Here is a 42,877-nt window from a genome sequence, read left to right on the forward strand (position 1 = left end):
GCCGGCACAGGTGCAGCCGCGCCCGACGCACCTGCGGGTGCGGCGGGCGCGGCGCCCGAGGTACGGCCGCGCGACTTCCCGACGAACCGTGGCGGGCTCTGCCAGAAGGGATGGACGTCGGCGGCGGTCCTGGGGGCGACCGACCGCATCGTCACGCCGCTCGTCCGCCGCTCCCTGCTGGCCGGGTCGGTCCAGGGGATCGACCCGGCAGCTTCCCGCGGCGAGCCAGGGGACTCGGGCGATCCGCTGGTGCCCGTCCCCTGGGCGGCCGCCCTCGACCTGGTGGCGGACCGCCTGGCGCAGCTCCGGGCCGAGCACGGGCCGCAGTCGGTGGCCGTGTTCGGCGGGGGCGGGCTGACCAACGAGAAGGCGTACGCGCTCGGCAAGTTCGCGCGGACCGTGCTGCACACCCCCCACATCGACTACAACGGCCGCTTCTGCATGGCGTCGGCGGCCGCCGGCATGAACCGGTCGTTCGGCGTCGACCGGGGGCTGCCGTTCCCGCTGGCCGACCTCGGTGGGGCCCAGGCCGTGCTGCTCCTCGGGTCGAACCTCGCCGAGACCATGCCTCCGGCCGTGCAGCACCTCGCCGGCGCGCGCGCCGCGGGCGGGCTCGTCGTCGTCGACCCGCGGCGGTCCGCGACGGCCCGGCTCGCGGACGACCCGGCGTCGGAGCAGCCTGCCCAGGGTGTGCACCTGGCACCCGTGCCCGGCACGGACCTCGCGGTACTGCTCGGGCTGCTGCACGTGGTGCTGGCCGAGGGGCTCGCCGACCGGGCCTACCTCGCCGAGCGCACCACCGGGTTCGACGACGTCGCCCGGTCCGTGGCCGGCTGGTGGCCGGAACGGGTCGAGTCCGTCTCGGGCGTGCCCGCGACCGAGCTGCGCCGCGTGGCCCGGCTGCTGGCCGCGGCCGCACCGGTGCACGGCGGCTCCGGGGCGTACGTGCTGACCGGCCGCGGTGTCGAGCAGTCCACGCAGGGCACGGCCACCGTCACCGCGGCGATCAACCTCGCCCTCGCGCTGGGGCTGCCCGGCCGGGTCGGCTCCGGGTACGGCGCGATCACCGGGCAGGGCAACGGGCAGGGCGGCCGGGAGCACGGGCAGAAGGCGGACCAGCTCCCCGGCTACCGCAAGATCGACGACCCGGCAGCCCGTGCGCACGTCGCCGCCGTCTGGGGCGTGGACCCGGAGACGCTGCCCGGCCCCGGGGTCCCGGCGGTACGGCTCCTGCGTTCCCTGGGTACGCCGGGCGGACCGCGGGCACTGCTGGTGCACGGGTCCAACGTCGTGGTGAGCGCGCCGAACGCGGGCGGCGTCATCGAGCGGCTCAAGAGCCTCGACCTGCTCGTGGTGTGCGACTTCGTGCCGAGCGAGACGGCGCTCCTGGCCGACGTCGTGCTCCCCGTGACCCAGTGGGCCGAGGAGGAGGGCACCATGACGTCGCTGGAGGGCCGGGTCATCCGCCGGCGGGCCGTCGTGCGGCCGCCCGGCGAGGCCCGGTCCGAGCTGTGGATCCTCGCGGAGCTGGCGCGGCGCCTCGGCGGCCCCGCGACGCCGGCCTTCCCGACCGACCCCGCCGTGGTGTTCGACGAGCTCGCCCGGGCCTCCGCGGGCGGTCCGGCGGACTACTCGGGCCTGTCCCACGCCCGCCTCGACGCGGACGAGGCGTCGGGCGGGCCGGGCCTGTTCTGGCCGGTCCCGGCCGGTCCGGCCGGTCCGGCCGAGGTACCGGGCCGGGCCGGACCCGGCGGTGTCGCGGTCCCGGCCTGTCCGGCCGGCGCCTCTGGCACGCACGAGCACCCGGGTACGCCCCGCCTGTTCCTCGACCGGTTCGCGACGCCCGACGGCCGGGCGCGCATGGTCGCCGTCGACCATGTGGGCCCGAGCGACGAGGTGCGGCCCGGCGCCCCGTTCTACCTGGTCACCGGGCGGGTGCTGCAGCACTACCAGTCAGGTGCGCAGACGCACCGCGTCGCGGAGCTGGAGCGCCTGGTCGCGGAGCCGTACGTCGAGCTGCACCCGGTGCTCGGCTTCCGGCTCGGCCTGCCCGACGGCGCCCGCGTGCGCCTCACCAGCGCGCGCGGCCGGGTCGAGGCGACCGCCCGCTGGACCGACGCCGTGCGCCCCGACACGGTCTTCATGCCGTTCCACTGGAGCGGCATCGGGTCGGTCAACCAGGTGACGACGGACGCCACCGACCCGATCTCCGGGATGCCCGAGTTCAAGGTCTGCGCGGTCGACGTCGCGGCCGTGCCGTCGAGCGACCCGGCCGAGGCGGAGCCGGTCCCCGAGCGGACCGCGTCCGAGCAAGCCCACCCGCGCCCCAGCGAGAAGGAGCTGTCGACATGAACCTGCGTGTCCCCGTGAAGGTGGTCGTGGTCGGCTTCGGGATGGTCGGGTCACGGCTCGTGGACGAGCTGCTGCGCCGCGAGCCCGAGGCGTTCGACGTGACGGTGCTCGGCAGCGAGCCGTACGAGCCCTACAACCGCGTGCTGCTCAGCGACGTCGTGGCCGGACGCACCGACGTCGCCGCCATCACGATGCCCCTGCCCGACGGCGCCCGCGTCACCGTGCGCCGGGGCGTGTCCGCCGTGTCGGTGGACCGGGCGTCGCGGGTGGTCACCGCCGACGACGGGACCTCGCACCCGTACGACCACCTGGTGCTCGCGACCGGTGCCGCGGCCCGCATCCCGCCCATCCCGGGCCTGCGCGGCGCCGACGGCGGCCTGCCCGCGGGCGTGCACGCCCTGCGGACCCTCGACGACGCGCGCGAGATCGTGGCGGCCACGGTCAACGCACCCCGCGCCGTCGTGGTGGGCGGGGGCGTGCTGGGGCTGGAGGCTGCCGTCGGGCTGGCGGGGCGAGGGCTGAACGTGACCCTCGTGCACCACACGGGCTCCCTGATGGAGCGGCAGCTCGACCCCGAGGCGGCGGACGTGGTCCGCGCGGGGCTGGAGGCGCAGGGCGTGACCGTGCTGCCCGACCGGCTGTCCAGCGAGGTGCTCGTGGCGGGCGGCCGCGCCGTCGGCGTCCGGGTGCGGAGACGGACCGGCGCCGGGCCGGACGATCCGGGGGCGGAACTGCACGAGGAGGTGGTCGCCGCGCGGCTCGTGGTGTTCTCGATCGGCACCGTGCCGGAGACCGGGCTCGCCGCTGCGGCCGGGCTGTCGACCGACCGGGGCGTCGTGGTGGGTCACGACCTGGCCAGCCCCGACGACCCACGGGTGCACGCGATCGGCGACTGCGCGCAGCCGCCGGGCGGGTCGCGCGGGCTCGTCGCCGAGGGGTGGGACCAGGCCCGGCGGCTGGCGGAGAAGCTGGTGTCGCTGGTGGAACCCGTCGTCGAGCCGGCCGCGGTCGTGCTCGGCCGGTCGGCCGGGCCGCACCTGCGTGTCCCGCGCGACGACGCGCAGCCCAGCATGGCGGTGCGGCTCGGTGCCCTGCTGACCAGCGGCGCCACCACGCGTGCGCAGTCGGAGCGCGGGATCGACACGCGTGGCACCGACGTGGTCAAGGTCAAGGGTGGCCCGCTCAGCGTCACCACCATGGGGGTCTGCGGGCCGGTGCGGCCCGACGGCGGCGCACAGCGTGCGGTGCGCCTGGCCGACCCGCGCGCTGGGCGGTACGTCGAGGTGGTGGTGGCGGACGGCGTGCTCGTGGGCGCCACGTGCGTGGGCGACCCGCGGGTGGCCGCCGACCTCACGGCTGCCTACACGCGGCGCACGCCGGTGCCGCACGACCCGGCGTTCCTGCTGCTGACGCCCGTGATGGCCGCGGCGGCCCCGGCGTCGTCCCCCGAACACATGCCCGACGACGCCGTGGTGTGCCGGTGCAACGGCGTGACCAAGGGGGACATCGGGTCCGCGTGCGCGGCGGGCGCGCACACCGTGGAGGACGTCACCCGCGAGACCCGCGCGACGACGGGCTGCGGCTCGTGCAAGGACGCCGTGTGCGGGCTGGTCGCCTGGCTCCGGGCACCGGAACGGTCCGTCCCGGAACCGGCGTAGCCGTGCGAGGTGCGCTTCTACCCAGTCATCTCGCCCGGGATCGAGCTCCGTCCGGGCGAGATGACTGGGTAGAAGCGCACTTCATGCCTGGCGCGTCCACTCCAGCGTGTGGCGGAAGAAGAGACGGCGGCGCAGGCGAGCGCCGGGCAGGATCTCGCGGGCGGCCCGGGAGATCTCCGCGAACGTCGCCTCGGCGTCGCGGACGGGCATCGGCGGATCACCGTCGGTGCCGCCGGCCGGTGCGCCGCCAGCCGGTGCACAGCCGGTCGGTGCACAGCCGGTCGGTGAAGAGCCGGTCGGTGCACAGCCGGTCGGTGCGCCGCCGGTCGGTGCGCCGCCGGCCGGTGCACAGTCGGCCGGTGCACAGCCGGCCGGTGCGTCGCCGGCCCGGTCGGCCGGGCCGCCGTCGTCCGCAGGTCCCCGGACCGGCCGCGGATGCCGGATCAGCCCGACCAGGGGGTTCAGCAGCGACGACGGAACGTCCCAGGCCAGGTCGGCCAGGGTGTCGGCGCGGGCGAGGCCGACGACGAGCAGCCGGCCGCCGGGCGCGAGCAGCCCGGCGGCGTGCCGGAGCGCGGGCTCCAGCGGCAGGTGGTGCAGCACCGCGACCATGGTGATCACGTCGAACTCGCCGTCGACCTTCTCGAACCGGGCGTGCCGCACGGTCACCGACGGGTCGCCGGCGAACCGGTCCGCGGCGACGGCGGCCATCGCGGCGTCGGCGTCGACCCCCAGCACCTCGCCGAACCGGCCGCGCAGCCGGCTCAGCAGGAGCCCCTTGCCGCAGCCGACGTCGAGCGCGCGCCGTCGCCGGGCCGGAAGCCGCCGCAGGATCCAGCCGTGGAAGTGGTCGTTGTGGCTCCAGGGGTGCCGCTGGTTGACCCGGTGCAGCCAGCGTCCGCCCGCCCGCACCAGGGGGTTCGACACGGTCCGGATGTCCACGCGGCCCACGCTAGCGGCTTGCCCGACGGGTGAGCGCGGACCTGGTGGCGCTTCGAGCCCGCATACCGCAACCAGACCCGCGCTCGCCGCGCTACGACCGCCCCGCTCACCGGGCCGCCACCAGCCCTGTGAGGAAGATGTTCGGCCCGGGTAACCACCGGCGCACCAGCGTGAAAAACCCGCGACCTACGGTCAAGACATGGTCAACTCCGGCACCCCTCAGCACCTCGTCGTGATCGGCGGCGGCATGGTCGCTCAGCGGCTCGTCGAGGCGCTGCGCGCCCGGGACGACGCCGGTCGCTACCGTGTCACCGTCTTCGCGGAGGAACCCCGCGCGCCCTACGACCGGGTGGGTCTGACCCGCTGGTTCGACGAGGGCCCCGACGGCATCGCCCTGGGTGACCCGGCCCTGTGGGCCGACCCGCTGGTCACCCTGCACACCGACCGGAAGATCGAGTCGATCGACCGCGAGGCACGCACCGTCACGGACCGCCTCGGTCACGTGCACCCGTACGACGAGCTGGTGCTCGCCACCGGCTCCAGCGCGGCCATGCCGCCCATCCCCGGCAACGACCTGCCCGGCGTCTTCGTCTACCGGACCATCGACGACGTCGCGGCACTGCGCGGCTGGGTCGAGGAGAAGCGCCGCAGCTACCCGGCGGGCAAGCCGGTGCGCGGCGCGGTCATCGGCGGCGGACTGCTCGGCCTGGAGGCGGCCGGCGCCCTGACCGCGCTGGACGCCCAGGCCACCGTGATCGAGTTCGGCACCCACCTCATGGGCGTCCAGGTGGATCTCGGCGGCGGCCAGGCGCTCAAGCGTCTGATCAACGGCAAGGGCATCGGCGTCCGCGCCGAGACCGCGACCAGCCAGATGCGGCCGCACCGCCGCACCGGCCACGTGGGCCGGCTCGACTTCGCGGACGGCGGCCGGCTCGACGTCGACGTCGTCGTCGTGGCGACCGGGGTGCGGCCCCGCGACGAGCTCGCCCGGGCCGCCGGGCTGGAGATCGGCGAGCGCGGCGGCGCCGTCGTGGACCTGTCGTGCCGCACCGCGGACCCGCACGTGTGGGCCGTGGGTGAGGTGGCCTGCATCGAGGGCCGGTGCATCGGCCTCGTGGCGCCCGGCAACACGATGGCCGAGGTGGTCGTGGACCGGCTGCTCGGCGGCCAGGCGGAGTTCCCGGGTGCGGACACCGCGACCAAGCTCAAGCTGTCCGGGGTGGACGTCGCCTCCTTCGGCGACGCGCACGCCCGCACCGAGGACGCCGTCGAGGTGGTCTGGGCCGACCCGGTGGCCGGCGTCTACAAGAAGCTCGTCCTGTCCGACGACGCGCGCACCCTGCTGGGCGGCGTGTTCGTGGGTGATGCCGCGCCGTACGCCAGCCTGCGCCCCATGCTCGGCGCGGAGCTGCCCGGTGACGACCCGAGCGCGTTCCTCCTGCCGGAGGGCGGCGGGGGCGCCCCGGGCCTGGAGCTGCCCGACGACGCCAACGTGTGCTCCTGCAACAGCGTGTCGGCGGGCACCATCCGCGGCGCCGTCACCGAGCACCAGTGCACCGACGTGCCGGGCGTGAAGGCCTGCACCCGCGCCGGCACCACCTGCGGCGCCTGCCTGCCGCTGGTGAAGAAGCTCGTGGACACCGAGCTGGAGCGGGCCGGCATCGAGGTCAGCACGGCCCTGTGCGAGCACTTCGAGATGTCCCGCGCCCAGCTCTTCGACGCCGTCCGGGTCGCGGACCTGCACTCGTACAGCGACATCGTGGAGCGGTTCGGGAGCGGTCCGGACGGCGCCGCCAAGGGCCGCGGCTGCGACATCTGCAAGCCCGTGGTCGCCTCGATCCTGGCGTCGCTCGGCAACGGGCACATCCTGGCCGGCGAGCAGTCCACGCTCCAGGACACCAACGACCACATGCTGGCCAACCTGCAGAAGGACGGCACCTACTCCGTGGTGCCCCGGATGCCCGGCGGCGAGGTCACGCCCGAGGGGCTCATCGTGGTCGGCGAGGTCGCCCGCGACTTCGGCCTGTACACGAAGATCACGGGCGGCCAGCGCATCGACATGTTCGGCGCCCGCGTGGAACAGCTCCCCGACATCTGGCGCCGCCTGGTCGACGCCGGGTTCGAGTCCGGGCACGCGTACGGCAAGTCGCTCCGCACGGTGAAGTCGTGCGTCGGGTCCACCTGGTGCCGGTACGGCGTGCAGGACTCGGTCGGCATGGCCGTCGAGCTGGAGCTGCGCTACCGCGGCCTGCGCTCGCCGCACAAGCTCAAGATGGGCGTGTCCGGCTGCGCCCGCGAGTGCGCGGAGGCCCGTGGCAAGGACGTGGGCGTCATCGCCACCGACAAGGGCTGGAACGTGTACGTGGGCGGCAACGGCGGCCAGACGCCGCGGCACGCCAGGCTGCTCGCCGAGGACCTCACGTCCGAGGAGCTCCTGCGGACCATCGACCGGTTCCTCATGTACTACGTGCGCACCGCCGACCGGCTGCAGCGCACCGCGCCGTGGATCGAGGAGGTCGACGGCGGCCTGGACGGCGTGCGCGAGGTGATCATGGAGGACTCGCTCGGCATCTGCGCCGACCTGGACGCCGCGATGGCCCGCCACGTCGAGAACTACGAGGACGAGTGGAAGGCCGTGCTGGAGGACCCGGAGAAGCTGCGCCGGTTCTCCTCGTTCGTCAACGCCCCGAAGGACGCCGACCCGTCGCTCGCCTACGTCACCGAGCGCGGCCAGCGCCGTCCGGCGACGTCGGCCGAGCGTGCCGCCGGCGTCGTCATCGCGGGCCCGAAGCTGGAGGTGCGCGCATGACCGTCAACGACGTGTCGGACGCCCGGGTGACCGGGGTGGCCGGGCGGTCCGACCGCCCGGGCGTGGTGCGGTGGGAGCGGGTCTGCCTGCTCGGCGACCTGTTCCCCGAGCGCGGTGCGGCCGCGCTGTTCGGGGACGTCCAGGTGGCCCTGTTCCGCCTGCCCGAGGACCCGGCGTACGGGGTCCACGCCGGGCGCGTCTACGCGGTGCAGAACCTGGACCCGTTCTCGGCCGCGAACGTCATGTCGCGGGGCATCGTCGGTACGCGCGGGGGCGAGCCCACGGTGGCGGCCCCGGTCTACAAGCAGGTCTTCTCCCTGGTCACGGGCACGTGCCTGGTCCTGGCGGACAAGGCCCCGAAGGACGACCTCCCGCCGGACCTGCTCACCTACCCGGTCGAGGTCCGCGAGGACGTGATCCACGTAGGTCTGCCATGACACCCGACTCCGTCGAGTGCGGGATCCTCGCCCTCTCAGAGGCCTCTGCAGGGGCGGAAAGCCAGCACTCAACGATCGGGCGGGTGACGCTCGTCGGGGGTGGGCCCGGGGCGGCCGACCTGCTGACCGTGCGGGCGTGGCGGGCACTGCAGGCGGCCGACGTCGTCGTGGCGGACCGGCTCGGTCCCGTCGAGATCCTCGCCGAGCTGCCGCCGCACGTGCGTGTGGTCGACGTCGGCAAGGAGCCGGGCCGGCACCCCGTGCCGCAGGAGCGCATCAACGAGCTGCTCGTGGAGCATGCGCTCGCGGGTGCGCACGTGGTGCGGCTCAAGGGCGGCGACCCGTTCGTGCTCGGCCGGGGCGGCGAGGAGGTGCTCGCGTGCGTGGCGGCGGGCGTGCCGGTCGAGGTGGTCCCGGGCATCACGTCCGCCGTCGCCGTGCCGGGGCTGGCCGGCATCCCGCTGACCCACCGGGGCGTCACCACGGGCTTCCACGTGGTCTCGGGCCATTGCGCCGCGGCCGCGGACCCGGACCCGTCGGAGCCGCTCGACGCCGCCGCCCTCTCCTGCGTGACCGGCGGCACGGCTACGCTTGTCGTACTGATGGGGGTGCGGTCCCTCGGCGCGATCGTGGCGCAGTCCCTGGCCGCAGGCGCCGATCCCGGAACTCCCGTGGCGATCGTGGAGAACGGCTCCACTCCGGAGCAGCGCGTCACCCGGGCCCGTCTCGACGAGGCGGCCGCCGTGGCGGCGGCCCGGGGTGTGCGGTCCCCCGCGGTCGTGGTCATCGGCCACGTGGCCGCGGCTGGGCTTCTGGAGGGTACGAGTGAGCGACGTCTGGCAGGTGCCGGTGTCTGATCTCGCAGCGCCCGCGCACGCCCGGGCGACGCGTCCGGCGCTGGGCCAGGTCATGGCCGGTGCCACCGTCCTCGTCACCGCCGAACGACGCGCCGGCGAGCTCGCGGCCGCTCTCGAGCGCCGCGGCGCCACCATCCGCCACGCCCCTGCGCTCAGCATGATCCCGCACGTCGACGACGAGACGCTGATCGCGGCCACGCGGGCCATCGTGGCCGCGCCGCCCGACGTCGTCGTGGTCACCACCGGGATCGGGTTCCGTGCCTGGATCGAGGCCGCCGACGCGCACGGCCTGGCCGAACCGCTCCTTGCGCTGCTGGCGGACACCCGCATCGTCGCGCGCGGGCCCAAGGCCCGCGGCGCCATCCAGGCCGCCGGGCTCCAGGCGGACTGGGTGGCCGAGTCCGAGACGTCCGCCGAGGTCGCGGAGGTGCTGCTCAGCGAGGGCGTGCAGGGCCTGCGCATCGCCATCCAGCACCACGGCGCCGGTGCGGACGGGCTGGACGAGGTGTTCGAGAAGGCCGGTGCGCAGGTCGCGAGCCTGGTCGTCTACCGGTGGGGCCCCGCACCCGACCCCGCGGTCGTGCGCGACTCGGCGCACGCCGTGGCCGACGGCGAGATCGACGCCGTGGTCTTCACCTCCGCCCCCGGGGCCGAGGCCTGGATCAGCGCCGTCGAGGACGAGGGCATCCTGGACCGGGTGCGGGCCCGGTTCACCGACGGCGGCACGATCGCCGCCGCCGTCGGGCCGGTGACGGCGAAGCCGCTGGAGCACCGCGGGATCGTGCCGCTGCAGCCCGAGCGCGGCCGGCTCGGCGCGCTCGTGCGGGCCGTGGTGGGGCACTACGAGCACATCGAGTCCGTCGCGCTGAGCACCGTCGCCGGCTCGCTGGTGATCCGTGCCCGCGTCGCCGTGCTCGACGGTCAGGTGCTGCCCCTGTCGCCGACCGGCGTGGCCGTGCTCCGGCTGCTCGCGGCCGCGCAGGGCGACGTCGTCTCGCGCGAGGAGGTACTGGCCGCCCTGCCGGGAGACTCCCAGGACACGCACGCCGCCGAGGTCGCGATCGCGCGGCTGCGGGAGGCGGCGGGCCGCCGCGACCTCATCCGCACGGTGGTGAAGCGGGGCTACCGCATCGAGCTGGCCTGAGCGGCCGCCCTGGCAGCGCGGATTCGGCAGCGTGGATTCGGCAGTTTGCCTCGAGATCGGCACAGGCCTGTGCCGATCTCGAGGCAAACTGCCGAACACCGGCGCTGACTGCCGTCTAGCGGAGCACGCCCACCAGCACTGACTCGACCACCTCGCGGACGGCGGCATCGTCCGGCCGGGCGCCTAGCTCACCGGCGAACATCAGGTGCCCCGTGCCCACTACGGTCATCGCGAGGTAACGAGGTTCGGCGGCGGGCGCCACGCGGCCGGACGACTGCTCGGCGGTCAGATAGGTCGCCAGCGCCGCGGTGATCTCCACGAGCAGCGGCAGCCCCTCGGGCGTGGTCTCGCGCAGCCGGCGGCGCAGCTCGTCGCGCGCGGTGACGAGTGCCACCACGGCGAGCGCGACGGGGTCGAGCGTCACGGTCAGGTACGCGGACACGTTGCCGACCACCGTGCCGGAGCCTGCGGTGGCGACGAGGTGCTCGCCGGCGCCGTCGGCCTGCTGGATACGGGCGCGCACGAGCGCGGCGAGAAAGTCGTCGAAGTCCGCGAAGTGGCGGTGCAGCACACCCTTGGCGACGCCGGCCTCGTCGGTCACGGCGCGGCTGGTCAGGGCCGCTGCGCCGCTCGTGGCGAGCAGGCGCTCGGCGGCCGCGACGAGCTGGGCGCGCGGGTCGTGCAGCGCGACTCCGGTGGGCACGGGCGTCTCCTCCTGGTCCGGCCGTGGGCGGTCGGGTCCGTCAGCAATGTTGCCTGAGTGGGCGTTCGCCCACTAGCGTGGGCGCATGCCCACTTCTCCGCAGCCGGACGGCCTCCGTACGTCTCACCTGCACCGAGGAGCCGCCGAGGGGTTCGGTGGCGACGCCGAACGCTACGACCGCGCTCGACTGGCGACGCCTCGGCCGGTCGCGGACGCGGTGCTCGCCTACCGGGCCGGCCACGGCGCGCGGCTGGGCGCGGCGGCCGGCACGGATCCGGCCGCGGTTGGGTCCGCCACCGGGCCGACGCCTTCCGCCGGGACCGTGGCCGCCCCGCCGCGCGTGCTCGATGTCGGGATCGGCACCGGTCTCTCGGCCCTCCCGTTCCGTGCCGCCGGCGCCCGCGTGCTCGGCGTGGAGGCGGACGCACGCATGGCGGCCGTTGCCAGGGCGCGCGGGCTGGACGTCGAGGTCGCCCGGTTCGAGGGGTGGGACCCGGGGGACCGTTCGTTCGACGTGGTGGCGTCCGGTATGACCTGGCACTGGGTGGACCCGGTCGCCGGGGCTGCGCAGGCGGCACGGGTGCTGCGCGACGACGGCGTCCTGGCGGTGTTCTGGCACGCCGCAGACCTGCCGTCGGCGCTCCGCTCGGCCCTGCACGCCGTCTACTCGCGGGACCTGGCCGGCACGCCGGGCGCGGGGATGTATGCCCCGGGCCGCTCGGCGGCCGACGGCTACGAGGCGATGCTCGACCGTGCGCAGGACGGCCTGGACGAGGCGGGCGGCTTCGCCGTGCCGGAGCGCTGGCGGTACACGTGGCAGCGGCAGTACACCGTCGCGGACTGGCTCGACCAGGTCCCGACGTCGGGCGGGTTCGCCCGCCTGCCCGAGCCGCTGCGGCACGCCGTGCTGGACGGCACCCGGTCCGCCCTGGAGAACGAGCTGGCCGGGGAGGACGGGTTCACCGTGGACCACACCACCGTCCTGCTGGCGGCCCGGCGCAGAGCCTGATCCCGCGCACGTACTGTCTCAACGCTTCCTGCCCTCCGTCCGTTACAGGCGGCAGAAGAGGGGAGACCGCCATGGTCCAGTGGGAGGGCGAGCTCACCGAGCTCGTGACGCAGCGCGGCGGCGCGCTCGTGGGGTACGCGTACTCGCTGACGCGGGACAGGTCGCAGGCCGAGGACCTCGTGCAGGACGCGCTGGTCAAGGTGTACTCCCGGCTGCGCCGTCCGCCGCGCCCGGATGAGGCGCCGCTGGATCTGGGACGGTCGGAGACCACCAGCGCCGAGGCGTACGTGCGGAGCGCGATCCTGACCATCTACCTGGACGGGTACCGCAGGCGGAACCACTTCCTGGCCGGGTACGTCCTGTACACCGGCGACGAGACCCTGTCGTTCGGCCCCAAGCTCCGGGCGCTGCCGATCAGCGCACTCTGGCAGACCGGGAGGCCGTAGCACTCCTGGTCGGCAGGCATCATCGTTTTCGCCTCCTCGCTCGTCGGGAAGCATGAGGACGGAGAGGGGGCGTCACTGATGGCGCTGTGGGAGAGCGAGCTCGAGGAGCTCATGGTGCGGCGTGGCCGCGCGCTGGTCGGTTACGCGTACTCGCTGACGCGGGACCGCGAGCAGGCCGAGGACCTCGTGCAGGACGCGCTGGTGCGAGTCTTCTCGCGCCTGCGGCGGCCCCGGGACACGGCGGCCGACGGCAGCACCCGCATCGACCTGAGCGATCAGTCCGCGAACAGCACCGAGGGCTACGTGCGCCGGGCGATCCTGACCACCTATCTGGACGGATACCGCCGACGTGGGCGATGGGCGGGCATCGAGCACCTGATCGCTGACGACCGCGTGACACCTGGAGCCGATCGAGCGGCCACAGCCCGGGTCGACGTAGGCGTTGCGATGCGCCATCTCTCACCGCGCCAGCGCGAGGTCGTGGCGCTGCGCTTCTTCGAGGACATGACGGTGCCGAACATCGCGGAGACACTGGGAACAAGCCCTGGCACGATCAAGCGGCACCTTTCGAACGCGATGGTGGTGCTGCGTGCGTCGCTCGCCGAGATGACGGCAGCCGAGATGGACACCGACCTGGTCCGGCGCGTCGATACGGTGTCCGGTGTCGTCCGCAGGCGCCGTACGGTGAAGCTCGCCGCGGTCGGTGGCGCGGTCGTGGCGGCTGTGCTGTTGGCGATCGCGATGGCGTGGGGGCCTGTACGCCTCATGTCGGAACCGGTGCCGCCTGCGACGCCCAGCCCCTCCGGGGTGGAGGCGTCGGTCGGCGGCCGGGTGCCGGTTGGCTGGCCAGTCGACCAGGTGCCGTTCTATTGCGGTATGGAGGTCACGGCGCTGACGTCATCGTCAGACACGGTGCGCCTCGACGTGACGGGTCCGGTCGAGGTCGCGCCCGACAGCAAGCACCTGACGGCGCCGGTCCGGGTCACCCGGACCGACAGGGAGGGGCAGGAGCTGACCGGCGTGGTGCCGCAGCTGGTGTTTGCGCAGGACGGCCGGGTGGTCGACCTCGGTCCTGGCTGGAACGAGAGCGAGTACACGATCCCCGACGTGGACGAGCCCACGACTGACGTGGCCGAGGCAGGCGCGGCGACCGCGTGCGGCACCTGGACCGTCGATGGCGCGTCGTACGACGAGGAGTACCTGGACCAGCGGCCGCGCGGCACATACGACGTGTACGCCGTCCTGTGGTGGATGACTGATGAGCCAGGTATCGCGGGGTACGCGGTCAGCGATCCCGTCGCCGCCGACGTGCCCGCGCTCGAGATGCCGAGCGAGGAGCCCTCGACGGTCGAGATCCGCGATGGGTACCAGCCGCCGTGGCTCCACGGTACGAGCCTGGCCTGCGGAAGCCCGGCCTCGGACATCCCCGGTGCGACATACCCCGGCTGGGCCCCGGAGCTCGCCACGATCTCGACCGGGAGGGACCATGCGTCAGTCGCGTTCACGAAGCGCGTGGGTCCCGCACTGGAGGCGACCCGGGCGCCGGTCACGCTCGTCTGGTTGAGTGCCGGCCGGGTCGTGGCTCTTGCACCTGACGTCGCGTCCGGGTCCGTGGAGCCGTTTCACGTGGATGAGAGGGGCGCAACGACCGTCGAGGTCCCGATCGGGCAACCCGACACAACATGCCTGCGGAATCCCGATGCGGGGATGCCTCGCGGGCGCTACGAGGTGTACGCACTGATGGAGATCGACCCCGGTTCGGCCGAAGATCGGCGGTTCATCGCGATGGATATCGCGCGGCACCGGCTCTCCGGCGCCGACGGCTGAGCATCGGGTGGTCGTCGGCGAAGTCGTCGACCAACGAAATCCCCGACCTGCGCGTCACGGGGTGTGTGGAGACGATGACAGCACACACGCACGCGGGGGGTGGGTATGGCGGCATGGGAAGGCGAGCTCGATGAGCTCATGCGAAACCGGGGCGGCGCCCTGGTCCGCTACGCCTACATGCTCTCCGGCGACCGCGCGCTCGCCGAGGACCTGGTCCAGGACGCCCTGGTGAAGGTGTACTCGCGGTTGCGCCGCCCCGGCCGCGGCGGCGCGGTGGGCGTGGCGGCCGGCAGCCGGGCGCACGACCTGGACTCCCCGTTCACCAACGTGGAGGGGTACGTGCGGCGCGCGATCCTCACCATCTACCTGGACGGCTACCGCAAGCGGCAGCGCTGGGCCGGGATCAAGCACCTGCTGGCCGACGACCCCAGCACCCGCGGTGCGGACCAGGCGGCCACGGCGAAGGCCGACGTGATGAGCGCGCTCGCCCGGCTCGGGGCCCGCGAGCGCGCCTGCGTGGTGCTGCGCTACTTCGAGGACATGACGGTGCCGCAGATCGCCGAGGCGCTGGGCACCGCCCAGGGCACGGTCAAGCGGTACCTGTCCGACGCGACGAGGAACCTGCAGGAGATCCTGCGCCCGGATGACTTCCGACCTGCCGAAGGGAGGGCCGCCCGATGAGCCACGACGACCTGAACAATGACTTCCTGAGCGGCGCGCTCCGGGGGGCGGCCGACGCGATGCCCGGTGGGGAGGCGGACGACCTGCATGTCTCGTTCGGAGTGGTGCGTGACCGCGTACGACGCCGCCGGGCCGTCAAGGTCGGCAGCCTCGCCGGTGCCAGCCTGGTGGTGGCAGGGGTGCTCGCGTTCGGCGTGACGCAGTCGCCCGTGTGGAACACGTCGGAGCCGGTGCTGCCGGGGGACCCGACCCGGGTCGCGACGTCGGACGGTTCGGCGAACCCGACCCAGGCGCCGGACCCCGCGCCGAGCGGGCCGGCCGCGACGAGCGTGATCGAGGACGGGTACCAGCCCTCGTGGATCGAGGACATCGGGGCCGGACTGGAATGTGGCATGCCGGTGACCGATCTGGAGACCACGGCTGCGGGATGGTCGGTGGCGTCCGCGGGGGACATCTACTCCCGGACGTCGGCCATGGGCGGCGAGGAGGTGCCGACCTGGCACATGGCGGCGACCACGGTGCCGGGCGAGGGATCGCTCGACGTGCCGCCGGTGCTGGTGTGGAGCCAGGACGGGCGGGTGGTGGACCTCGGGACGAACGTCTTCGGGGCCCCGGTCCAGACCGAGCCGCTGCTGGGCGCGGGCGACGGCGCAGTCCAGGCTGAGAGCGGCGCGTACACGACGTGCGCGCCCTCGGACGGCCCCGCGGGAGACCTCTTCGAGACCTCGCTGCCCGAGGGTGACTACGAGGTGCAGGTCCTCGCCTTTCCCGAGGTCACCCCGGGCCAGTGGGCGACGGCGGTGAGCGAGCCGGTAGACGTCCGTCTCGACGCCGACGGTGCGCACACCGCGACCGGGACCCGCGGCGGCTCGGCGACGATCGAGCCGCCGGAGCCCGTCGAGGGCGAGCTGTCGCGGTTCGTGCTCGACCGCAGCACGGACTGGGTCACGGCGGACATGACCTGGACCGGGTACGTGACCGTCGGTGTACCGCGGATCACCGCCGAGTGCGAGAGCACGAACCCGGCGGACGTGGTCCGGTACGAGGTCACGCAGGCGTCGGCCGCCGAGCCGTTCGCGTCCGGCGAGGTGCCCTGCGACGGCACCACCTTCGAGTCGGAGGACGTCGTCGGCGGAGGTGAGGAGTCCTTCGACATCCGCCTCACCAGCGTGCCGGACGGCGTCGCGCGGTTCTGGGCGACCCTCGCCCCGGGAACCGGCGGCGAGGCGGCGGGCGACTGCTCCGCCAGCGGCATGACCCTGCGGTACGACCTGGCGAGCGCGCCGAGCCAGGCCGTCGGGGCCACTGCGCAGACCATCGTGGACGCCGCGCTGGCGTGCGACTCCGACCAGCTCGTCGAGCTGGCGAACCAGCACGGCACGGAGCTCATGTTCGGCACCGAGACGGCGGAGCAGACCTTCGCCCTGCCTGACGACACGCAGCACTACCGGACGCTGGTCGCCCTGCTGGCCGGGACGACCGGCGCGGTCGACGCCGAGACCGGCGTCGTGCGGTGGCCGCGTGTCGTGAGCGACGAGTTCCGCGACGACGACGCGGCCTGGGACGAGGTCGTGGCCGCCGGCCTGGCCACCCAGGAGCAGGCCGACGAGCAACGCGCCGACGAGACGTTCGGCTACACGGGCATGACCATCGCCATCGACCCGGACGGTACCTGGAGCTACTACTCCGCCGACGAGTAGCACTCCGCGCCGGCACCGTGCCAGACGCCCAGGTCACCTCGGTGACCTGGGCGTTTGTCATGCACCGGTCGAAGAACGAGCAGCCGGCACCCCAACGACGGGGCCGGGTGGAGCGTCATGGGGGATGAAGGCAGGAACGGCGACGACGAACGGAGACCTGCGATGTATCAGTACGACGAACACCTCGGCGAGGCCGGGACCGCCCAGACCGTGACGGCGACGAGTCGGCGAGCGCGCCGCCGTCGGACCGCGAGGTTGGGAGGGATGAGCGGTGGCGCGATCGCCCTGGCGAGCGTGCTGGCGTTCGGTGCCGCCCAGCTCGCGGCACCGGACCAGGCGGACGCCGCCGCGCCGTCGGCCGCCACCGACGTGCCGATCCTGGACGGCTACCAGCCCTCCTGGCTCGACTGGACCGATCTGACCTGCGGGATGTCCGACGCCGACCTGCGCTCGTCGGCGCGCGGCTGGTCCGCCCGGGCCGCCGGTGACGTCTACGGCCGCACGTCCGACTTCGGTGGCGACCCGACCACGTCGTGGAGCATGGCGGCGAAGGTACGCGAGGGGCAGGGGTCGCTCGACGTCACGCCCGTGCTGGTATGGAGCCAGGACGGCGTGGTCGTGGACCTGGGGCCGAACGTCTTCGACGGGCCCGGTCCGCAGTCCGAGCCGCTGCTCGGCGCGGGGCGGGGCGCCATCGAGGCCCAGGCCGCTGCGTACAGCACCTGCGTGCCGACGGAGACGGAGACGGGCGACCGCTTCCAGACCCCGCTGCCCGAGGGGAACTACGAGGTACGGGTGGTCGCCTTCCCGGAGACGCGGTCCGGCCGGTGGGACACCGTGGTAAGCAAGCCGGTGCCGGTCCGCATCGACGCCGACGGCGCGCACAGCCCGGTCGGTGATCGCGGCGGCGACGCGGCGACCGCTCCCGTGGACCAGCTCGACGGCGAGATCACGCGCTTCGACCTCGACCGGTCCACCGAGTGGGTCAGCGCGGGGCAGACGCAGCGCGGCTACTCGTCCGACACCCCGATGCGGATCGAGGGCATCTGCGAGAGCTCCGACCCGGAGGACCTGCTCCCGGTCGAGGTCGTGCTGCCCTCGACCGGTGAGGTGCTGGCGTCCACGCAGGTCACCTGCGACGGGTTGGAGGCCGGCTCGGAGGTCGGCGTCCTGGCGGGCGGCGAGGAGGTCGTGGACCTGCGGCTGCCGCGCGTGCCCGACGGCGTCGCCCGCGCCTCGTTCACCCTCGCGTCGGCCACGCCCGGCGGCCCGGCCGGTGAGTGCTCGGCGACCGGCATGACGCCGCTCTACCCGGACGGCAACGCGCCGACCGAGGGCGCGGCAGCGGCCGCGGCGTCGATCGTGACCGCCGCGCTCGACTGCGACTCCGAGGCACTGGTCGCGCTCGCTGCGGACTCGGGGACCGAGCTCATGTTCGGCACCGAGACCCCGGAGCAGACGTTCGCCCTGCCCGAGGCCGAAGGTGTGGAGCACTACCGGAGCCTGGTCGCCCTGCTCGGCAGCACCCGGCCCGCCGTCGCGGGCGGGGACCCGGCCAACCAGACGGTCGTCTGGCCGCGCGTCGCCACCCAGGAGTTCCGTGACTCCGACGAGGCGTGGCAGGAGGTCGTGGACGCCGGCATCCTCACCCAGGAGCAGGCCGACGCCCAGCGTGCCGACGAGACGTTCGGCTACACCGGCATGGTCGTCGGCATCGCCGAGAACGGGACGTGGCGGTACTACTCCTCCACGGACTGATCCCGCAACCATGTGCCGGACGCCCAGGTCACCCACGTGACCTGGGCGTCCGGCACGTCTGGTAGCTCGCCAGGACCCGGTCGCTGCGGCGTCGCCCCCACCGGTCGAGCCGGGCGCGGCCGCGAGCGCCGCGCCCCCGCACGCGGTACCGCCACGTGTTGAGCGGCAGCAGGTACGCGTGCGCCCACGGCGGGCGCAGCGGCAGCCCGAGCTCGCGCATGCTGCGCACCCCGAGGAACGCCGTGAGCATCGACAGCAGCCGCTCCCGCTCGTACCCCGCCCGCCACGGCTGCCACCAGACGGGACCGGGGTAGGTGCGGTCGGCCTGGGCGGCGACGAGGGCCCGGGCGAGGAGCGGCCCGGCGTCGGACACCCCGGCCTGTGCGAGCAGCACGTGATGGTTGAGGCGGTGCCGCGCCCACTCGTCGTCGACCAGGAAGTCGGGGTGCACGCCGAGCAGGTGCCCCACCCACCTCCACAGGTGCATGAGGGCCCGGCTGTCCGACGGCGGGACGGGTACCCCGAGCGCCCGGCAGCCGAGGACGACGGTGCCGTCGAACAGCCCGAGCGTCGCGGCCTGGTCGGCTTGGTTGACCGGGAGCCCCCAGCGGTCGGTGTCCCAGGGGCGAGCGGCCGGTCCGGGCGATGCGTTGTCGCCCGTGAACGACGCGCCGACCAGCGCGTGCATCACCCGCACCCGCACGGTGGCCCGCCACGCCGGACCGCCGACCCGCAGCGCTCCGGGCTCCGACAGACCGACCGTCCACTCCTGCGTGTCCGCGAGGCGGCGCAGGGTGTCGCCGGTCAGGGCCCCGGTCGCGACCAACAGGTCCGTCGGCCCGCCGAACCGGTACCCGCCCACGAGCGAGAGCTGCAGCAGCACGTCCGCGGCGTTCTGCCCGAGCCGGCGCAGCACGGCGGCGCCCTCGTCCATGAGCTCCCAGTCCACCCAGTCGGGCACGGTGGTGACCGCGGCGAGGAAGCTCTGCAGCGCCGTCGGCCGTTGGTCTGCTGGGTGTGCTGGGTGTGCTGGGTGTGCCGGGGGTGTGTCCTGGGCTCCGGATTCGGTCACCTGCTGCGCACGCGCGTCGAGTTCGGTCGGTTGTCTCGAGATCGGTCCATCGATGGACCGATCTCGAGGCAACCGACCGAACTCGCGCCAGGGATCGTGCAGGGGACCGGTCTCGCGCTGGGGATCGTGCAAGGAACCGATCTCGCTCCCGGCACCGTGCACAGGACCGATCCGGGCACCACGCAACGGACCGACCACCGCGTCAAGGTCCGGGTGCGCCAGGGAAGCGGTCAGCTGTGCGCGAGTCACCCTGTCCGGATCACCTGGAGGGAGCCGCATCGCGGCGGCGAGCGCGGCGCCGGCGTCGTCCTGCTCGAAGAACGCGCGGCCGATCCGGTCCAGGAGCGCCTCGTCCACGCCGCGCACGCGGCCGAGCAGGCGCAGCGGCCGGCCGATGCGCCTGCCGCGGGCCTCGGCGGAGCGGAACCGCCGCGGGTAGGCGCCGTTGTCCACATGGTTGTCCACAGCGTCGGCCATGCCACCATCCTGAACCGTCCGGCCGCGGCAAGAACATCGGACACCTGGAGACCGATACCCCACAACCTCCCGGCGGCCTGGTTCGTCGACACGGTCAAGACGGCAGGAAGGAGCCGGCAATGGGCTGGCACGAAGAGCTGGAGACGCTCGCCATGCAGCGCGGCGGTGTGCTCGTCGGGTACGCCTACACGCTGTGCGGCGACGTCCGGCAGGCCGAGGACCTGGTGCAGGAGGCGCTGGTGCGGTACTGCTCCCGCCTGGTACGGCCGGGCGGGCGCCGAGGCCGGAGCACGCCGGGCATGCGCACGGTGCCGCTGGACGAGACCGGGGACAGGCCGGTGGTCCACGCGGAGGCGTACGTGCGACGCATGGTGCTGAACCTCTACCTGGACGGCTGGCGCCGCAGGAAGAGGTGGGCCGACATCGAGCCCCGGATCGCGGTGGACGACCACGTGCGGTTCCCGGACTCGGGCATCACCGCCCGGGCGGACGTCGTGCAGGCGCTCGCCCGGCTCTCGCCGCGGCAGCGTGCGTGCGTGGTGCTGCGCTACTTCGAGGACATGTCCATCGACCAGGTGGCGGAACGGCTGGGGAACGCCCCGGGCACCGTCAAGCGCCACCTCCATGACGCGCTGAACGTCCTGCGGGACGTGCTGGAACCGGCCGGAGTGCTCCCGGCGGAGAGGACAGGACGATGAACCGGTACGACGACGGGCCCGACCACGGCTGGGTGGACCCTGAGGGCACGGACCTGCTGACGCGGACGCTCGGCGCGCTGGCCGGCGGGGTGGACCCCGCGTCACCGACCGGGCCGGCGGCCGCGGTGCCCGCGATGAGCAGCCGGGTGCGGCGGCGTCGGACGGCGAAGCTCGGCGGCCTGGGCGGCGGAGCCCTCGCCCTGGCGGGCGCCCTGGTGCTGGGGGCGGCGCAGCTCGCGCCGCCGGACGCGGCGGAGCTGCTGCCGGCCACGCCGGACTTCGAGGTGCAGGAGGGTTACCAGCCGCCGTGGCTCGGCTGGAGCGACCTGACGTGCGGCATGCCGGTGGCAGACCTGGAGAGCACGGCGCCCGGGTGGTCCGTGGCCCCGGCCGGTGACATCTACGCGCACTCGGCGGAGCTGCGGGGCGACTCGTCGCGCGTCTGGGGCATGGCGACCACGTACGAGCAGGGGGAGGGTTCGCTCGACACCCCGCCCGTGCTGGTGTGGAGCAAGGACGGTGTGGTGCTGGACCTCGGGCCGAACGTCTTCGAGGGATGGGACGGACAGGCGGATCCGCTGGTCGGTACGGGTCGGGACGCCATCACGGCCCGGGGCAGCTCGATGACCACGTGCGTGCCGGGCTCGTACGGCGGAGACCTCCAGCACGAGACACCCCTGCCCCACGGCGACTACGAGGTGCGGGTGGTCGCGTTCCCGCAGGTCGCCTCCGGCAGCCGGGCCACCGTGGTGAGCGACCCGGTACCGGTCCGTCTCGACGCGGCCGGTGCGCACAGCCCGGGCGAACCGCACCCGGGCGGGTCGGCGGTCGAGTTCCCGGAACCTGCGCAGGGACAGGTCTCGCGGTTCGAGCTGGACCGCAGCACCGACTGGTTCACCGCCGACATGACGCAGCGTGACTTCTCGTCGGACACCCCGATGCGGGTCATCGGCCGGTGCGCCGGCGCGGATCCCGAGACGGTCGTCCGGGCCGAGCTGATCCTGCCCTCCACCGGGGAGGTGCTCGAGGCCACCTCGATCACCTGCGACGGGGACGAGGCCGGGTCGGCGGTCGGGGTGCTGTCCGAGCACCGGAGCGGGGAGACCATCGACATCCGGGTGCCGAACGTGTCCGACGACGTCGCCCGGCTGTGGATCTCGCTCGAACCGGAGACGCCCGCCGACGGGGACGGCCTGCCCGAGTGCTCGGCGACCGGCTTCGAGCCGGACTACGCGGCCGGGCTCGACGACCTGACCCAGAGCACCTCGGCGACCGCCGGGAACATCATGGTGCTCGCCCAGGTCTGCAACTCCGAGGCGTTGGTCGCGTTGGCGAAGCAGCACGGGGTGGAGCTGATGTCCGGTACCCAGACCCCGGAGGAGACGTTCGCGCTGCCGGAGTCCGACCCTGGCCGCTACCTCCGGCTGGCCGCCCTGGTGAGCAACACCACACCTGCGTTCCCCGAGGGGGGCGCCCCGGACGCGGTCGTTGTCTGGCCACGGGTCGTCACCGACGAGTTCCGGGACTCGGACGAGGCCTGGGCGGAGCTGGTGACCGCCGGCGTCCTCACGCAGGGACAGGCCGACGCCCAGCGGGCGGACGGCTACCACGGTCCCCGGGTCGGCATCACCACGGACGGCGACTGGCTGTACTACACCACCGGTCCGGCCGGCGACTGACCCCAGCCGCGCCGGGCGTCCAGGTCACCCGGGGCGACCTGCACGCCCGGCACGGCGACACATAATGGGCGGCATGACGGACCAGAACACCACCCCCGCCCCGCCGTCCGCGTCCCAGGTTCCCGAGGAGGCCCGCCGCCACACCGAGGACCTGGGCACGTTCGTGACGGCGTCGCCGTCGTCGTACCACGCGGCCGCCGAGGCGGCCCGGCGCGCCGAGGCGGCGGGCTTCACCCGCCTCACGGAGGACGCCGCGTGGGACGTGGCCCCGGGCGGGCGCTACGTGGTGGTGCGGGACGGTTCCGTCATCGCCTTCACCGTGCCCGACGCCGCGGGTCCCACCACCCCCTTCACCATCCTGGGCGCGCACACCGACTCCACCGGCTTCAAGCTCAAGCCGAAGCCGACCACCCACGGGCCGGGCGGCTGGTGGCAGGTGGGCGTCGAGGTGTACGGCGGGCCGCTGCTGAACTCCTGGCTCGACCGCGAGCTGGAGCTCGCCGGCCGGCTCGTCACGCTCGACGGCACCGAGCACCTGGTCCGCACCGGACCGATGCTGCGCATCCCCCAGCTCGCGATCCACCTGGACCGTGGCGTCAACGACAACGGCCTCACGCTCGACCGGCAGCGGCACACCCAGCCCGTGTGGGGCCTCGGGGACACGGAGAGCGCCGACGTGCTGGCGGCGCTCGCGGCCGACGCCGGCATCGACCCGGCGGCGGTCGGCGGGTACGACGTGGTGCTGGCCGAGACGCAGCCGGCCCGAGCCTTCGGCGCCGGTCAGGCGCTGTTCGCGTCGGCCCGCCTGGACAACCTGCTGTCCACGCACGCGGGGCTCACGGCGCTGCTGGCCCGGGCCGCCTCGGGGGCATCCGGGACCGGCGTCGAGATGTTCGCGGCCTTCGACCACGAGGAGATCGGCAGCGCGTCGCGCTCGGGGGCGGCGGGGCCGTTCCTGCAGGACGTGCTGGTCCGCGTCTCGACCGCGCTGGGGGCGGGGCCCCAGGAGCAGGCGCAGGCGTTCGCGGCGTCGCTGCACGTGTCGTCCGACGTCGGGCACGCGGTGCACCCGAACTACGCCGAGCGGCACGATCCCGCCAACCACCCGGTGGCCGGGGGTGGCCCGATCCTCAAGATCAACGCCAGCCAGCGCTACGCGACGGACGCGCACGGCGCGGCGGTGTGGGCGGCCGCCTGTGCGACGGCCGGCGTGCCCACCCAGGAGTTCGTCTCCAACAACGCGGTGCCGTGCGGATCGACGATCGGACCGATCTCGGCGACCCGTCTGGGCATCCGAACCGTGGACGTCGGGGTACCAATTTTGTCGATGCACTCGGCGCGTGAGCTCACCGCGGTGGTCGATCCGTGGTACCTCACGCGGGCGATGGAGGCCGTCCTCGCCCGGTGACGGCGTCGAATCCTCCCGGATCGGGGGAGAACCGGGTTAATCGGAGCGACCTGCGCTTTCGCTGGTTTCCGTTGGTTCTGTCCAGGTATACATTGGGTGCAATACGGACATGAGTTGGACGTTTGTCCAAGAAACAATCCGCCTGACCTGCGAAAACTCTCCAGCGAAGGTGGGCATCAGCATGGAAGAAAATACCTAGTACCGTCCGGATGCATGGACCTCGGGAGGGTGATACCACTGTGGTCATCCGAGCCGAGAACTCGGCAAAAGAGAAATGCCGGACCCTCAGGAGCCCCCGTTGCCTCGTGCCACCGTTCGCACCTGCGCCCGCTGCGGCTGTGTTCTCAGCCGTTACAACTCCGAAGCTCGCTGCGCCGCGTGCCGGCGCACCGAGTCCGTTCCCGTGGTCTCGCTGCCCAGCGTGCCCACCCGTGTCTGGCAGGACGAAGCCGTCCGGTCAGCCCTCGCCGACTGGGACTTCGGCCAGGTCAGCCGGATGGTGCGCCAGCTCGTCCCGCTGCGCCAGGAGGACGTCGCGGCCCTGACCGGGCTGAGCCAGTCCTACCTGTCGATGCTGGAGTGCGGTGACCGCCGACTCACCGACGTCTCGCGAGTGGTCCAGTTCCTCACGGGGCTGGGCACGCCGCCGGACCTGGTGCGGCTGCCGCTGCCGGGCATCAGCCCGGCGCCCGACGCCGCCCCCGCACGTGCCGTCGCGTCCGGGCCGGTCACCGCCCCGCCGGTGTCGGTGACGCCGACGGCGCCCGACCCCGTCCTGCCGTGGACGGCGGACCGGATGCTGAGCGCGCTCCGTCTCGCCCACACCGCCGACACCGGTGCGGACCGCCCGGCGGCCGACGCCAACGGCCCCGTGACCGCCACGGCGACGAGCGAGGTCGCGGCGAACGAGACGCCGCGTCCGGCGTCGGGCATCGCGCTCAACTCGATGATCCAGCGCTGGGACGCCGAGCAGGCCGAGCCGCTGCGCCGCGCCTCGGCCGGCACCCGGGTGTCGCTCGAGCTGTGCGGGCACCTGCAGGGCACGCTCGACGAGCTGCGGGTCATGGACAAGGGCTCGGGCAGCGGGGCGGTGGCCGACCTGGCCCGCGCTCATCTCGCCCTGGTGGTCCGGGTGCTGGAGCGCAGCACGTACGACGAGGTGACGGGCCGCAAGCTCGCCGCCGTCGCCGCCGACACCGCCACCCAGGCGGGCTGGTTCGCGTTCGACGCGGGGCGGCCGGACGCGGCGCGTGCCTACATGCTCGCCGGCCTGCGTGCGGCGCACGCCGCGGCCGACGACCGGCTCGGCGCGGGGGCACTGTCGTACCTCGCGATCCACGGCTACTCCAGCGGCGACCCGCGGGACGCCGTGCGCGCCGCCGAGGCGGGCCGGCGCCGGATCGCCCGGCTCGACGCGCCCCACCTGGCGGCGACGCTGCTCACCCGGCAGGCGCGCGGCCACGCCGCCGCCGGCGAGGGCGAGGCGGCGCGCCGGGCCCTCGGTGAGGCGTCCGAGCTGTGCGCCCGCGGCCGCGGCGAGGACGACCCGCACTGGCTGTACTGGATGAACGAGGGCGAGATCCACGGCCAGTCCGGGTCGGCGCACCTCGCCCTCGGCAACACGGCACGTGCGGTCGAGAGCTTCGGCCACGCGATCCACGCGGAGCGCTCGGGCGAGCGTCGCACGCACGGCCTGTTCCTGAGCCGTGCCGCCCAGGCGCACGCCCGGGCCGGCGACCTCGACGCGGCCTGCGCCGTGGGCGAGGAGGCCGTCGCCATCGCGGAGACGGTGCAGTCGGCCCGTCTCCGCGAGCACCTGCGGGACCTGTCGGCGGACCTCCGTCGTGGTGGCTCCACCCGCCGGTCGGGTACCGGGACGCGCGTGCTGACCGAGCGGATCGCGGCAATCGCGTCGTGACCGTGCGGGCCACCCCCCGCGGTGCGTCCCGGGCCGGTGGGGCCAAGGCCCTCGTGCTCTGGGACATCGACCGGACGCTGGTCTACGTGGGCGAGGTGGATCGGACGGCCTACCGGGAGGCGTTCGCCGAGGTCGTGGGACGACCCGCCGAACGCCTCCCCGCCAAGGGCACCGGCGTCACGATGCCGCTCGCGATCCGCGGCCTCCTGGAGGACAACGGCGTGAGCGGGGCCCGGGCGGACGAGCTCCTGCCCCGCATGCTGGAGGCCGTGCCGCGCCGGTTCGAGGCGCACACGGAGGACGTCCGCCGGCTCGGCACCGTGCTCCCGGGGGCGATGCAGGCCCTCAAGGCGGTCGCCGCCGAGCCCGACCTCGTGGCGACGGTGGTGACCGGGAACCTCCGGGCGAACGCCCTGATCAAGCTCCGCGTCTTCGGCATGGACCGGTACGTGGACGCCGAGGTGGGCGGGTACTCGTCCGACGACGCGCACCGGCCGGCTCTCGTCGCGGTCGCACAGCGCCGCGCCCGCGACCGGTACGCCACGAGCTTCGACGCCACCACGACGGTGGTCGTGGGCGACTCCCTGGAGGACGTGCGCACCGGGGTCGAGGGCGGGGCGCGGGTGATCGCCGTGGCCTCGGGCACCACCCCGGCGGACCGGCTCGCCGAGGCGGGCGCCGACGTCGTGCTGCCGGACCTCACGGACGCAGCGCGTCTGCTCCAGGAGATCCGGGCGCTCACGGGGTGCACCGAGCCCGGGTGAGCCCCGCCGGACAACCGGTGGATGCAACCGGATCGAGGTGCGGGACCGACCGTTCGACGACATAGTGACTGCCGTCACATGTGGGTAGACTCTGCTTCTTCCCGCCATCGACGTTGCCGGCGGGGCGTATCAGCCTTGTGCTGGTCATGGGGGTACACACATTTCTGGGGGAGAACCCTCCGGAGCTCGTCGAGGAGGACGGATGCTCGAAGACGGCATTGTTTTCGGCGCAGGGAGCTACACCACGGTGGCGGTGATCGCCGTCATCGCGGCCGCTGCCCTCGGGTGCGCCTTCGTGCTGCGCCGCCAGGTGCTGGCCGCACCTGATGGGACCGCGAAGATGCAGGACATCGGCCAGGCCGTCCAGGAGGGCGCGTCCGCCTACCTGAGACGGCAGCTGCGCACCCTGGTGCTGTTCGCCGCGGTCGTGTTCGCGCTGCTCTTCCTGCTGCCGGGGGACGGGGGCGTGCGGGTCGGGCGTTCCGTCGCGTTCCTGTTCGGCGCCGGGTTCTCCGCAGCGATCGGCTACCTGGGCATGTGGCTCGCGGTGCGCGCCAACGTCCGCGTCGCCTCGGCCGCGACCCGGCCCGGCGGCCGGGCCGAGGGCGCCCGCATCGCCTTCCGCACCGGCGGCGTCGTCGGCATGTCCGTGGTGGGCCTGGGCCTGCTCGGCGCCGCGCTCGTCGTGCTCGTGTACGACGTCGACGCGCCCGCCGTGCTGGAGGGCTTCGGCTTCGGCGCCGCGCTGCTCGCCATGTTCATGCGCGTCGGCGGCGGCATCTTCACCAAGGCGGCCGACGTCGGCGCCGACCTGGTCGGCAAGGTCGAGCAGGGCATCCCCGAGGACGACCCGCGCAACGCGGCCACCATCGCGGACAACGTGGGCGACAACGTCGGCGACTGCGCCGGCATGGCGGCCGACCTCTTCGAGTCCTACGCCGTGACCCTCGTGGCCGCCCTCATCCTGGGCAAGGCCGCGATGGGCGAGGAGGGCCTTGTGTTCCCGCTGATCGTCACCGCGATCGGCGCGTTCGTCGCGCTGCTGGGCGTGTTCATCACCCGGGTGCGCGGGTCCGAGAGCGGGCTCGCCGCGATCAACCGCGGCTTCTACATCTCTGCGGTCGTGGGTGCCGTGCTGGCCGGGATCGCGGCCTTCGTGTACCTGCCGTCCTCGTTCGACCAGGTGCCCGGCACCGCCGACCTGTCCGGGGTGACCGCCGACCCGCGGGTCGTGTCCGCGCTGGCCGTGCTCATCGGGGTGGTGCTCGCGGGCGTCATCCTGTGGGTGACGGGCTACTTCACCGGCACGGACAAGAAGCCGACGCTGCACGTGGCCGAGACCTCGCGGACCGGAGCGGCGACCGTGGTGCTCTCCGGAATCGGCGTGGGCTTCGAGTCGGCCGTGTACACGGCCGGCATCATCGCCGCCGCGATCTGCGGCGTGTTCCTGCTGGCCGGCGGCTCGGTGCCGCTCGCGCTGTTCCTCGTGGCCCTCGCCGGCTGCGGCCTGCTCACCACGGTGGGCGTCATCGTCGCGATGGACACGTTCGGGCCGGTCAGCGACAACGCGCAGGGCATCGCCGAGATGTCGGGCGACGTCGACGAGGAGGGCGCGCAGATCCTCACCGACCTGGACGCCGTCGGCAACACCACCAAGGCCATCACCAAGGGCATCGCCATCGCCACGGCCGTGCTGGCCGCGACCGCGCTGTTCGGCTCGTACGCCGACGCCGTGTCGCACGCGCTGGCGCAGGTCAGCAGCGTCGGCGGCGGGCTGGTGACGTCGATGCTCAGCTACGAGATCATCTCGCCGGTCACCCTGGTCGGCGTGATCCTGGGTGGCGCGACCGTGTTCCTGTTCTCCGGGCTCGCGATCGACGCCGTGACGCGCGCGGCCGGCGCCATCGTGTTCGAGGTGCGCCGCCAGTTCCGCGAGCACCCGGGCATCATGACGTTCGACGAGCGCCCCGAGTACGGCAAGGTCGTGGACATCTGCACCCGCGACTCGCTGCGCGAGCTGGTCACCCCGGGTCTGCTGGCCGCCTTCGCGCCCATCGCGGTGGGCTTCGGGCTCGGCGTCGGGCCGCTGGCCGGCTTCCTGGCCGGGGCCATCGGCTCGGGCGTGCTCATGGCGATCTTCCTGGCCAACTCGGGCGGGGCCTGGGACAACGCGAAGAAGATCGTCGAGGACGGCAAGTTCGGCGGCAAGGGTTCCGACGCACACGCCGCGACCGTCATCGGTGACACCGTGGGCGACCCGTTCAAGGACACCGCGGGCCCGGCCATCAACCCGCTCATCAAGGTGATGAACCTGGTGGCGCTGCTGATCGCCCCGGCGGTCGTGGCGATCAGCGTGCCCGAGGACGCCAACCACGCGCTCCGGATCGGCATCGCGCTGGTGGCCGCCGCCGTGGCCTTCGGCGCCGTGATCTGGTCCCGCGTGCGCGCGGGCCGTACGGACGCGGCCCAGGAGTCGGAGCAGGACCGGGCCTCGGCCACGGTCTAGGTCACCACCAGTTCGGTAGGTTGCCCGACGGCCTGGCCGGCGTTCGGTCGGTTGCACCGAGATCGGTCCATCGATGGACCGATCTCGGTGCGACCGACCGAACGCATCAGTCGCGGGCCAGCATGTGGCCGAACTCGTGCGCCGTCTGCGGGCTCTACTGGGGGCTCTACTGGGGGCTCTACTGGCCCACCCGGCCGTCGATGCACTCGCGGAGCAGGTCCGCGTGCCCCACGTGCCGTGCGTACTCCTCGACCATGTGCACCAGGATGTCGCGGACCGGGATCTCGTCCCCGCGCCGGGGCACCAGCCGGCCCAGGTCGTCCTCGGGCAGCGTCTCCAGCCAGGCGTCGGCGTCGCGCACCTCGCGCCGCCAGTCCTCCCACGCCTGGGCCACGACGGCCGGATCGGCCACCGCGTCCTCGAAGTCCACGTCGACGTCCGGCCGCGCCGGGTCGTGGTAGAGCGGGGGCAGGTCCTCGCCGCCACCCGCCAGCACCTCCTGGAACCACCCGCGCTCGACCTTGGCCAGGTGCCGCACCAGCCCCAGCAGGGAGAGGGTCGACGGCGGCACCGACCGGCGGGCCATCTGCTCGGCGTCGAGCCCCTCGCACTTCATCTCCAGCGTGATCCGGTAGTGCTTGAGGTAGTTCCAGAGGGTCTCCTTCTCACCCACCGGCTTGGCCAGCGCCTCTCGCGGGTCGTCGTCCGGGTCCGCCCACATGTCGGGGTAGACGGTGGCCTGGCTCCAGCGCTCCGTTGTCATGTGGCCCAGTGGACGTCCGTGCTCGCGACCGGTCAACGGAATATGCGACCGCCGTCGGGCGAAGTGCGGCCGTATCCGGCAAAATGGGACACGCATACACCTCACCCGGGGTATGTGGAAAACCCGTTGCGACCGCTATCGTCTGCGGTGTTGTGCTATCGAGCGCCCTGCGGACGCAGGGTGCGGACGCCGACGCAGGAGCCCCCTCAGGGCAGACTCGGAGCAGGAGAAGGTCCCGTGAGTGCCGACACCGACCCGACCGAGGCCATACCTCAGGTCACGGCCGCGATGATCGCGAAGGCCGCGGCCCGGCGGCCCGCACCCTCCGACGTACCGCCGGCCGAGCCAGGCCGGGAGAGCACGCCGGACCGCACCCGGTCCGCGCAGCGCGCCCCGGAGCGGGAGACGGTGCCCGAGCAGCCGGCCGCGCCCGACGCCGAGCTCCCCGTCCGGTCGGGCCGGTCGTCGTTCACGTCCTCCGAGCCGTACGGCGACGGCCACACCGCGGCAGGCCACATCGCCGCCGCGCACCTGTCCTCGCTCGTCCAGATCCCCACGGTGTCGGCGGAGGACCCGGACGACGTCGACCACGAGGCCTTCGCGCGGCACCGGGCCGCGCTGGCGACGTTCTACCCCCGCGTGCACGCCCTGCAGAGCGAGCCGGTGGGCGAGCACGGCCTGCTGTTCCGGTGGCCCGGCAAGGGCCGCGAGGACGTGCTGCACCCCTTCCCGGTGGTCCTCATGGCGCACCAGGACGTGGCGCCGGTGCAGAGCGTCGACTGGGCGACCAACCCGTTCTCGGGCGAGATCCGGGACGGCGTCGTGCACGGCCGCGGCACGCTCGACGACAAGGGCAGCCTGGTCGCGGTGCTCGACGCCGTGGAGACGCTGCTCGGCGACGGCTTCGTGCCCGAGCGGGACGTCTGGCTCTTCTTCGGCGCGGACCAGGAGAGCGACGGGCAGTCCGCGGAGCGCGCCGTCCGACGGCTGTACGAGCTGGGCGTGCGCCCGTGGCTCGTGCTCGACGGGGGCGGCGGGGTCGTGACCGACGCCGTCCCGGGCGTCGACCGCCAGGTGGCGATGGTCGGTGTCGCCGAGAAGGGTCTGGTCGGCGTGAACCTGTACACGACCGACGTCGGCGGCCACGCCGCGACCCCGGGCCGGCAGACCGCGACCGGGCGGCTCGCCCGCGCCGCGGCGCGCGTGAGCCGGCACCGGTTCGCCGCCCGCGTCGGTGCGCCCACGGTCACCATGCTGGAGCGGGTCTCGCCCGGCGCCAAGGGTTTCCGCGGCCTGCTGCTGCGGACGGCCACCCGGCTCGCCTCCGGGCCGCTGCGCACGGTCGCTGCGCGGATGATCGCGCGGGGCGGACCCGAGGCGTCGGCCACGGTGCGCACGACGGTGGCGGTCACCGAGCTCGAGGGCAGCGTGGGACCGACCGTCGCGGCGTCGTCGGCCCGTGCGCGACTCGACGTGCGGGTCGCGCTCGGTGACACGGTGGAGCGGACCGTGGCGCGGCTGCGCCGGGTGGTCCGGGACAAGCAGGTCGAGATCGAGGTCGTGGCGAGCAGCGAGCCGAGCGAGGTGTCGCCGTCCGACGGTCAGCAGTTCGCGCTGCTGGGCGAGGCGGTCGGCGCCGCTTACCCGGACGCGCTCGTGGTGCCCTACGTGCAGCTCACCTCGTCCGACGCGCGGACCTTCACCCCGATCAGCGACCACGTCTACCGGTTCAGCCCGTTCGTGCTGACCGCGGAGCAGCGGCAGTCGGTGCACGGTGCGGGCGAGCGCCTGAGCGTGGATTCCCTGGGTCGCGGCGTGCATTTCTATCGTGAGGTGCTGCGCAAGATCCCGGGCTGACCTGGGCATTCAACAAATCGCCGAAATTGGACTAAGTTCTCCCTTTACATCGGTGAGGGGGACGTCCATGAGCAGCTCCGCAGTACCGCCCACGGTACCGGGTGGGTCGCGTGCGCCCGTGCACGTCAACGTCCACACCTACCCGGCGCAGCTCCAGTACCCGCCGCGGACGTACCTCCTGTTCTCGGTGCTGGTGACGATCTTCTGCTTCTTTCCCACGGGACTGGTCGCGCTCTTCAGCGCGATGCGCGTCAATGCCCTCTGGAAGGCGCAACAACACGACAAAGCACGCAAAGCGTCTCGGCGTGCGCGCAACTGGGGTCTGCTCACGCTCGCCATCGGCATCGTCGTCATGGTGCTCGTGGTGTTCTGGTCGAGCATCACCTACCTGAACCGGTAGCAACTTCACCCACCCTTCGCCACGTATCACACGATTGCCCTTCCTGTCCTCCCAGAGGTTGCGGGTAAAGTTCGCGGCTATGAGTGCGACACGGCGCAAGGGCTCACGGGGTGGTCGTGCTGCGTCCCGCGCCGGCGGGCCTCCTGCGTCCAACGCGCTCACCTGGGCAGAGAGCCTCGCGTCCGGCGATCCCGCACCCGGCGCCAGCGCCCTGGAGTGGGCCGAGGGCCTCGCGGCGAAGGAGCCCGCCCCCAGCCCGTGGGGCAGCGCGTCCGTCACGGCCACCGAGGCGCCTGCGACCGGCGACGACGGCGGCTCGCCCTGGGGTCCCGTCCCCGCACCGGCCGTCGCGGACCCGGAGGGGGAGGCCGACGCGAACCCCTGGGGCCCCGTCGCGGTCACGGAACCGCCGGTCGCGCGCGGCCGCGGCAAGAGCTCCGGCGGCAAGGGCGGCAAGGCCCGGGGCCGGAGCAAGGGCAAGGGCGCCCGTTCCGGCGCCAAGGGCGCTCCCAAGAGCGACGCCGACGCCGCTCCCACCCCCGCCGGCGGCTTCCCGCTGAACGTCGGGCCGGTCGCCGACGTCGACGACGTACCGCCGCCCGCACCGGCCGAGGACGTCGACCCGGCGAGCCCGGACGTGCTGCCCGACCCGGCGGACGCCCCCGCCGGCCGGACCACCCCGAAGCCCGGCGCCGGGACCACGCGCCCCCGCGGCCGTCTCGACACCGCGCAGCAGAAGCGCATCAAGAGGACCCTGCGTCGTGGTCTGCCCCCGTTCCTGGACCGGCCCACGGTGCTCGTGTCGGCGGGTGTCGTCGCGGCCCTGCTGGGTCTGGGCACGGGCTGGGTGACGAGCCTGTCCTCGGGCGGCGGCCCGCTCTCGGCCGCGGACGCCGCGTCCTGCGCCCAGACCCAGATGGCGTGGACGCAGGCCGCCAACGCGCAGTCGGCGATGGTGGAGGACCAGCCCGAGACCCTGCGCAAGGGATTCATCAACGCCCGCAACGCCCTGGAGGGCGTGACGCCGCCCGAGGCCATCGCCGAGGACTGGGCCGTGGCGTTCACGTACTACTCGACCGTCGCGAACAACATCGAGAAGGTGAAGGCCGACGACGGCCCGGCGGTCACCTCCGCCGTCGGCGGCGCGCAGGAGGAGCTGGACACCCAGGCCATGGTGGCCGCGTCCCAGCGCGTGCAGGAGTACGTGGCGTCCAACTGCCAGGGCTGACGCGACCCGCACCGGCGGGTACGGGCAGGATGGGCCCGTGCAGCCTCCCTCGACCGACCCCGCCCTCGTCGCCTCGCTCCGCGCCGACCTGGGTTCCAGCTCCTACGACGTCGACGGCGTCGAGGACCTCCTCGGACCGCTCGCCGCCGCGGCACTGCACCGCGAGCAGCCGTTGCCGGCCCGGCGCGCCGTCGCCGGGGCGGTCGCCGGCGTCGCGCCGTCCGACCACGACCCGCGTGCCACCCTGGCCGCCCTCTTCCTCCTCGGCCTGCCCGTGCCGCGCGCCGCGCTCGACCGCGCGCTGCCCGCGACCGGCACGGCGGGCGCCGAGCGCCTCGGCCTGGTCGCGACCAGCGGCGCGGGGGATGACGACGAGGTGCGCGCCGTCGCGGACCTGCGTCCGTACTCCTCCGTCGACGCCGTCGGCGACGCCCGCTGGTGGCTGGCCTCCGACCTGGGCGAGCTGGCCACGGGCGGCCGCCTCGCCACCGACCACGTGCTCGGCGCTGGCGGGGCGTCGCTCACGCTCGCGCAGGTCACCGTGCGCGAGCCGACCGGACGGGTGCTCGACCTCGGCACCGGGTGCGGCATCCAGGCGCTGCATGCCGCCCGGCACGCCCGGCGGGTCGTCGCCACCGACATCTCGCGGCGCGCGCTCGCCTTCGCGGGGCTGAACGTGGCCCTCAACGCACCGTCCGGGGTGGACGTCGAGCTGCGGCAGGGGTCGATGCTGGAGCCGGTGGCCGGGGAGCGGTTCGACCTCGTGGTCTCCAACCCGCCGTTCGTCATCACGCCGCACGCGGGGGCCGCCGGACGGGCCGTCGCCGACGCGCTGGGCGACTACGAGTACCGCGACGGCGGCCGGGCGGGCGACGACCTGGTCCGCGACCTGGTCCTCGGCGTGGGCGGGGTGCTGGCGCCGGGCGGCGTGGCCCAGCTCCTCGGCAACTGGGAGCACCGGCGGGGTGAGCCCTGGGCCGAGCGGGTCGGCGCCTGGCTGGACCAGGCGGGGCTGGACGGCTGGATCATCCAGCGCGAGGTGCTCGACCCCGCCGAGTACGCCGAGACCTGGATCCGCGACGGCGGCACCACCCCCGACCGCGAGCCGGACGCCTGGGCGGCGGCGTACGGCGCGTGGCTCGACGACTTCGCGACCCGCGACGTCGAGGCGGTGGGCTTCGGGATCGTGACCCTGCGGCGCCCGGAGTCGGGGCGCCCCACGCTGCGCCGCCTGGAGGAGCACACGGGCTCCGTGCGCCAGCCGCTCGGTGCGCACATCGCGCGCAGCCTCGCGGGGCACGACTGGCTCGCGGCCCGCGACGACGCCACGCTCGCCGCGGCCCGCCTGGTCACCGCCGCCGACGTCACTGAGGAGCGGTACCTGACCCCCGGTGCGGCGGACCCGAACGTCGTGATCCTGCGGCAGGGTGACGGCCTGGGCCGTGGCGTCCAGGCGTCGAGCCCGTTGGCGGCACTGGTGGGCGCGTGCGACGGCGAGCTCACGGTGGGGCAGATCGTCGGCGCGCTCGCGGCGCTGTTCGAGGTGCCCGCGGACGCCCTGGCCGGAGAGCTGCTCCCGGCCGTCCGTGACCTGGTCCGGGACGGTTTCCTGGCGGGATGACGGCCCGTCGTCGGAACCCTCGTACCCGGCCGATCCGCGGTGGGACGCTCGTTTCCGGGACGTAACGGTCAGGCGTGTCCGCCGATAAATCTTGGCCGAAACCGAGACAACTGCGGACATGACAGTTATTTTCCAACGTGTGGAACTCGACATGCGGCACTTGAGGATGGTTGTCGCTGTTGCCGAGTCGGGCAGCGTCACGAAGGCGGCCGCTGCTCTCGGCATCGCGCAGCCGGCGTTGACCGCGCAGCTCAACCGCATCGACCGGTCGTTGGGCGGCACCGTGTTCGTCCGCGACCGGTTCGGTGCCCGCCCGACCGAGCTCGGGGAGCTGATCCTCCGGCACGCCCGGGTGCTCCTGCCGGCCATGGCTGCCCTCGCGGACGACGCCGAACGGCTCGTCAACGGCGACGTCGCGCGCGGGGAGACGGTGCGGGTGGGCATCACCGGCACGTCGCTGGGCGGGCTGTTCGTCAACCAGCTGCACATCGCGATCCCGGGCGCCCAGGTCACCACCGCCATGCCCCACCTGGCGGACGACGTGGCGTCCCGGCTCGCGCGCGGCACCATCGACGTCGGGCTGGTCGGCATGTGCTCCGACGTCTCGCCGCCGGCCGCCGTGGAGGTCGCCTGGACCCGGGTCTGCACCGACCCGATGTTCGTGCTCATCGACGAGCACCACCCGTACGCGGGCAAGCCCGAGGTCTCGCTCGCCGAGCTGGCCGAGGAGCAGTGGCTCTGCGTGCCGTCGCACGGCTGCCTGGAGGAGTGCTTCGTGTCGGCGTGCGTGCGCGCCGGGTTCACGCCCCGCGGCATGGGCGAGGCCGAGTGGACCACCGCCGTGGACCAGGTGCGGGCGGGCCGTGCGGTGGCGCTCGTGGAGCCCGGCCAGCTCGACCCGCCGGGGGTCGTGACGGTGCCGCTGGCGGGCGCGCCCCTGCGCCGTACCCACTACCTCGGCTGGCGGCACGACGCGGACCTGCGCGTGGACGTGGAGGCGGTCGAGGGCGCCGCGCACCGCGCCCACCGCGACGCCGTGCGCCGCAGCCCGCAGTACGAGCAGTGGCTGGCGATGTACGGGATGCTCGGCTGAGGCGAAGGTGGCACCGCAGGGTCGGCCGATTCACGACACGGCTGAGCTGACCCCGTACGTGGTTTGCCCTCCATAGGAAATATGTATGACCTGAGTGTGATCTGGGCGTGACGTCCAACTCCTCCTACGGTGAGCGGGCGGGTGAAAAATCACCTGCGGGTGGAACTTCACCCTCTTCGACCCGAGGAGTCGCTGGAGATGAGACGCACTTCCCTCCGGGGCGTCGCCGTGGCAACCGCCACCGTGGGCCTCTTTGCCGGCACCATCAACGCCGTCGCCGCCGCCGGTTCCACCGATGCGGGGTCCGCCGCGGGCTACGCGCCGGGCCTGGTCGCCGCGATGGAGCGCGACCTGGGCCTGAGCGCCGCCGAGGCCGTGGACCGGCTCGCGGTCCAGGAGGCCCTGGCCGACACGCAGCACAGCCTGGAGAAGTCGCTCGGTGCTTCGTACGGCGGCGCCTGGGTCGAGGGTGCGGACGCGCTGCACGTGGCCGTGACCGACGCCGCCGAGGCGGCCACCGTCCGTGCGGCCGGGGCCACCCCCGTCACCGTCGACAACTCGCTGACGGCGCTGGACGCCTGGACGGCGGACCTGGACGGCGCGCTGTCCTCCTCCGACGTGACCTCGTACCACGTGGACGTGGAGACCAACGAGATCGTCGTGGACGTGGTCGAGGGTGCCACCGCGGACGTCGCGGCCGCCGTCGCCGAGGCCGGTGTCCCGGCGTCGGCCGTGTCGCTCACCGAGGCCACGGAGCGTCCGCGGACCTTCGCCGACGTGATCGGCGGCGAGGCGTACTTCATCGACGGCAGCGCGCGCTGCTCGGTCGGCTTCGCGGTCACCGGCGGGTTCGTCTCGGCCGGCCACTGCGGTTCGGTGGGCTCGACGGCCAGCGAGCCGTCCGGCACGTTCGAGGTCTCGGAGTTCCCGGGCAGCGACTACAGCTACGTCTCGGTCGACTCGGACACCCCGGTCGGCGTGGTGGACGACTGGAACGGCGGCACGGTCGCCGTCGAGGGCTCCACGCCCGCCGCGGTCGGTGCGTCCGTCTGCCGCTCCGGTTCCACGACCGGCTGGCACTGCGGCACCATCGAGGCGCTCAACGCCACGGTGAACTACGCCGAGGGCACCGTCACGGGCCTCATCCAGACCGACGTCTGCGCGGAGCCGGGCGACTCGGGCGGCTCGCTGCTCGCCGGTTCGCAGGCCCAGGGCATGACCTCCGGGGGCAGCGGCAACTGCTCCTCCGGCGGCCAGACCTTCTTCCAGCCCGTCGGTGAGGTGCTGAGCGCCGCCGGGGTGGACCTGCTGACCAACTGACCGGCCCGTCGAGGTGCGGGTAGGGGCTTCCCCTACCCGCATCTCGGCATGTCCGCATATTCCCCCGATATGGCCTAAACGGTATCTGGGAGTTACCTGAAAGCGACCCTACGCTGTCCGGCACTGGGTGAATCCATTGCCCCGACGACAAGGAGTCGCTGGACATGAGACGCACATCCTTCAGAGCCGTCACGGTAGCCACCGCCGCCGCGACCCTCCTCGCCGCCAGCATCACCGCCGCCACCACCGGCACCGCGGCCGGAACCGACCAGTCCGAGACGTCCGGCTACGCGCCGGGCATGGTCGCCGCCATGGAGCGCGACCTCGGCCTCAGCACGGCGGAGGCGGTGGACCGCCTCCGGACCGACGAGGCGCTGTCCGCCACGCAGCACGCCATCGCGAAGTCCCTCGACTCGGGGTACGCGGGCGCATGGGTCGAGGGCGACGAGCTGTTCGTCGCCGTGACCGACAAGGCCGGGGCCGCCGAGGTCCGTGCCGCCGGTGCCACCGCCGTCACCGTCGGCCGGTCCCTGGACCGCCTCGACCGGCTCGCCACGCAGGCCTTCCGGGCCGCGCCGGAGGCGAAGGTCGCGGGCGCCTACGTGGACGTCGAGTCGAACTCGGTGGTCCTGGAGGTCGCCGAGGGCGCGACGGGTGCCGTCTCCGCCGCCGTGCGCGCCGCGGGCGTCCCCGCGAGCGCCGTCTCCGTGGTCGAGGTGACCGAGATGCCCCGCACGTTCATCAACGTGATCGGCGGCAACGCCTACTACATCGGCGGCGCCCGCTGCTCGGTCGGCTTCTCGGCCACCGGAGGCTTCGTCACCGCGGGCCACTGCGGCTCGCGCGGCGCCACGACCAGCCAGCCGAGCGGTACCTTCCAGGTGTCCTCGTTCCCCGGCAACGACTACGCCTACGTCAGCACGGGCAGCGACGACACCCCGGTCGGCGCCGTGAACAACTACAGCGGCGGCACCGTCAACGTCGCGGGCTCGACGGCGGCCGCCGTCGGCGCCACGGTCTGCCGGTCCGGCTCCACCACGGGCTGGCACTGTGGCACCATCCAGGCCCTGAACGCCTCGGTCACCTACGCCGAGGGCACCGTGACCGGCCTCATCCGCACCAACGTCTGCGCCGAGCCGGGCGACTCCGGCGGCTCGCTCCTGGCCGGTACGCAGGCCCAGGGCATGACCTCCGGCGGCAGCGGCAACTGCTCCTCCGGTGGCACCACGTACTTCCAGCCGGTGAACGAGGCGCTCAGCGCCGCGGGCGTCTCGCTGGTCACGGGCGGCGGCGGGACCACCCCGCCCGCCGGCTGCACGGGCTACGAGTCGGCGTTCAGCGGCTCGCTGAGCTCGGGCGGGCAGGCGGCGGAGCCGGGCACCACCGGGTTCTCCGCGCTGAGCGGCACCATCACGGGCTGCCTCGACGGCCCGAGCGGCACGGACTTCGACCTCTACCTGCAGAAGTCCAGCAGCGGCTCGTGGGTCACCGTGGCGCAGGGCATCACGGCGTCGCCCGACGAGACCGTGACCTACTCGGGCACGTCCGGGACCTACCGCTGGGTCGTGGACGCGTACTCGGGCTCGGGCTCGTACACGGGTGGCTGGTCGACCAACCCGTGACCGGATGACGTGCCGGGTGTGCGGGTCGTCCCGACCCGCGCACCCGGCACGTCAGGGCCGGGCCGTGGACTGGCGCACCAGCAGGAGGGCCGCGAACGAGGCCAGGGTGACCGCCGTCACCCCGAGCATGCCGCCCATGTAGGCCGTGAGGTCGCCGCCCAGCGGCAGCCCCCAGCCGTAGCCCCGCACGCTCCCGAGCGCGCCGACGGCGAGGACGCCGCTCCCCGCCGCGCCGAGCAGCAGGAGCCCCGCGGTGCCCGACGTCCCGGCCCCCGTGCCGGTGCGCGGCTCGTCGAGCGAGGAGGACGAGCTCAGGGCGCAGACCCCGGCGCCCCAGGCGAGCACCACGAGGACGGCGGCGACGACGTCGGACGGCCGGTGCCACTGCCCGACGAGCGTCGACACCCCCGTGGCCCCCGTGTAGGCGGCGCCGGCCACCGCGACGAGCGGGCGCCAGCGCCGGGGCACCGCGATCAGGAGGCCCGCCGCGACCGACGCGGCGACGGTCGTGTGCCCGCTCGGCAGCGTGTTCACGTCGGCGCGGGCGACGTCGAGCAGGGCCGGACGGTCGAGCACCACGTGCTTGAGCACCTGCGTGGTGAGGTTCGAGCCGGCCACCAGGACGGCGACCTGCGCCGCGAGCCACCAGCGCCCGCGCACCAGCGCGAGCACGACGGCGGCGGCCAGGCCGAGTCCCACGAACGTGTTGGACACCACACCGAGCACCGGCTCGGCGAGCTCCCAGAGCACACCCTGGCCGCGTGCCGCACCCTCCAGCGCGAGCTGGTCGGCGTACTGGCCCCGCCCCGAGACGACGAAGGTGTCCCAGGTGGCCCACAGGCCCCAGGCGGCCAGGACGGCGACCACCGCGGCCGTCACGAGCGGTCCGGTCCGGGGCCGCAGCCTCGGCCCGCGCGCCGGCATCGGGTGCCCGCTGGCGACGGCGGGCGCCGGGTGCGGTCCGCCCGGCGGCGGAAGGGTACGGTCCGTCATGGAGCCACCGTAGAGGACCGGCCTGGAGAGACCGTGTGCCTGGTGTGAGGCTCCGCGGTCGTCATGCCGTAGGTGAAAATCACCACGGTCATGTGAAACCGCCGGGCAACCGGATCTCGGCCGGATAGGGTGCGATCCGTCGCGCCTGGCGTACCGTGAACTCTCCAACGCCACTCGGCGCTCAACCCCCAGACCCCGCAGGAAGCAGGCAGGACCGGATGTCCCAGGCACGCAAGCTCGTGATCGTGGAGTCGCCCACGAAGGCTCGAAAGATCCAGAGCTATCTCGGCGACGACTACGAGGTCGAGGCGAGCGTCGGCCACATCCGTGACCTCCCGCAGCCGAAGGACCTGCCCACGGAGATGAAGAAGGGGCCCTACGGCAAGTTCGCCGTGGACGTCGACAACGGGTTCGACCCGTACTACGTGGTGCACGCCGACAAGAAGAAGAAGGTCAGCGAGCTCAAGAAGGCCCTCAAGGACGCCGACGAGCTCTTCCTCGCCACCGACGAGGACCGCGAGGGCGAGGCCATCGCGTGGCACCTGATCCAGGAGCTCAAGCCCAAGGTCCCGGTCAAGCGCATGGTGTTCCACGAGATCACCCGGGACGCGATCCTCCGGGCGCTGGAGAACACGCGCGAGCTGGACCAGGACCTCGTCGACGCGCAGGAGACCCGGCGCATCCTGGACCGCCTGTACGGCTACGAGGTCTCGCCCGTGCTGTGGCGCAAGGTGCGCCAGGGCCTGTCCGCGGGCCGCGTGCAGTCGGTGGCGACCCGCCTCGTGGTGGAGCGCGAGCGGGAGCGCATGGCGTTCGTGCCCGCCGACTACTGGGACGTGGCGGGCACCTTCGCGGTGGCGGACGACGGCCAGCCCTCCTTCCGCGCGCGGCTCACCCAGCTCGCCGGTGACAAGGTCGCCTCCGGCCGCGACTTCGACGACCGGGGCCGGCTCAAGGTCCGCACCGGTGTGGTGCAGCTCGACGAGGCGACGGCGAACGCCGTCGTCGCCGGGCTCGAGGCCGCCGACTTCTCGGTGCGCAGCCTGGAGACCAAGCCCTACACGCGGCGTCCGGCCGCGCCGTTCACCACCTCCACCATGCAGCAGGAGGCGGGCCGCAAGCTGCGCATGTCGTCGCGGCAGGCGATGCGCACCGCGCAGGCCCTGTACGAGAACGGCTACATCACCTACATGCGTACCGACAGCCCCTCGCTGTCGAAGGAGGCCACCGACGCCGCCCGGCGCCAGGCCGCGGAGCTGTACGGCCCCGAGTACGTGCCGGGCGCGCCCCGGCTGTACCAGTCCAAGTCGAAGGGCGCCCAGGAGGCGCACGAGGCGATCCGCCCGGCGGGCGACTCGTTCCGCACCCCGGCCCAGGTCGCCGGCGAGCTCAGCGGCGACCAGTTCCGCCTGTACGAGCTGATCTGGAAGCGCACCGTCGCCTCCCAGATGGCCGACGCCAAGGGGTCGACGGCGTCCGTGCGGCTCGGCGCCGTCGTCGTGGGCGGTCCGCGGGACGGCCAGGAGGCGGTGTTCTCGGCGTCGGGCACGGTCATCACCTTCCGCGGCTTCCTGGCCGCGTACGAGGAGGGCGCCGACGCCGACAGCGAGAGCGAGAGTGCCGCGGCGGCGAAGGAGACCCGCCTGCCCACCATGGCCGAGGGCGACGCGCTGACCGGCACCGACCTCGCGGCCGACGGGCACTCCACGACGCCGCCCGCCCGGTACACCGAGGCGTCGCTGGTCAAGGCGCTGGAGGAGCGCGGCATCGGCCGCCCGTCCACGTACGCCGCCACGATCTCGACGATCCAGGACCGCGGCTACGTCATCACGCGCGGTCAGGCGCTGGTGCCGACGTGGCTCGCGTTCGCTGTGGTGCGCCTGCTGGAGGAGCACTTCGACCGGCTGGTCGACTACGACTTCACGGCCACCATGGAGGCCGACCTCGACCAGATCGCCGCCGGGTCGCGCGAGCGGGTGGCGTGGCTCAAGGAGTTCTACTTCGGCGAGGCCCCCGGCAACCTCGGCACGTCCGACCAGCTCGGCGTGGACAGCGACGGCGGCGGTCTGCGCGCCCTCGTGGAGAACCTCGGGGAGATCGACGCGGCCGCGATCAACTCGGTGGACATCGGCGAGGGCATCCGTGTCCGCGTGGGCCGGTACGGCCCGTACGTCGAGGACCTCGCGGCCGAGGTGGAGGAGGGCAAGAACCCGCCCCGCGCCTCGGTGCCGGACGACGTCGCGCCCGACGAGCTGACCGTCGAGCGGGCGCGCGAGCTGCTGGCGGCCGGCGCCGACGACGGCCGCGTGCTCGGCGTGCACCCCGAGACGGGCAACCCCGTCGTCGCGAAGAACGGCCGGTACGGCCCGTACGTGACGGAGCAGCTGCCCGAGCCGGACCTCGACCCGGACCTGTCGGCCGCGGCGAAGAAGCGTGCGCTGGCCGCGCTGCCCAAGCCGAGGACGGCGTCGCTGCTCAAGACGCAGTCGCTGGACTCGGTGACGCTGGAGGACGCCCTGCAGCTCATGTCGCTGCCGCGGGTGGTGGGCGTGGACCCGGAGTCGGGCGACGAGATCACCGCCCAGAACGGCCGCTACGGGCCCTACCTCAAGAAGGGCACGGACTCGCGGACGCTCCCGACCGAGGAGGCCATCTTCACGGTCACCCTGGACGAGGCGCTGGAGATCTACAAGCAGCCGAAGCGCGGGCGGGGCCGCACGGCCACGCCGCCGCTGCGCGAGCTCGGCGACGACCCGAACAGCGGCAAGCCGATCCAGGTCAAGGACGGCCGCTTCGGGCCGTACGTGACCGACGGCGAGACCAACCGCACCCTGCCGCGCGACCTGACGCCGGAGACGGTCACCGCCGAGCGTGCGATCGAGCTGCTCGCCGAGAAGCGCGCTCAGGGCCCGGCGAAGAAGCGCACGACCCGCTCGACGGCGGCCAAGAAGCCTGCGGCGAAGACGGCCGCCAAGAAGCCGGCCACCAAGAAGGCGTCGAGCGCCAAGAAGTGAGCCGTGGGGGGGGGGGGGGGGGGCCCCGCGCCCCGCCCCCCCCCCCGGGGCGGCGGGGCCGGGGGCGCCCGGGCGGCGGGCACCGGGAAAGGACACAGCGAAAAAAAAAAAACGACCACAA

Annotated in this window: 31 protein-coding genes (1 of these 31 cut by a window edge); 26 read left to right on the forward strand and 5 right to left on the reverse strand. The window is 73.7% G+C overall.

The genetic code is table 11. The features are described 5' to 3' along the window. Positions 1-2,352 carry the 3' portion of a molybdopterin oxidoreductase family protein gene (locus ACIG47_RS02730; protein WP_397429528.1) on the forward strand. 27 nt of this gene lie to the left of the window's left edge, so 2,352 of the gene's 2,379 nt are visible here — the last part of the coding sequence; the start codon falls outside the window, past its left edge; its stop codon occupies positions 2,350-2,352. Beyond that, positions 2,349-4,010: an FAD-dependent oxidoreductase gene (locus ACIG47_RS02735; protein ID WP_397429492.1), complete on the forward strand. Its 1,662-nt coding sequence runs from the start codon at positions 2,349-2,351 to the stop codon at positions 4,008-4,010. The genes ACIG47_RS02730 and ACIG47_RS02735 overlap by 4 nt, the downstream gene beginning before the upstream one ends. An 81-nt stretch (positions 4,011-4,091) precedes the next feature. Here ACIG47_RS02735 and ACIG47_RS02740 read toward each other — a convergent pair whose 3' ends face one another. After that, a complete protein-coding gene (locus tag ACIG47_RS02740) occupies positions 4,092-4,952 on the reverse strand; it encodes a methyltransferase (protein WP_397429493.1) in 861 nt (286 codons plus the stop codon). A gap of 199 nt (positions 4,953-5,151) precedes the next feature. Here ACIG47_RS02740 and nirB point away from each other — a divergent pair, with 199 nt between their 5' ends. From nirB to ACIG47_RS02760, 4 genes are all read left to right on the forward strand, one after another. Next, positions 5,152-7,761, forward strand: coding sequence for a nitrite reductase large subunit NirB (nirB, locus tag ACIG47_RS02745; RefSeq protein WP_397429494.1), 2,610 nt, complete (start codon positions 5,152-5,154; stop codon positions 7,759-7,761). Beyond that, positions 7,758-8,198: a nitrite reductase small subunit NirD gene (nirD, locus tag ACIG47_RS02750; RefSeq protein WP_397429495.1), complete on the forward strand. Its 441-nt coding sequence runs from the start codon at positions 7,758-7,760 to the stop codon at positions 8,196-8,198. Before nirB ends, nirD begins: the two co-directional genes overlap by 4 nt. 83 nt (positions 8,199-8,281) lie before the next feature. Next, positions 8,282-9,055, forward strand: a complete 774-nt coding sequence (cobA, locus tag ACIG47_RS02755; RefSeq protein ID WP_397429496.1) for a uroporphyrinogen-III C-methyltransferase — start codon at positions 8,282-8,284, stop codon at positions 9,053-9,055. 52 nt (positions 9,056-9,107) lie between these two features. Then, positions 9,108-10,199: a uroporphyrinogen-III synthase gene (locus tag ACIG47_RS02760; protein WP_397429529.1), complete on the forward strand. Its 1,092-nt coding sequence runs from the start codon at positions 9,108-9,110 to the stop codon at positions 10,197-10,199. A gap of 115 nt (positions 10,200-10,314) precedes the next feature. On the opposite strand, the gene ACIG47_RS02765 is transcribed toward ACIG47_RS02760, so the two are convergent. Further along, positions 10,315-10,902, reverse strand: a complete 588-nt coding sequence (locus ACIG47_RS02765) for a TetR/AcrR family transcriptional regulator (protein ID WP_397429497.1) — start codon at positions 10,900-10,902, stop codon at positions 10,315-10,317. A gap of 85 nt (positions 10,903-10,987) precedes the next feature. Here ACIG47_RS02765 and ACIG47_RS02770 point away from each other — a divergent pair, with 85 nt between their 5' ends. The 6 genes from ACIG47_RS02770 (at position 10,988) to ACIG47_RS02795 (ending at position 18,323) form a co-directional block, all read left to right on the forward strand. Next, positions 10,988-11,911 (forward strand): class I SAM-dependent methyltransferase, encoded by a 924-nt coding sequence (locus ACIG47_RS02770; RefSeq protein ID WP_397429498.1) that lies wholly within the window; start codon positions 10,988-10,990, stop codon positions 11,909-11,911. A 71-nt stretch (positions 11,912-11,982) separates the two neighbouring features. Beyond that, positions 11,983-12,357, forward strand: a complete 375-nt coding sequence (locus ACIG47_RS02775; protein ID WP_397429499.1) for a sigma factor — start codon at positions 11,983-11,985, stop codon at positions 12,355-12,357. A gap of 78 nt (positions 12,358-12,435) precedes the next feature. Then, entirely contained in the window at positions 12,436-14,184 is a 1,749-nt protein-coding gene (locus ACIG47_RS02780; RefSeq protein ID WP_397429500.1) for an RNA polymerase sigma factor, read from the forward strand. 138 nt (positions 14,185-14,322) lie between these two features. Next, entirely contained in the window at positions 14,323-14,865 is a 543-nt protein-coding gene (locus tag ACIG47_RS02785) for a sigma-70 family RNA polymerase sigma factor (protein WP_397429501.1), read from the forward strand. Further along, a complete protein-coding gene (locus tag ACIG47_RS02790) occupies positions 14,862-16,565 on the forward strand; it encodes a hypothetical protein (RefSeq protein WP_397429502.1) in 1,704 nt (567 codons plus the stop codon). Before ACIG47_RS02785 ends, ACIG47_RS02790 begins: the two co-directional genes overlap by 4 nt. Before the next feature lie 264 nt (positions 16,566-16,829). Next, complete coding sequence (locus ACIG47_RS02795; RefSeq protein WP_397429503.1) at positions 16,830-18,323, forward strand: hypothetical protein; 1,494 nt, start codon at positions 16,830-16,832, stop codon at positions 18,321-18,323. A gap of 28 nt (positions 18,324-18,351) precedes the next feature. On the opposite strand, the gene ACIG47_RS02800 is transcribed toward ACIG47_RS02795, so the two are convergent. After that, positions 18,352-19,872 carry an oxygenase MpaB family protein gene (locus ACIG47_RS02800; RefSeq protein WP_397429504.1) on the reverse strand — a complete coding sequence of 507 codons (1,521 nt, stop codon included), beginning with the start codon at positions 19,870-19,872 and terminating at the stop codon, positions 18,352-18,354. Positions 19,873-19,991: 119 nt separating this feature from the next. On the opposite strand from ACIG47_RS02800, the gene ACIG47_RS02805 reads away from it, so the two are divergent. From ACIG47_RS02805 to ACIG47_RS02830, 6 genes are all read left to right on the forward strand, one after another. Beyond that, complete coding sequence (locus tag ACIG47_RS02805; RefSeq protein WP_397429505.1) at positions 19,992-20,570, forward strand: sigma-70 family RNA polymerase sigma factor; 579 nt, start codon at positions 19,992-19,994, stop codon at positions 20,568-20,570. Further along, positions 20,567-22,249, forward strand: coding sequence for a hypothetical protein (locus ACIG47_RS02810; protein WP_397429506.1), 1,683 nt, complete (start codon positions 20,567-20,569; stop codon positions 22,247-22,249). The genes ACIG47_RS02805 and ACIG47_RS02810 overlap by 4 nt, the downstream gene beginning before the upstream one ends. 73 nt (positions 22,250-22,322) lie before the next feature. After that, positions 22,323-23,657 (forward strand): M18 family aminopeptidase, encoded by a 1,335-nt coding sequence (locus ACIG47_RS02815; protein ID WP_397429507.1) that lies wholly within the window; start codon positions 22,323-22,325, stop codon positions 23,655-23,657. A gap of 421 nt (positions 23,658-24,078) precedes the next feature. Continuing rightward, on the forward strand, positions 24,079-25,575 hold the full coding sequence (locus tag ACIG47_RS02820; RefSeq protein ID WP_397418151.1) for a helix-turn-helix domain-containing protein: 1,497 nt from the start codon (positions 24,079-24,081) through the stop codon (positions 25,573-25,575). A gap of 2 nt (positions 25,576-25,577) precedes the next feature. Beyond that, the gene (locus ACIG47_RS02825; RefSeq protein ID WP_397418153.1) at positions 25,578-26,339 is read left to right on the forward strand and encodes an HAD family hydrolase; all 762 of its coding nucleotides are present in this window, start codon (positions 25,578-25,580) and stop codon (positions 26,337-26,339) included. Between the two features lie 202 nt (positions 26,340-26,541). Continuing rightward, positions 26,542-28,845, forward strand: coding sequence for a sodium-translocating pyrophosphatase (locus ACIG47_RS02830; RefSeq protein ID WP_397418155.1), 2,304 nt, complete (start codon positions 26,542-26,544; stop codon positions 28,843-28,845). Positions 28,846-29,023: 178 nt separating this feature from the next. Here ACIG47_RS02830 and ACIG47_RS02835 read toward each other — a convergent pair whose 3' ends face one another. Then, a complete protein-coding gene (locus ACIG47_RS02835) occupies positions 29,024-29,608 on the reverse strand; it encodes a DinB family protein (RefSeq protein ID WP_397429508.1) in 585 nt (194 codons plus the stop codon). Positions 29,609-29,845: 237 nt separating this feature from the next. On the opposite strand from ACIG47_RS02835, the gene ACIG47_RS02840 reads away from it, so the two are divergent. The 7 genes from ACIG47_RS02840 (at position 29,846) to ACIG47_RS02870 (ending at position 38,749) form a co-directional block, all read left to right on the forward strand. Beyond that, positions 29,846-31,465 carry a M20/M25/M40 family metallo-hydrolase gene (locus tag ACIG47_RS02840; RefSeq protein ID WP_397429509.1) on the forward strand — a complete coding sequence of 540 codons (1,620 nt, stop codon included), beginning with the start codon at positions 29,846-29,848 and terminating at the stop codon, positions 31,463-31,465. 67 nt (positions 31,466-31,532) lie between these two features. Further along, positions 31,533-31,865 (forward strand): CD225/dispanin family protein, encoded by a 333-nt coding sequence (locus tag ACIG47_RS02845; RefSeq protein ID WP_397418164.1) that lies wholly within the window; start codon positions 31,533-31,535, stop codon positions 31,863-31,865. A gap of 79 nt (positions 31,866-31,944) precedes the next feature. Beyond that, positions 31,945-33,093, forward strand: a complete 1,149-nt coding sequence (locus tag ACIG47_RS02850; protein WP_397429510.1) for a hypothetical protein — start codon at positions 31,945-31,947, stop codon at positions 33,091-33,093. Between the two features lie 37 nt (positions 33,094-33,130). Then, complete coding sequence (locus ACIG47_RS02855; protein ID WP_397429511.1) at positions 33,131-34,714, forward strand: methyltransferase; 1,584 nt, start codon at positions 33,131-33,133, stop codon at positions 34,712-34,714. A 151-nt stretch (positions 34,715-34,865) separates the two neighbouring features. Next, complete coding sequence (locus ACIG47_RS02860) at positions 34,866-35,807, forward strand: LysR family transcriptional regulator (RefSeq protein ID WP_397418171.1); 942 nt, start codon at positions 34,866-34,868, stop codon at positions 35,805-35,807. Between the two features lie 198 nt (positions 35,808-36,005). Next, on the forward strand, positions 36,006-37,127 hold the full coding sequence (locus ACIG47_RS02865) for a S1 family peptidase (protein WP_397429512.1): 1,122 nt from the start codon (positions 36,006-36,008) through the stop codon (positions 37,125-37,127). A 164-nt stretch (positions 37,128-37,291) separates the two neighbouring features. Continuing rightward, positions 37,292-38,749 carry a S1 family peptidase gene (locus ACIG47_RS02870; protein WP_397429513.1) on the forward strand — a complete coding sequence of 486 codons (1,458 nt, stop codon included), beginning with the start codon at positions 37,292-37,294 and terminating at the stop codon, positions 38,747-38,749. Between the two features lie 51 nt (positions 38,750-38,800). Here ACIG47_RS02870 and ACIG47_RS02875 read toward each other — a convergent pair whose 3' ends face one another. Next, positions 38,801-39,742, reverse strand: coding sequence for a phosphatase PAP2 family protein (locus ACIG47_RS02875; RefSeq protein ID WP_397429514.1), 942 nt, complete (start codon positions 39,740-39,742; stop codon positions 38,801-38,803). 218 nt (positions 39,743-39,960) lie between these two features. Between ACIG47_RS02875 and topA the strand changes: the two genes are divergently transcribed. Then, a complete protein-coding gene (gene topA, locus ACIG47_RS02880; protein ID WP_397429515.1) occupies positions 39,961-42,756 on the forward strand; it encodes a type I DNA topoisomerase in 2,796 nt (931 codons plus the stop codon). Positions 42,757-42,877: the final 121 nt, after the last annotated feature.

The organism is Promicromonospora sp. NPDC052451 (assembly GCF_044547525.1).
In the GTDB taxonomy this organism is placed as follows: Bacteria; Actinomycetota; Actinomycetes; order Actinomycetales; family Cellulomonadaceae; genus Promicromonospora.

What these genes read in the sequence shown, in the direction of transcription:
- ACIG47_RS02735 (WP_397429492.1), top strand. Translation starts at nt 2,349, where the DNA reads ATGAACCTGCGTGTCCCCGTGAAGGTGGTCGTGGTCGGCTTCGGGATG.
- nirB (WP_397429494.1), top strand. Translation starts at nt 5,152, where the DNA reads ATGGTCAACTCCGGCACCCCTCAGCACCTCGTCGTGATCGGCGGCGGC.
- nirD (WP_397429495.1), top strand. Translation starts at nt 7,758, where the DNA reads ATGACCGTCAACGACGTGTCGGACGCCCGGGTGACCGGGGTGGCCGGG.
- ACIG47_RS02760 (WP_397429529.1), top strand. Translation starts at nt 9,108, where the DNA reads ATGGCCGGTGCCACCGTCCTCGTCACCGCCGAACGACGCGCCGGCGAG.
- ACIG47_RS02770 (WP_397429498.1), top strand. Translation starts at nt 10,988, where the DNA reads ATGCCCACTTCTCCGCAGCCGGACGGCCTCCGTACGTCTCACCTGCAC.
- ACIG47_RS02775 (WP_397429499.1), top strand. Translation starts at nt 11,983, where the DNA reads ATGGTCCAGTGGGAGGGCGAGCTCACCGAGCTCGTGACGCAGCGCGGC.
- ACIG47_RS02780 (WP_397429500.1), top strand. Translation starts at nt 12,436, where the DNA reads ATGGCGCTGTGGGAGAGCGAGCTCGAGGAGCTCATGGTGCGGCGTGGC.
- ACIG47_RS02785 (WP_397429501.1), top strand. Translation starts at nt 14,323, where the DNA reads ATGCGAAACCGGGGCGGCGCCCTGGTCCGCTACGCCTACATGCTCTCC.
- ACIG47_RS02790 (WP_397429502.1), top strand. Translation starts at nt 14,862, where the DNA reads ATGAGCCACGACGACCTGAACAATGACTTCCTGAGCGGCGCGCTCCGG.
- ACIG47_RS02795 (WP_397429503.1), top strand. Translation starts at nt 16,830, where the DNA reads ATGAGCGGTGGCGCGATCGCCCTGGCGAGCGTGCTGGCGTTCGGTGCC.
- ACIG47_RS02800 (WP_397429504.1), bottom strand. Translation starts at nt 19,872, where the DNA reads ATGGCCGACGCTGTGGACAACCATGTGGACAACGGCGCCTACCCGCGG.
- ACIG47_RS02805 (WP_397429505.1), top strand. Translation starts at nt 19,992, where the DNA reads ATGGGCTGGCACGAAGAGCTGGAGACGCTCGCCATGCAGCGCGGCGGT.
- ACIG47_RS02810 (WP_397429506.1), top strand. Translation starts at nt 20,567, where the DNA reads ATGAACCGGTACGACGACGGGCCCGACCACGGCTGGGTGGACCCTGAG.
- ACIG47_RS02815 (WP_397429507.1), top strand. Translation starts at nt 22,323, where the DNA reads ATGACGGACCAGAACACCACCCCCGCCCCGCCGTCCGCGTCCCAGGTT.
- ACIG47_RS02830 (WP_397418155.1), top strand. Translation starts at nt 26,542, where the DNA reads ATGCTCGAAGACGGCATTGTTTTCGGCGCAGGGAGCTACACCACGGTG.
- ACIG47_RS02835 (WP_397429508.1), bottom strand. Translation starts at nt 29,608, where the DNA reads ATGACAACGGAGCGCTGGAGCCAGGCCACCGTCTACCCCGACATGTGG.
- ACIG47_RS02845 (WP_397418164.1), top strand. Translation starts at nt 31,533, where the DNA reads ATGAGCAGCTCCGCAGTACCGCCCACGGTACCGGGTGGGTCGCGTGCG.
- ACIG47_RS02850 (WP_397429510.1), top strand. Translation starts at nt 31,945, where the DNA reads ATGAGTGCGACACGGCGCAAGGGCTCACGGGGTGGTCGTGCTGCGTCC.
- ACIG47_RS02860 (WP_397418171.1), top strand. Translation starts at nt 34,866, where the DNA reads ATGCGGCACTTGAGGATGGTTGTCGCTGTTGCCGAGTCGGGCAGCGTC.
- ACIG47_RS02865 (WP_397429512.1), top strand. Translation starts at nt 36,006, where the DNA reads ATGAGACGCACTTCCCTCCGGGGCGTCGCCGTGGCAACCGCCACCGTG.
- ACIG47_RS02870 (WP_397429513.1), top strand. Translation starts at nt 37,292, where the DNA reads ATGAGACGCACATCCTTCAGAGCCGTCACGGTAGCCACCGCCGCCGCG.
- ACIG47_RS02875 (WP_397429514.1), bottom strand. Translation starts at nt 39,742, where the DNA reads ATGACGGACCGTACCCTTCCGCCGCCGGGCGGACCGCACCCGGCGCCC.
- topA (WP_397429515.1), top strand. Translation starts at nt 39,961, where the DNA reads ATGTCCCAGGCACGCAAGCTCGTGATCGTGGAGTCGCCCACGAAGGCT.